We start from the raw sequence: 56,741 nt of genomic DNA on the forward strand, positions 1-56,741 counted from the left end.
TCCGCCGTGTTGCCGAAGGGGCCGACGTCCACCGCGTCCAGTTCGGCGGCCTCGACGACCTCACGAGCGACGACCGCGTGCGCGGGGGCCTCGTCGAGGTCGAAGGGCTCGGTCGTGAACTCCACTCTCAATCGCACGCGCTCAACCTAACGCGCCGCACGCTCTTTCGGGCAGCCCTCCCGGTCACCGCCGCCCCTTGCGCAGAAAGCCCCGCAGCCGGCGCTCCGGCCAGGTGTTGATCACGTCGTCGGCGGTGAGCCAGCCGCGCTGGGCGGTGCCGATGCCGTAGCGCATGTTGGCCAGGTGCGGCACGGCGTGGGCGTCGCTGTTCACGGCGAACCGCACGCCGTACCGCCCGGCCCGCAGGATGTCCTCGTCGCGCAGGTCGAGACGGTCCGGGTGGGCGTTGATCTCCAGGGCCGTACCGGTGCGGGCGCAGGCGGCGAAGACCGTGTCGAGGTCGGCGTCGATGCCGGGCCTTCTGCCGATGAGGCGGGTGGTGGGGTGGCCGATGATGTTGACGTACGGGTTCTCGCAGGCGCGCACGAGCCGCCGGGTCAGGGCGTCCGGATCCTGGTTGAAGTGCGAGTGGACGGAGGCCACGCACAGGTCGAAGCCGGCGAGGAAGTCCGCGGGCCAGTCCACCTCGCCGTCCGGCCCGATGTTCAGTTCGGTGCCGTGCAGCAGCCGCATCCCGCCGAGGGCGCGGTCCAGCGCGCGCACCCGGTCGCGCTGGGCCAGCATCCGCTCGTCGGTCATGCGCTGCATGGCCATCTCGGGGCCGTGGTCGGTGATCGCGTAGTAGGCGTAGCCGCGCGCGGCTGCCGCCTCGGCCATCTCCTCCAGCGGGGCGAGCCCGTCGGTGAGGTCGGTGTGGCTGTGCAGGTCGCCGCGCAGGTCGGCCTCGGTGACGAGGTCGGGCAGTTCGCCGCGCAGCCCGGCCTCGATCTCGCCGCGGTCCTCGCGCAGGGTCGGCGGGATCCACGGCAGGCCGAGCCGGGCGTACACCTCCTCCTCGGTCTCGGAGACGGTCCTCTCGCCGGTCTCGACGTCGAACAGCCCGTACTCGGAGAGCTTGAGCCCGTGGTGCACGGCCCGCTCGCGGGTGCGGATGTTGTGGGCCTTGGAGCCGGTGAAGTACTGCAGGGCGGCGCCCCAGGAGTCCGGCGGCACGACGCGCAGGTCGACATTGAGACCCTCGGTGGTACGCACGGACGTCTTCTTCTCGCCCGTACCGATGACCTCGGTGACGTACGGCAGCGCGGTGAACGCCCGCATCAGGGGCAGTGGCCGGTGCGCGGCCACGAGGACGTCGATGTCGCCGATGGTCTCCCGGCACCGGCGCAGCGATCCGGCGCAGGTACAGCGCAGGCAGCCGTCCACGGCGGACAGCGCGGCGACGATGTCGTCGGCGAGGCCCATGGCGACGTCGAGCCGGACGCGCCCGGCGGCGGATCGCAGGAGCTCGATGCCGTGGAGGATGTTCTCCTCGGTCTTCGGCCCGAAGCCCTTCAGGTCGCGCAGCCGCTCCCGGTGGATGGCGTCGGCCAGTTCGTCGACCGAGGAGATCCCCAGCTCCTCGTACACGGCCATCGCCTTCTTGGGGCCGAGCGTGGGGATGGCGGTGAGCCGGCGGACCCCGGCGGGGATCTTCGCCCGCAGTTCCTCGACGGCCGTGACACTGCCGTGGTCGAAGTACTCCCGGACCTTCTGGGCGATGGACTTCCCGACGTTCGGGATCTGCTGCAGGCCCTTGAGGTCGAGGGTGGCGACGTCGGCGTGGTGGCCGCCGACCGCCCGCGCGGCCTTCTCGTAGACGCGTGCCCTGAACGCGTCTCCGCCGGTGATCGAGATCAGGTCGGCGTACTCCTGGAGCAGCGCGGCGACCTCGTCGTTGGACCGGGCCACACCCCCAGAGTACTTGACAGCCCTCCCTCGCCACAGGCAGTCTTCCGTTAAGCAGAAACGAACTTCCGCAATACGGAATCACTCGCCACGGAAGGGAGCGCCGACCCGCATGGGATTCGCAGAGCAGCGCTTCAACGTCAACCTGTCGATCCTCTTCACGGAACTCCCGCTCCTGGAGCGCCCCGCGGCCGCCGCCGCGGCCGGCTTCACCGCGGTCGAGCTGTGGTGGCCCTGGGTCGACTCCCCCACCCCCGAGCAGTCCGAGCTCGATGCCCTCAAGGGGGCGATCGAGGACGCGGGCGTACAGCTCACGGGCCTGAACTTCTACGCCGGACAGCTGCCGGGGCCCGACCGCGGCGCCCTGTCGGTCCCGGGCGAGGAGTCGGAGCGGTTCCGCGCCAACATCGACGTGGCCGCCGCCTTCGCCGCCTCCCTGGGCTGCCGGGCCCTCAACGCGCTGTACGGCAACCGCGTCGAGGGCGCCGACCCGGCCGAGCAGGACGCGCTGGCCCTCCAGAACCTGGTGCTCGCGGCCCACGCGGCCGACCGGATCGGCGCGATCCTGCTGATCGAGGCCCTCAACAAGCCGGAATCGCCGCTGTATCCGCTGGTGAGCGCCCCGGCCGCGATCGGCGTCGTCGACAAGGTCAACGCGGCGACGGGGCTCGGCAACGCGAAGTTCCTCATGGACCTCTACCACCTGTCCATGAACGGCGAGGACCTGCCGGCGGTGATCGAGCGGTACGCCGCGAGGACCGGCCATGTGCAGATCGCCGACAACCCGGGCCGCGGCGCCCCGGGCACGGGCTCGCTGCCCCTCGAAGACCTCATCGACCGACTGAACAAGGCGGGCTACGACGGCTGGATCGGCCTCGAGTACAAGCCGGGCGACCGCCCGAGCGCCGAGGCCTTCGACTGGCTGCCCCGCTGACCCCGTACCGAAAGGCAGTTCCCCATGAGCGACACGCTCCCCAAGATCGCCTGGATAGGTCTCGGCATCATGGGCTCCCCCATGTCCGAGAACCTGATCAAGGCGGGTTACGACGTCACCGGCTTCACGCTGGAGCAGGACAAGCTGGACCGGCTGACCGCGGCCGGCGGCACCGCCGCCGGCTCGATCGCCGAGGCCGTCCGCGACGCCGACGTGATCATCACGATGGTTCCCGCGTCGCCGCAGGTCGAGGCCATCTCCTACGGCGCCGACGGCATCCTGGACAACGCCCGGTCCGGCGCGCTGCTGATCGACATGTCGTCCATCACCCCGCAGACCTCCGTGGACCTCGCGAAGGCCGCCGCCGGCAAGGGCATCCGCGTGCTGGACGCCCCCGTGTCGGGCGGCGAGGCCGGCGCGGTCGAGGCCGTGCTGTCCATCATGGTCGGCGGCGAGCAGGCCGACTTCGACGCCACGAGGCCGATCTTCGAGGCGCTGGGCAGGACGATCGTGCTGTGCGGTCCGCACGGCTCGGGCCAGACCGTGAAGGCGGCCAACCAGCTCATCGTCGCCGTGAACATCCAGGCGTGCGCCGAGGCCGTCGTCTTCCTGGAGAAGTCCGGGGTGGACCTGAAGGCCGCGCTGGACGTGCTGAACGGCGGTCTCGCGGGCTCGACCGTGCTGACGCGCAAGAAGGACAACTTCCTCCAGCGCGACTTCCGGCCCGGCTTCCGCATCGACCTGCACCACAAGGACATGGGCATCGTCACCGACGCCGCCCGCAACGTCGGTGCCGCCCTGCCCGTCGGCGCCCTGGTCGCCCAGCTCGTCGCCGGCCTGCGCGCGCAGGGCGACGGCGGCCTGGACCACTCGGCGCTGCTGCGGGCCGTGGAGCGGCTCTCCGGCGCCCAGGTCTGACCCGGGGCGTCACCGAAGCTTCCGGGCGGCGCCGCCGCCGACATCTGTCCTGTCGCGCCCAGGCGGGGGCGCCGCCCGGAAACCACTTCAACACGACTTCTTCCAGGCGGGCGAGCTGTACCGCCTGATGTCGCGGGACGAGAGGTCCCGCCTGGTCGCGAACATCGCCGCCGGCCTGTCCAAGGTCTCCCGCGACGACGTGATCGAGAAGAACCTGGCCCACTTCCACGCCGCCGACCCCGCGTACGGGCGGCGCGTGGAGGAGGCGGTCCACGCCCTGCGCGAGGACTGAGCCAAAGACGGCCCGCGGCGGCCGGACGGCCCGGATGAGGGGTGGCCGGCCGGACGTGCGCGGGCAGGCCGGAGACCGCGGCGGCGTGCGAGCCAGTGCGGTGGTGAAGGCCCGGGCCCTCCTCCTTCGACCTGAGGGGAGGAGCGCCCGGTGCCGTCGTCGCCGCCGCGGTCCCTGCCATCTCCCGTACGACCACGGACTCCGTCCGGCGGCGCGAACGTCCTGTCGCGCCCAGCCCCGCGCCGTCGGACGGCACCAACCCCTGAACCGACCCAGAAGAGCGCCGGATGCGGGACCTTCCGCTTCCGGCGCTCTTCGGCGTCCACCTGGTGCGCGTCCGGCCGGCGCGCAGGAGCCTGAAGGCATGGCACATCAGAGGGAACATCCACATGTGGTGGTGCACGCGCCGGCCCTCGACGGGTCCCGGCGGGTCACCGAGGGTGACGAGACGCTGGGGATCGCCACGCACGCGGACGACGTGGGCGAGATCCTGCGACTGGCCGACCTGTACGTCACCGACGTCGAGAGCAGTGAACTCATCGAGTGGCAGGGCGGCGGGCCGGACGACTGGCCGGGACTGTCGGAGCACCACGAGGGAGAGTGAGAGGCGCTACGAGGGAGCGAGAGGGGCGCTACGCGCGTACGCGCAGGGACGTAGGACGTCTACGCAAACCTCAAATTCAGCTCTGAACACGGTTCAAGGGGCTTCAACTGCCCCCACCCTTGGGCACATTCTCGTCACACGGGGCCCGCCGGCACGGGGGCGGCGGGCACCGGATACGGGGGAAACGGGGGACGGTTCGGGGGAGCCGGGCACGCGAGAGGGCGGTCCAGCCAGTCGGCTGGACCGCCCTTCGGCCGTCGGTCGCACGCCCCCCGGGGCTCAGACCTTCAGGGTCCTGACCGAGGTCGGGGCGTGGCCCGGCTCGGTCGCGATCTCCTCGAACTCCACGACGTTGCCGATGTCGTTGGTCGTCGACATGGAGATGTTGGTGACGCGCTCCAGAATGGCCTCGACGACGACCGGGACCCGGTACTCCTGCGCGAGCTTCTTCGCCTGCTCGAAGGCCGCGCCCAGCTCGGCCGGGTCGGTCACCCGGATCGCCTTGCAGCCCAGGCCCTCGGCGACCTTGACGTGGTCGACGCCGTAGACGCCCAGCTCGGGCGAGTTGACGTTCTCGAACTCCAGCTTCACCTGGAAGTCGATGTCGAACGCCCGCTGCGCCTGGCGGATCAGGCCCAGGTAGGAGTTGTTGACCAGGACATGGACGTACGGGATCTTGTGCTGCGCGCCGACGGCCAGCTCCTCGATCATGAACTGGAAGTCGTAGTCGCCGGAGAGCGCGACGACCTGCGCCTCGGGGTCGGCCTTGGCGACGCCCAGCGCGGCCGGGATCGTCCAGCCGAGGGGGCCCGCCTGGCCGCAGTTGATCCAGTGGCGGGGCCGGTAGACGTGCAGCATCTGGGCGCCCGCGATCTGCGAGAGGCCGATCGTGGAGACGTACCGGGTCTCCGGTCCGAAGGCCTTGTTCATCTCCTCGTAGACGCGCTGCGGCTTGATCGGGATGTCGTCGAAGTGCGTACGGCGCTGGAGCGTCGCCCTCTTCTCCTGGGCCGAGGCGGCCCACGCCGAGCGGTCGGGGAGCCTGCCTTCCGCTTTCAACTCCCTTGCCACCTCGACGAACAGCTCCAGCGCGGCCTTCGCGTCGGAGGCGATGCCGTAGTCCGGGGCGAAGATCCTGCCGATCTGGGTGGGCTCGACGTCGACGTGGACGAACTTCCGGCCGGCCGTGTAGACGTCCAGCTTTCCGGTGTGCCGGTTGGCCCAGCGGTTGCCGATGCCGAGGACGAAGTCGGACTCCAGGAAGGTCGCGTTGCCGTAGCGGTGGGAGGTCTGCAGGCCCACCATGCCGGCGTTCAGCTCGTGGTCGTCGGGCAGCACGCCCCAGCCCATCAGCGTCGGCACGACCGGAACACCCGTCAACTGGGCGAACTCCACCAGCAGTTCGCAGGCGTCCGCGTTGATGACACCGCCGCCGGCGACGATCAGCGGGCGCTCGGAGGCGTTCAGCAGCCCGATCGCCTTCTCGATCTGGGCGCGGGAGGCGACCGGCTGGTAGACCGGGAGCGGTTCGTACGTCTCCGGATCGAACTCGATCTCCGTCAGTTGGACGTCGATCGGCAGGTCGATCAGGACCGGGCCGGGGCGGCCGGAGCGCATCAGGTGGAAGGCCTGCTGGAAGACGCCGGGGACCTGCGCGGCCTCCAGGACGGTCACCGCCATCTTGGTGACCGGCTTGGCGATCGAGGCGATGTCGACGGCCTGGAAGTCCTCCTTGTGGATCACGGCGGTGGGGGCCTGACCCGTGATGCACAGGATCGGGACGGAGTCCCCGATGGCCGAGTACAGGCCGGTGATCATGTCGGTGCCTGCGGGGCCCGACGTGCCGATGCAGACGCCGATGTTGCCGGGGTGGGTCCTGGTGTACCCCTCGGCCATGTGCGAGGCGCCCTCGACGTGGCGGGCGAGGGTGTGGTGGATGCCGCCGGAGGCCCTGAGCGCCGCGTAGAAGGGGTTGATCGCCGCGCCGGGGACGCCGAACGCGTCGGTGACGCCCTCGCGCCTGAGGATCTCAACTGCCGCGCGGGCAGCGGTCATACGTGCCATCGAGTACTCCTGCCTCGGCTGCCGGAATGAGCACTCCCGTCGCGCCCCGCGGTGAGCACTTCCGTATTATGGAAAGTAACTTCTACTATCTGGAAGCAATGTAAGTGGGTGAGGGAAGGCCGTCAAGGGACGGACAAGCGGGGGTGTACGGGAGGACGATGTGCGGCATGACCGAGAGCCTCTCGGTGTGCTGCCCGGCGTGCCGGCGCGAGCACCTTTACACCGCCCCGTCGTTCCCGTGCGTGTGCGGGGCGACCGTCACCCCGGCGCTGGACCGGCACGGGACGGCGACGGCCGTGCCCCATGCGGTGCGCGCGGAGGACTGGATGAGCCTGCGGTGCGCGGTCTGCGGCCGCCGCGACGAGTGGCCGTACCCGGAACTGGGCTGCCCGTGCGGGACCGTGCTGCGTGTCCCGGTGACCGGCGGAACCACGGCACCCGACACCACGGGGACTGCCGGCGGGACGAGGACGGCCGGCCCGGGAACGCGGCGGCCCCGCTTCCCGCCCGTCGCGATCCGTACGGCGCGGGACGCGGTGACGGCGGCCGCGCTGTACCTGCGCTGGCTCGGCTACCGGGACCTCCGCCGCGCCGACCAGCGGCCGCCGTCGGGCGTCGGCCTCGCCGCCCGCGGACTGCTGGCCCAGGTCGACCCGACCGTGCGCCCGGCCTCACTGCGGGACGTGGAGTGCCTGTGGCTGACGGCCATGACGGAGTCGGCGGTCTGCGTCTACTTCTCCCTCGCCGGGTACGCGGGCGACGCCCGGGCCCGCGCCGACGACCTGGGCGTCCCCCTGTTCGTACTGGACCTCACCGGGACCGCGCAGCCGGTCAACAGCCTGGCGGACGAACTCGACGGGGGGACGCTCCGCTAGGGGGCGGTGGAACGACTACGGCCGGTGGGCAACCGCGGGCCGGTCGGGGCTGGTCGCGCAGTTCCCCGCGCCCCTGACAGGGCGCCTCAGTCCCCGGCCCCGACGCTCCGCCAGCGGGCGGTGAAACAGCTACGGCCGGTGGGGACCTGCGGGCCGGTGGGGGCTGGTCGCGCAGTTCCCCGCGCCCCTGACAGGGCGCCTCAGTCCCCGGCCCCGACGCTCCGCCAGGGGGCGGTGGAACGACTACGGCCGGTGGGCAACCGCGAGGCGGTGGGGGCTGGTCGCGCAGTTCCCCGCGCCCCTGACAGGGCGCCTCAGTCCCCGGCCCCGACGCTCCGCCAGGGGGCGGTGGAACGACTACGGCCGGTGGGCAACCGCGAGGCGGTGGGGGCTGGTCGCGCAGTTCCCCGCGCCCCTGACAGGGCGCCTCAGTCCCCGGCCCCGACGCTCCGCCAGGGGGCGGTGAAGCGACTACGCCGGTGGGCAACCGCGGGCCGGTGGGGGCTGGTCGCGCAGTTCCCCGCGCCCCTGACAGGGCGCCTCAGTCGCCCGCGTATGTCTCCCTGAGCTCGATCTTGCGGACCTTTCCCGAGACCGTCATGGGGAAGGAATCGAGGATCCGGAGACTGCTGGGGATCTTGTAGTGCGCCAGCCTCCCCTCGCAGAAGGAGCGCAGTTCCTCCAGGGTGAGCGGGTCGGCCGCGTCCCGGGGGATGACGCAGGCCAGGACCTCCTCGCCGTACCTCTCGTGCGGGATGCCCACGACCTGGACGTCCTGGATCTTGGGGTGGCCGTAGAGGAACTCCTCGATCTCGCGCGGGTAGATGTTCTCCCCGCCCCGGATGATCATGTCCTTGATGCGGCCGACGATCTCGACGTAACCGTCCTCGCGCATCACCGCCAGGTCGCCGGTGTGCATCCAGCGGCCGGGGTCGACGGCCTCGGCGGTCTTCTCGGGCTCGTTCCAGTAGCCGAGCATCACGCTGTAGCCGCGGGTGCACAGCTCGCCCGCGGCGCCCCGCGGCCGGGTGATCCCGGTGGCCGGGTCGACGACCTTCACCTCCAGGTGCGGCAGGACGCGGCCGACGGTGCCCGTGCGGTGCTCCAGGTCGTCCTCGCGCCGGGTCTGGGTGGAGACGGGCGAGGTCTCCGTCATGCCGTAGCAGATCGAGACCTCGGCCATGTTCATCTCGGTGACCACCCGCTTCATCACCTCCACCGGGCAGGGCGAGCCCGCCATGATCCCGGTGCGCAGCGAGGAGAGGTCGTAGGAGGCGAAGTCGGGAAGGTTCAACTCGGCGATGAACATGGTCGGTACGCCGTACAGCGAGGTGCAGCGCTCGCGCTGGACGGCCTCCAGCGTGGCCTTCGGGTCGAAGGAGGGAGCCGGGATCACCATGCAGGCGCCGTGCGAGGTGGCGGCGAGATTGCCCATGACCATGCCGAAGCAGTGGTAGAAGGGCACGGGGATGCACACCCGGTCCTGCTCGCTGTAGGAGATCATCTCCCCCACGAAGTAACCGTTGTTGAGGATGTTGTGGTGGGAGAGGGTGGCCCCCTTGGGGAAGCCCGTCGTGCCCGACGTGTACTGGATGTTGATCGGCTCGTCGCAGGACAGCTCCGGATACGGCACAGGCACCGGGGTCGCGCGGGCGAGCAGCGCCTCCCAGCCCGGGTCGCCGATGAACACGGTCTCCCGCAACTCCGGGCAGCGGCCCCGCACTTCGCCGACCATCGCCAGGTAGTCGCTGCTCTTGTGACTGAGGGAGGCGAAGAGCAGGGAGATGCCGGCCTGCTTGAGGACGTACTCCACCTCGTGGGTGCGGTAGGCCGGGTTGATGTTCACCATGATCGCGCCGATGCGGGCGGTGGCGTACTGGACCAGCACCCACTCCGGGCAGTTGACCGCCCAGATCCCGACCCGGTCGCCCTTGGCGACTCCGCTCGCGAGGAGCCCCTGCGCCAGCCGGTCGACGTCCGCGGCGAACTGCGCGTAGGTCCAGCGCCGCCCCGAGGGCACGTCGACGAGGGCCTCGCGGTCCGGCCAGGTGGCGACGGCCCGGTCCAGGTTGGCGCCGATGGTGTCGCCGAGCAGCGTGGTGGTGCTGGTGCCGTGGCTGTACGACGGTTCGGTCACCGGAAGTCCTCCTCGCGGTACTCGGCCGTCGAGCCGGCGGCGGTGGCCTCGCGCAGCTCGATGCGGCGGATCTTGCCGGAGACGGTCTTGGGCAGGGGCGCGAACTCCAGGCGGCGGATGCGCTTGTACGGCGCCAGGACCTCGCGGGAGTGCTCGAACAGCACCTTCGCGGTGTCGGGCCCCGGCTGCCAGCCCTCGGCGAGCACGACGTACGCCTTGGGCACGGCGAGGCGCACCTCGTCCGGGGCGGGCACGACGGCCGCCTCGGCCACCGCCTCGTGCTCCAGCAGGGCGCTCTCCAGCTCGAAGGGGCTGATCTTGTAGTCGGAGGCCTTGAAGACGTCGTCGGCGCGGCCGACGTAGGTGATGTAGCCGTCGCCGTCGCGGGAACCGATGTCGCCGGTGCGGTAGTAGCCGCCCGCCATCGCCTCCGCCGTGCGGTCGGGGTCGCCGTGGTAGCCGGTCATCAGGCCGACGGGCCGGGCCGACAGGTCGAGGCAGATCTCGCCCTCGGTGGCGCCGGGGGCGCCGGTCACCGGGTCCAGCAGCTCGACCTTGTAGCCGGGGCTCGGCCGGCCCATGGAGCCGGTCTTGAGCTTCTGCCCCGGGCTGTTGGAGACCTGCACGGCCGTCTCCGTCTGCCCGAAGCCGTCCCGGATGGTGACGCCCCAGGAGCGGCGGACCTGCTCGATGACCTCGGGGTTGAGCGGCTCCCCGGCGGCCACGGCCTCGCGCGGCTTGTTCCGCAACTGGGTGAGGTCGGCCTGGATGAGCATGCGCCAGACGGTCGGCGGGGCGCAGAAGGTGGTCACACCGGCGCGGTCCATCTCGGCCATCAGCCGGGCCGCGTCGAAGCGCGTGTAGTTGTGGATGAAGACGGTCGCCTCGGCGTTCCAGGGCGCGAAGAGGTTGGACCAGGCGTGCTTGGCCCAGCCGGGCGAGGAGATGTTCAGGTGCACGTCGCCGGGCTTGAGGCCGATCCAGTACATGGTCGCCAGGTGGCCGATCGGGTACGAGGTGTGGGTGTGCTCGACCAGCTTGGGGCGGGCGGTGGTGCCGGAGGTGAAGTACAGCATCAGCGGGTCGTCGGCGAGGGTGGGCCCGTCCGGGAGGAACTCGGCGGGGGCCGCGTACGCGTCCTCGTAGGGCTCCCAGCCCTCCTCGGGCAGGCCGCCGACGGAGATGCGGGTGTAGGCGCCGGCCACGTCGTCGAACTTGGCGGTGTCCTCGGCCCGGACGATCACGTGCTTCACGCGGCCCCGGTCGACGCGGTCGCGCAGGTCGGCGGGGCCGAGCAGCGGGGTGGCCGGGATGACGACGGCCCGCAGCTTCATCGCCGCCAGGGCCGTCTCCCACAGCTCGGTCTGGTTGCCGAGCATGACCAGGATCCGGTCCTCGGGCTGGACGCCCCGGTCGCGCAGCCAGTTCGCGACGCGGTCCGAACGGGCGGACATCTCCGCGAAGGAGAGGCGCACCTCGGTGCGGTCCTCCTCGACGATGTGCAGCGCGGTCCGGTCGTTGCCCTCGGCGATGACGTCGAACCAGTCGAGCGCCCAGTTGAAGCGCTCGGGCCGGGGCCAGCCGAAGCCCTGGTACGCCCTCGCGTAGTCCTCGCGGTGTTCCAGCAGGAAGTCCCGCGCGCTGCGAAAGGCCTCCGTCGCGGTCGTCATCTCGCTCCTCCTCGATACCGGACCATTGCCGGGCGGCTCTCTGCCATCGTGTAATCCGTGATGCAGGTCTCACCACCCCCGAACGGGGGTGCGTCGTGGGACCGGGGCCCCCGGGACAGGGACCCCAGGCTGCAGGAAAGGGCGAGCAGGTGACAGCAGACACGGCCGGGGCGGTCGAGATACGCAACGCGCTGGTACGACTGCGGCGCGCGACCGGGCTGCCGGTCGCCTTCGGCGGCCTGGTGGAACCGGGCCGCCCGCGGGTGCGCATCAGCGAACTGAGCGGCAACAGCACACCCGCGCTCAGCGGGCTCCCGGTGACCTCGGGCAACGGCCTCGGCGGCCGGGCCGTCGCGCTCGCTCGGCCGTGCGCGGTGACCGACTACTCCTCGGCCAAGCAGATCAGCCACGAGTACGACATCCCGGTCGCCACCGAGGGCCTGCGCTCGATCCTGGCGGTACCGGTGGTGGTGCGACGGAGGGTGCGCGGGGTGCTGTACGGCGCCCTGCGCACGGCCGAGCCGCTCGGCGACCGCACGCTGGGCGCGGCGATGGAGGCGGCGCGGGACGTGGAGCAGGCGCTGGTCGTCCGGGACGAGGTCCGGGGGCTGCTCGCGGCGGCCGCCGAGGCCGAACCGGTGCGGGATCGGGCGCCGGGCGCCGTCTGGGAGCAGGTGCGAGACGCGCACGCGGCCCTGCGGGCGCTGGCGCCGCGGATCGCGGACCCGGCGCTGCGGGCCGAACTCCTCCAGGCGTGCCGGCTGCTGACACCGGAGCCCGTGCGGGCCGAGGTGCGCCTGGCACCGCGCGAGCTGGACGTGCTGACCTGTCTGGCGGCCGGCGCGACGAACGCCGGCGCCTCGGAGCGACTGGGGCTCAGGCCGGAGACAGTCAAGAGCTATCTGCGCTCGGCCATGCGCAAGCTGGGCGCGCACACGCGGGGTGAGGCGGTCGCCTCGGCGCGCCGGGCGGGGCTGCTGCCGTAGGGTCCGTCCCACGGACCGGGGGCGGCCCCCGCGCAGCTGCCTATTCATTCGACGGCGCTTTGAATTTGGCTGCGCTGCGCCATTGTTATATCCCTCACCACCTCGTCCGTCCGAATTCCAAACAGTCGTTGCCTAGAATTTGGCTCGGACACGACACACGGAGGGGAGCGGTGACCGTGCGACGGGACTTCAAGGAGCCTGCCAGAGGCCGCCCCGACCTGGTCATCGGCCGGGACGAGCTGGTCGCCGCGGCGCGTGAGCAGCTCGCGCGCGGCGGCAGTGTGCTGCTCCACGGCCCCGCCGGAATAGGAAAGTCCACCGTCCTGCGGGCATTGGCATCCGAATATGGGACAGCGGCCGGCACCGTGTTGCGCTGCTCGGCGACCGAGTCCGAATCCCATCTCCCGTTCCTGGCCCTCGCCGACCTCCTCGGCCTGGCCCTCGACGACGTGTCCGACAAGCTGCCCGCGGCCCAGCGCACGGCCCTGGAGTCGGCGCTGGGCGGCGGCGAGTCCACCCTCCAGCGCGACGGCCTCGCCCTGCGCCTGGCGGTGCTCTCCGCCCTGCGCGCCCTCGCCGCCGACGGCCCCGTGCTGGTCGTCGCCGACGACCTGCAGTGGCTGGACTCCGCGAGCGCCGAACTCCTCGGTTTCGCCGCCCGCCGCCTCGGCGGCACCCGGGTCCAGCTGCTGAGCGCGGTGCGCACGGAGGGCCAGGAGTACGACCGCCACCTGCGCTCGTCGCCGCCGGACACCCTCGCCGTCCGGCTCGGCGCGCTCTCCCGCGCCCAGGTCTCCGCCCTGCTCGACCACCGCGGCTACACCGGCCTGCCCCGCTCCACGGTCCGTGACATCCACCGCACCAGCGGCGGCAACCCGCTCTTCGCCCTCGAACTGGGCCGTGCCCTGGCCGAGAACCCGACCGCGCCCCGGCCCGGCGAGCCCCTGCCGGTGCCGACCTCGCTGCGCACCCTCGTCCTCAACCGCCTGGAGGCCCTGTCCGACGAGGCCCGCCGCACCCTTCTCGTCGCCAGCGCCGGCGCCCGCCCGACCCTGGCCCTGCTGCACGCGGCCGGCCGCGAGAACGCCGAGGCCGAGACGGCCCGGGCGGCCGAGCTGGGCCTGCTGGCGACGGACCCGGAGGGCCCCGCCGTACGCTTCGCGCACCCGCTGATCTCGGCCGCGCTGTACGCGGAGGCCCCCGCGCAGGAGCGGCGCGCGGTGCACGCGGCGCTGTCCACGGCGGCCTCCGACCCGATCGAGCGGGCCCGCCATCTGGCGCTCGCGACCACCGGCACCGACCCGGAGGCCGCGGCCCGGCTCGCCGAGGCCGCCGCCCTGGCCCGGGACCGCGGCGCCCCGTCGGCGGCCGCCTCGCTGGGACTGCTCGCCGCCCTGCACACCCCGGCCGACGACGAGCCGGGACCGGACCAGCGCCGGCTGCAGGCCGCCGAGGACGCGATCACCGCGGGCGAGGTGGACCTCGCCCGGGACATCGCCCGCGAGGTGCTGACCCGGGCCACCTCGCCCGCGGACCGGGTGCGGGCCTGGATGGTGGTGATCGAGGCGGCCGGGCAGGCGCTCGGCGAGGTCGACACCGTCTACCCGCAGGTGCTCGCCGACGCCGGTGACGACCCCCGGCTGCTGGCCCTGGTCCACTACCAGCTGGCCTGGCGGGGCCTGGTCGTCGAGGGCGACTTCGCCAAGGGCCGCGAGGAGGCCGCGCACGCGGCGGAGCTGGCGGCCCGGGCCGGCGACCGGCGCACCGAGCTCCTCGCGCTGTCCTTCCAGGCGCAGACCGAGACCCTGATGGGCCACCCGGCCGCCCCCATGACGATCAAGCGGGCCCTGAAGGAGCCGCAGGACCCGCAGGTGACCTGCCATCACAACGGCGCCGGCATGGCCCGCTACCGCTGGCTGATCATGAGCGACGAGCTGCCGGACGCCCGCGCCACCGTCAGCTCGCTGCTCCGCGAGGTGCGCCGGCGCGGCATGGTCGAGAGCGAGGTGCACTTCGTGCGCCTGCTCGCCGACACCGAACTGCGCTCCGGGCACTGCGGGCGGGCTCTGGACCTGGCCCGCGAGAGCATGCGGCTGGCCCGCGACTCCGGGATCGGCGAGATGCCCTCCGCCGTGCTCGCCTCCCTCGCGGAGGCCGCCGGCGGGGACGTGCAGCGGGCGCTGGAGCTGGGCCGGGAGGCGGTGGAACTCGCCGAGCAGGCCGGGGACCAGATGTACATCTCGCGGGGCCTGACCGCGCTCGGCCAGGCCCAGTTGGTCGCGGGGGACGCGGAGGGGGCGGTGGCCTCCCTGCGTCGGGTGCGGGAGCTGGAGAACGGTTTCGGCATCACCGATCCGGCCCGTGGCCGCTGGCACGGGGACCTCGCCGAGGCCCTCGTCCGCATCGGGGAGTTCGACGAGGCGCAGCGGGTCGTCGACGAGACCCGCGCCCACGCGCTGCGGCTGGGCCGGGAGAGCATGCTCGCCGTGCTGGACCGGGCCGAGGCGCTGGTGCGCGCCGCGCGCGGCGAACAGGAGGCCGCCGTCGCGCAGCTGACATCGGCTCAGGACCGGCTGGCCAAGCTGGGCTACGGGCTGGAGGAGGCCCGTGCCGCGTTCGCGCTCGCCGGGCTGCACCCGGGCCGGCCCGGCCCGACGTCGTACGACGAGGCGGCCCGGCTCTTCCGCCGCTGCCGGGCGCTGCCGTGGCTGCGCCAGGCCGAGGCGGCCGCGGTGGCGGGCCGGGGGGAACCGAATCCCCCCGCTCCCGCGTCAGAGGGCCTGGAGGGCCTCGCCTCGATGGAGCGTCAGGTCGCCGCGCTCGTCATGGAGGGCGCGACCAACCGCGAGATCGCCGCGCGTCTGTTCATCAGCGTCAAGACGGTCGAGGCGACCCTCACCCGGGTCTACCGCAAGCTCGGCATCCGCTCTCGGGTGGATATCGTCCGACTGGCGGCGGGGCGCCGTACTAAGTGAGGTTTGTCCGGGTTTACTGAGCGGCGACCGAGGGTTTTCCCTGCCCAACTCCCCCTAGGGGGTTCCCTCATTGGGACGAGGGTGTGCCGGGTTCTAGTTTTTGGGACGTGCCGCTCGCCCGGGCATACGGGGGTCGGTCCCGCGACCCCCGTGCAGCACCCCCACACCACCCGCGCGACCCCCACCGGCAACCCCCACTGAGGAGACTCATGTTCGGGATCGACCGCGCAAGAAAGACCGCCGCCGTGGTCGCGGCGGCCGCTGCGGCCGCAGCGACGGCACTGATCGGCGCCCCCACCGCCGTCGCCGCCCCCCAGCCCATCGTCGGCGGTACCACGACCACGACGACCGCTTACCCGTTCATGATGCAGATCACCGACGCCTCGCAGAACCAGTTCTGCGGCGGGACCCTGGTGTCCGCGACCAAGGTGGTCACGGCGGCGCACTGCATGGTCGGCGAGACCACCAGCAGCGTCAGGGTCGTCGGCGGCCGCACGTACCTGAACGGCACCAACGGCACCGTCAGCCGGGTCAGCAAGATCTGGATCAACCCGTCCTACACGGACGCCACCAACGGCGACGACGTCGCCGTCCTCACGCTCTCGACGTCGATGCCGTACACCAAGGCCTCGTACGTCTCCTCCTCCGACACCTCGGTGTACGCGGCCGGCACCACCGCCCGGATCCTCGGCTGGGGCACCACGTCGGAGAACGGCAGCTCGTCCAACCAGCTGCGGACCGCGACCGTCCCGATCGTGTCCGACTCCAGCTGCAAGAGCTCCTACGGTTCGGACTTCGTCCAGTCCGACATGGTTTGCGCCGGATACACCTCCGGCGGCACAGACACCTGCCAGGGCGACAGCGGCGGTCCCCTGCTCATCGGGGGCGTCCTGGCAGGGATCACTTCTTGGGGCAACGGCTGCGCCGAGGCGGGTTACCCGGGTGTCTACACCCGGCTGACCACCTTCTCCAGCCTGGTTACGGCGCAGGTCAACTCCTAGCCCCAGAAGAACTCCTGAGCACCCCTCAGGTGAGTGACCAGGGGGCGTTGCGAGCTACCACGAGCAGCTCGCAGCGCCCCCTATCCATGTGCCCGCTACTTGTCCGCGGTGAGCCTGCCCGCGGCACCCCAGCTGTCCGCCGGGACCTCGTGGATCCACACCTGCACGGTCTCCGGCGGGATCTTGTACGCGTCGACGAAGGCGTCGGTGACGCGCCGGACGAGCTCCCGCTTGAGCTCGGCGTCGCGCGGGCCCTGCTGGACGGTGACGATCGGCATGGCTGAACTCCCTTGTTCTCGGTCTTCCTTCGGGTGAGTCCAGTCCATCGCGCCGGGCGTCCGCGACCAAGGGCCAGACCGCGACCGCAGCGATCAGCTCTCGTGATCGCCGCAGGCCAGGAGCAGGGTGTCCAGGTGCGGGACGGGCGAGGAGACGGGCACGGCCAGGCCCGTCGACATCGCCAGACCCGGGGCGCGGAACGGGACGAAGGCCACCCGCGGGCTGTGCAGCACGCGCGCGTGCGAGCCGTAGACGACCGTCCACCCGGGGCGGCTGCCGATGGTGGCGAGGGTGTCCTGCAGGGAGCCGTTCGCCGGGCCGGGCAGCGGCTGGAAGCCGGCCTCGTGGCAGGCGCCGACGACCAGGTCCACCAGGGCGGGGTTGTTCCGCCGCTCGGTCAGGCTCAGGGGCAGCTCGGCCAGTTCCCCGAGGTCGATCTCCGCCCGGCCGGCCAGCGGATGGGAGGCGGGGAGGGCCGCGACCAGGGGGTCGGGCCACAGCGGCAGCACCCGGACGCCGGGGACGGGCTCGACGGACCGCACGAACGCGGCGTGCAGCCCTCCGCCGGCGACCCGGGCCAGGCGCTCGGCAGCCGGGAGCGAGAAGAGCTCCACCGGAACCTCCGGCGCGCGGCGGGCGAACGCGGCGAGCACCCGGTCCAGGTGCGCCCCCATGCCCGTACTGGTGCCGATCCTGAGCCCGGGAGGCGGGGCGACGGCCGCGCGGGCCCGGTCCGCCGCGGCCAGCACCTCCCGCGCCCTGGGCAGCAGCCGCTCCCCCGCGGAAGTCAGCCGCACCCGGCGCGGAGTGCGGTCGAACAGTTCGGCGCCCAGCTCCCGCTCCAGACGCTGTATCTGCATGCTCACCGCGGACTGCACGATGTGCAGCCGCTCGGCCGCCCGCCCGAAGTGCAGCTCCTCGGCGACGGTGACGAAGTAGGTGAGCTGCCGCAGTTCCATGGCCCGACTCTAGAGGGGACGCCCGGGGCCTTGTTCCCGTGAGCGGACAGAGGGCTACTGGATCACCGCGCCGAAACGGATGTCGTACGGCGTCCCCGGGTGCATGGTCGTCAGCATCCGGCCGCCCTCGTCGACCAGGTCCGTCCGCTGGGCCCCGGTGAGCCGGCCGAAGGGCTCGATCACGAGGGCGTCCCGCTCCAGCCTCCACACGCCGGCGAGGAAGCCGTCGACGAGGAAGGCGCGGTGCGCCATGTTGCCGACCCAGCTGCGGCCCCGGTACTCGGGCGGTACGACGCGGGTGCGGTCGGCGTGGGAGAGGAGCAGGTTGTCGAACTCGGGCAGGAACCGGGGCGGGGCCGGGGTGTCGGGGTCGGGACGGGGGGCGTCGGGGAGGTCGAAGAGTTCGGTGCCGTCGGCGTCGCGGAAGGTGAGCAGCTCGGGGCGGAGCCGTTCGAAGGCCTCCCGCAGGCGGGTCAGGCCGGCCCAGGTCTGCATGTCCTTGACGGAGGCGGGGCCGAAGGCGGCGAGGTAGCGCAGGACCACGGCGTCCGGCGTGGGCGCCTCCCGGGCGGGGCGGCCCAGCCAGTGCTCGGCGGTGGTGAGGGCGACCTGGCCGCTTCTGCCCCACAGGCCCCTCGGGGTGACCTGGACGAGGGGCAGTGAGCAGCGGGCGGCGACGCCGAGGGCCTGCGGGTCGGCCTCGAGCCACTCGGCGGCCAGGGCCTCGCGCAGCTCCTTCATGGTGCGGGGTTCGGCCTCGACCAGGTCACGGGCGAGGGCGGCGAGGCGTCCGAGGTCCACGCCCACGAGACCTTTGCGGAAGTGGGTCAGTTCACGGTCGCGGGCGGGCTGCACCAGGGGGCGCAGCGTGAGGCAGTCGTCGGCGGTGTGGGTGTGGATGGTCGAGCGCATCGTGACGATACGGACGATCTCGCGGGCGGCCATCGGCTCCGAGAGGTGCTCGGGGGCGAAACCGTCGAGGCGGGCGGCGAGCGCGTAGTACGGCGGCTTCACGTTCTGCGCCTGGAGCCCCAGGAGATGCCCGAGGGCGGCCTCCACGGACAGCGGGGCCCGGCGCAGGAGCAGCTGCCGGTCGAGGGTCGCGCGGTTCAGGGCACGGGGGCCGAGCACGGGCGCGTCGGCGGCGCTTCCCCTCGGGGCGCGCCGGGTGCGGTCGGGGGTCGTCCTGGTCATGCCGGGCACGCTAGTCCGGCTCGCGGACAGGTTCTGTCCGCGACTCCCACCGAATCCGGCGGGCGCCCGGCACCCCGGCGTCGTTTGCCCCGTATATCCTGCCCGGGATCACGCAGCCGCAGGTTCGACCCGGGAGGCAGCCGCATGTCCGAGCGACGCGCCCGTCCGGCCCCCAGGAACTCCGTGAAGTCCGTCTTGCGCCGCGCCCTGACGACTCCGCAGCCCCCGCCGGCCGATACCGCTCCCCCATCGCCCGCGTCCGCCACAGCGGAGCCGCCGGAGGTCGCCAGCGTCGTACAGGCGGCCCTGTACCGCGACGGTGTGCGCGTCTCCTCCCCCGCCACGCTCGCGGAAACGTTCCGGGAACTGCGCGAGGCGCCGTCCGGGATGGCCTGGATCGGCCTGGCCCGCCCCACCGAGAGCGAACTCCTCTCCCTGGCCGCCGAGTTCGACCTCCATCCGCTGTCGGTCGAGGACGCGATGGAGGCCCACCAGCGGCCGAAACTGGAACGCTACGGCGACACGCTGTTCGTCGTGCTGCGGGCGGCCCGCTATCTGGACGCCCCCGAAGAGGTCGACTTCGGCGAGCTGCACGTCTTCGTCGGCCCCGACTTCGTGATCACGGTGCGGCACGGCGCGGCCCCCGACCTGTCCGCCGTGCGCCGCCGCATGGAGGAGTCGCCGGAGCTGCTCGGACTCGGCCCGGAGGCGGTGCTGTACGCCATACTCGACGCGGTGGTCGACGGGTACGCCCCGGTCGTCGAGGGCGTGCAGAACGACATCGACGAGATCGAGACCGAGGTCTTCCGCGGCGACCCCGAGGTCTCCCGCCGTATCTACGAACTCTCCCGCGAGATGGTCGAGTTCCAGCGCGCCACCCGCCCCCTGGTCGGCATGCTGCACGGCCTGATGGCGGGCTTCGCCAAGTACGAGACCGACGAGGAACTCCAGCGCTATCTGCGGGACGTCGCCGACCACGTCACCCACACGAGCGAGCGTGTGGACGGCTTCCGGCAGGCCCTCACCGAGATCCTCACGGTCAACGCGACGCTGGTGACCCAGCAGCAGAACGCGGAGATGCGGGCGCTCGCGGAGGCGGGGTTCGAGCAGAACGAGGAGATCAAGCGGATCTCCTCGTGGGCGGCGATCCTGTTCGCGCCCACCCTCGTCGGCACCATCTACGGCATGAACTTCCGCCGGATGCCCGAACTGAGCTGGAGCTTCGGATATCCCTTCGCCATCGCTCTGATGGGGGTCATCTGCGGCGGTCTGTACGTGATCTTCAAGCGCCGGGACTGGCTCTAGACCCCGCGTGTCCCGCGCGGCTCCTGGCACGCGGGTGGCACGACGGTCCCGGCGCCGGGCCCGGTGAGCGCGGCGTCGGGACCGTGGGCTTCGCGGGTCTGCTAGTCCTCGGTCTCCACCGGACGTGTCCGGCCCGGCTCGGGCAGTTCGCCCATCTTGGCACGCAGGTGCAGGACGTCTCCGATGAGCAGGTCGTACACCAGCACACCGATGACGCCGCCGATCAACGGCCCGACGATCGGGATCCAGAAGTAGTTGCTGAAGGCACCCGATAGGGTGCCGGGCAACGCCAGCTCCTTCCACCCCGCGAACCAGGTGAACAGGCGCGGGCCGAAGTCGCGGGCCGGGTTGATGGCGTACCCGGCGTTCGCGCCGAAGGACATGCCGATGGCGGCGACCGCGAAGCCGATCAGCAGCGGGCCGAGGTTCGCCTGCACCGCCGTGTTGCGCAGGTCGATCAGGGCGACGACCAGCATCACCAGGAAGGCGGTACCGACGATCTGGTCGATGAGAGGCCCCCAGATCCCGCCGTGGAAGTACGGCGCCGGGAACGTGCCGAAGATCGAGAACGAGGCCAGTGTGTGGCCGTTGGTCTTCGGGCCCTTCATGGCGCTGTCGAAGGCGCTGATCGCGTTGTGGTAGACGCCGTAGACCAGCGCTGCTCCGGTGAACGCCCCGACGAGCTGGGACCCCCAGTAGGGCAGGACCTTGGCCCAGGCGAACTTCCGGCGCACCGCGAAGGCCAGGGTCACGGCCGGGTTGAGGTGAGCACCGCTGACGCCGCCGGCGACGTAGATGCCGAAGACGACCGCCATGGCCCAACCCCAGGTGATGAGGAGCCAGTCCCCCGCCGCGACGAAGATCGTCGTGGGTCCCGAGGTTCGGCCGGATCCGGGCAGTGCCGCGACCGCCATGGCGACGACGCCGCATCCGAAGGAGATGAGGACGAATGTCCCCAGGAACTCTGCCAGGCATTCGCCCAACAGGCCCCCACGACTTCTGAGCCTGGAGGGTTTCACCAGGGGAGGGATTTCCACAGCCATATCGGCCCCCTAGGAGAGTGGTTCCGGTCAGCATCACCATCGTCCGCCGGAGCCTCGCCCACCGCCAGGCAGAGTGCACCGATTCGTACACAAAGCCGTATCCGGGGCCAATGGATACCGGTGCTGTCCAAGGCATGGCCAGCGGGCGCGGGGCCGTCGTCCGCCCGGGTTTCCCGGGGGTCCAGGGGCCAGGTCGGGGTCGGTGCCGCCCTCCGGCGGGCGGTGACCGAAGAGGGGCCCGGTGCGCCAGGCACTGTCCGTCAGGCGACCGTCCGAGCGACTCCTCGTTGGTTCGGTCATGGGAGACGCGGTCACTGCGGAGACGAGGGCGCGGGTGGTTCGTGCAGGAAGCGGTGCCACTCGAGGAGGGCGCCGTCGCGGAGGCGTAGCTGGTGGAGTACGTACGCGCCGGATTTCTGCATGGCCCAGTCGGGAAGTAGGGTGTGGTTCTTCCAGCGGGCATCCTCGGCCAGTGGGTAGGGCGTGCGCAGCCCGTGGGCGATCGTGGCCTGGAACCTGGCGTCCCAGTGCGCCGGGCCGGTGGGCGCCCCGGGCCCCCGGGCGTCGATGATGCCGCGCGCGTGATCAACCACCGCCTCGTTCACCGCCCCCTGGAACCGACGGAAGTCATCGGCCGTGGCACTCCTGGACCGCCTGATCCGGATGTTCCAAGAGCGCTGCTCATCATGTCGGTAGCGGCGTACCCGGTGGTAACTCATCGTCTTCCCCCCATCCACGCCAGGGTTCTTCTCGCGCACCCACGCCTCAATGGCCATCACTTCGCGCAGCGGGATGCGTATGGTGCGCCCCCAGGGCAGTGGCCAGAGCCGGCGCGTGATGCTCAGGGTGTGTCCGTCGAAGGTCAGCCGGACGAACAGGGTCGACGCGGTCGGGGGGCGGCGGACGGGCGGCTCACTCACCCCGTTGGGATTCGTCATGACGGCAAGTGTGACCGGTGAGGGCCCGGCGGCGCCGTCGCGGCGAAGCCTCTGAAGGGAGTTGCCCCACCTTTCCCCCGCGCCCGTACCGAGCTCAGGCTCGGCGGCGTCGATGCGGCGCAGGACCCGGCCGCCGGTGCGTGCGTCGTAGGCGGCGTCGACTTCGCCACGGCACCTTCACCGTCACCGTCACCCAGCATCGATCCGCTGATGGCCGCCCATGATCCGCCGGACGGCCCCTAGGGCGTGGGGATGCCGGCCGGGCGGGACGGGCGGCCGAAGCGGGCCGGGACGCCCGGGGAGTACAGGACGCTGACCGGCTCGCCCGCCGGCGCGGGAAGGCCGGCGGCGGCCACCAGGTCCTCCTCGCACTCGAGCAGCTCGGCCCGGTGCAGGGTCCAGCGGGGATGGGCGTTGTGCAGGTACGTCGGACGGCCGAAGAACGCTCCGTGCATGCCCCAGCGCGCGGTCAGGAAGTGCTCCAGCTCCGTCGGCCGGGCGATCCGCTCGCCCACCCGCACGGTGATCCGGCTGTGCGCCCCGCGCGGGCCGGGCAGACGGCGGGAGCTGGTGTAGGTGACGGTGTCGCCGTCCGGGCCCGCGCTCCTCTCCACGGCCATGCGGGACCACAGGTACGGCATCCGGAAGGCGAGCCGCCCCACGGCCACGGGGATCAGCCGGGAGGCGTCGAGCGAGCGGAACACGACGCCGCGCCGCCCGTGCCCGTCCACCGAGTACAGCCGCACATTGGTCTCCGGGAAGGTGCCCAGGTAGGGGACGCCGGGCAGGTGCAGCCAGCCCACTCGGTGCATCCGGAACGCGACCAGGCCGACGTACGTGACCCCGTCCAGGGTGTCGGGGACCGCGCCCGGCGGCAGGAGTCCGGCGACGTCGGCCGGGTCGACGGCCCAGTGCAGGAAGGCCAGGTCGAGCCAGGACTGGGTGAGCAGGGGGCGCGGTATCTCGCCGGGCGCGTCCGCGGTGACGGGTTCCGGGGGGACGGGGCCCGGGGGCCGGGGCTCTCGGACGGGCGGCATCGCGCCAGTATGCCCCGGCGGCCCGGACACCCGTCAGGGGCGGGTACCGGACCCGGACACCCGTCAGGGGCGGGTACCGGACCCGGACACCCGTCAGGGGCGGGTACCGGACCCGGACGGCGTACGGGACGCGAGACCGAGCCATGGCGGCGTCCGGGACGCGGGGGGGCCGCGACGGCGTCCCCCGGACGCGAGACGAGGCCGCGGCGGAGCCCCCGAGAAGGACCTTGGTCCCGTCGGATGGGGACCAATGCGCCCGGGTTCCGCCGCCGCGCGGTGACAGGCTGAGGGAGCCACGTCCGTACGGCCGGGAAGGGGATGGACAGCATGGCTTCTCGTGCCGTACGGCGCTGGCTTCCGCAGCAGCACGGTGCCTGGGCGATGCTGGTGGTGCCGTTCCTCGCGGGGATGCTGATCGCCACGCCGACGCCCTGGGACGCCGTCCTGCTGCCGGCGTGGCTGCTCGGCTATCTCGCCGCGTACCACGTCCAGCAGTGGCTGCGACTCAGGCGCCTCTCGCGCAATCCGAGGGCGGCCGGACGTCACACGCGCCCCGCCCTGGCCTTCGCCGCCGCCCTGTTGCCGCTCGGTCTGGCGCTCGTGGTGCACGCGCCCTGGCTGCTGCTCGCCGCGGCCTGCGCGCTGCCGTTCCTGGCCGTCAACTGCTGGTACGCCCTGCGCAACCGGGAGCGGGCCCTGGTCAACGGACTGGCCGCCGTGGTGCCGGCCTGCGGAATGCTCCCGGTGGCCGTGCTGTTCGGCGGCGGCACGGCCGGACAGGCCTGGCGGCCGGCGCTGGTGTGCCTGCTCTACTTCGCCGGCACGGTGTTCCACGTCAAGACCATGATCCGCGAGCGCGACAGCCGCGGTCATCTGTGGGCCTCGCGGGCGTACCACGCGGGCGCGCTGGTCGTGGGCTGCTTCCTGTCCCCCTGGGTCGCCGCCTTCTTCGCCCTCTGTCTCCTGCGGACCCTGGTCGTACCGGCACTGGGCCGGGTGCCGGCGCCGGCGGTCGGCATGGTCGAGCTCGCCCTGTCGCTGCTGCTGGTGGGGGTGCTCGTGGCGGTGTACGGCTGAGCGGCCCGCGACCCGTCGTCACGCGTGCGCTGCGCCATGTGCGTGACGCACCCCTGAAGGGCGCTGTGAACAGCCGGAATTCCCTACGATCTGCACGTGGTCAACTTCCTGCTCGAACGCACGGCGCCCCTCTCGCCGCCCGAGGCCTGGCGCCGCCTCACCGACTGGCCGCGGCACGGCGAGGTGGTCCCGCTGACCCGGGTCTCGGTGCTCACGCCGGCACCTACGGGCGAGGGCACGGTGTTCGTGGCCCGCTCGGGGGTCGGCCCGCTCGCCTTCGACGACCGGATGGAGGTCACGGTGTGGCGGCCGCCCACGGACGACGAGCCCGGCATGTGCCGTCTGGAGAAGCGCGGTCGGGTGGTGCGGGGCTGGGCGGAGATCGAGGTACGGCCGGGGCCGGGCGGACGGGCCCGCGTGGTGTGGCGGGAGGAACTGGCGGTCCGGCTGCTGCCCGGCGTCTTCGACCCGCTGCTGGAACGGTCGGCCCGGCTGATGTTCGGACGCGCGGCGAACCGGCTGCTGCGCATGCGGTGACGGCCGCGGGCCGGTGTGTTGCCTCCGAACGGCGGCGCCGGGCAAGGGAGTTCAGGCCACCGAGTCGATCCGTCGCGGGGCTGCCGAGGTCGGGTCGTGGTGGATCGGGGTGTGGGCGCCGGTCAGGGAGACGCCGGAGCCGCCGCGCCGGTCGGCGACGATCTCGGAGGCGATCGACAGGGCCGTCTCCTCCGGTGTACGGGCGCCGAGGTCGAGGCCGATCGGCGACCGCAGCCGGGCCAGCTCCATCTCGGTGACGCCGACTTCGCGCAGCCGCTCGTTGCGGTCGAGGTGGGTGCGGCGGGAGCCCATCGCGCCGACGTACGCCACCGGCAGGCGCAGCGCGAGTTTCAGCAGGGGGACGTCGAACTTGGCGTCGTGGGTCAGTACACACAGGACGGTACGGCCGTCGACCGGCGTGCGCTCCAGGTACGTGTGGGGCCATTCGACGACGATCTCGTCGGCCTCCGGGAAGCGGGTTCGGGTGGCGAACACCGGGCGGGCGTCGCACACCGTCACGTGGTAGTTCAGGAACTTGCCGATGCGGACCAGCGCCGAGGCGAAGTCGATCGCGCCGAAGACGATCATCCGGGGCGGGGGGACGGAGGACTCGACGAGGACGGTGAGCGGTGCTCCGCAACGAGAGCCCTGCTCTCCGATCTCCAGGGTGCCGGTCCGGCCGGCGTCCAGGAAGGCCACCGTCTCGCCCACGACCGTGCGGTCCAGCTCCGGATGGGCGCCGAAACCGCCGTCGTACGAACCGTCGGGCCGGACCACCAGCGCGCGGCCCAGCAGCTCCGGCGGCCCGGACACGATCCGCGCCAGCGCGGCCGCCTCCCCTCGGGCGGCGGCGGCCAGCGCGGACGCGATCGCGGGGCGGGCGGGGTCGCCGGCCCGCACCGGGGTGACCAGGACGTCGATGATGCCGCCGCAGGTCAGGCCCACGGCGAAGGCGTCCTCGTCGCTGTAGCCGAAGCGCTCCAGGACGGTTTCGCCGTCCTGGAGGGCCTGTCGGCCCAGCTCGTAGACGGCGCCCTCCACACAGCCGCCGGAGACCGAGCCGATCGCCGTGCCGTCGCTGTCCACCGCGAGGGCGGCACCCGGCTGGCGCGGTGCGCTGCCGCCGACGGCCACCACGGTGGCCACGGCGAAGTCGCGGCCCTGCTCGACCCACCGGTTCAGTTCCTCGGCGATGTCCAGCATCTGTCGGTCTCCTTCAGGGGATCGGGTGGAGGGCGGTGACGAGAGCGGGTTTCCGGCGCTGTCTAGTGCACGCCCACCCAGCTCTCGATCGGGTTGAGCGCGAAGTACGCCAGGAAGATCACCGTCAGCCCCCACATGAAGGCGCCGATCTCGCGCGCCTTGCCCTGGGCGGCCTTGATGGCGGTGTGGGAGATGACGCCCGCGGCGACACCGGCGGTGATGCTGTATGTGAACGGCATCACAACGACCGTCAGGAAGACCGGGATCGCGGTCGCGCGGTCGGCCCAGTCCACGTGCCGGGCGTTCATCAGCATCATCGAGCCGATGACCACCAGGGCGGCGGACGCGACCTCCTGCGGGACGATCGCCGTCAGCGGCGTGAACAAGAGGCAGGCCGCGAAGAACAGTCCGGTGACGACCGAGGCGAGTCCGGTACGGGCGCCCTCGCCGACGCCGGTCGCCGACTCGATGAAGACGGTCTGGCCGGAGCCGCCGGCCACCCCGCCGATCGCGCCGCCCGCGCCGTCGATGAACAGTGCCTTCGACAGCCCCGGCATCCGGCCCTTGTCGTCGGCCAGCTTCGCCTCGGTGCCCACGCCGATGATGGTGGCCATCGCGTCGAAGAACCCGGCGAGCACCAGGGTGAAGACGATCATGCCGACGGTCATCGCGCCGACCTTGCCCCAGCCGCCGAACTCGACGTGCCCCATGAGCGAGAAGTCGGGCATCGACACGGCGCTGCCGTGCAGTTCGGGGGCGCCGTTGGCCCACTGCCTGGGGTCGATGACGCCGGCCGCGTTCAGGATCGCGGCGACGACCGTGCCGCTGACGATGCCGACGAGGATGGCGCCGGGGAAGTTGCGGGCCTGCAGCATGAAGATCAGCAGCAGGGTGCCGGCGAACAACAGCACCGGCCAGCCCGCGAGTTCGCCCGCCGGGCCGAGGGTGACCGGGGTGGCCTTGCCCTGGTGCACGAAGCCGGACTTGTAGAAGCCGATGAGGGCGATGAACAGGCCGATGCCCATCGTGATGCCGTGCTTGAGCGCGAGCGGGATCGCGTTCATGATCATCTCGCGCAGTCCGGTGACGACCAGCAGCATGATGACCACGCCGTACATCACGCACATGCCCATGGCCTGCGGCCAGGTCATCTGCGGGGCGACCTGCGAGGACAGCACGCCGGAGACGGAGAGGCCGGCGGCGAGGGCGAGCGGGACCTTGCCGACGAATCCCATCAGCAGGGTGGTGAAGGCCGCCGCGAACGCGGTCGCGGTGATCAGCGCCTTCTGGCCGAGCGTGTCCCCCGCCGCGTCCTTCCCGGACAGGATCAGGGGGTTGAGCAGGAGGATGTACGCCATCGCCATGAAGGTGGTGACGCCGCCGCGGACCTCGCGCGCGACCGTGGATCCTCGCCGGGATATGTGGAAGTACCGGTCGAGCCACGACCGTCCGGCGGGGACGCGGGTTCCTGCGCCCGCGTCGTCCGCGACGGTCTGCGGCTCCAGTGACTTCTGGGTCATGTGGGCCTACTCCCAAGGTTCAAAGGGGCACCCGCGAACTGCTGTGAGTGGTGCGGGATTTGGGAAGGTGCTGCGGCCGCACGACCCGGGGGACGGCCCGAGACGAACGAACTGGTTGCTCCGGGCGGCACGTCGGAATGTGACGTTCCCGCACCGCCCGGAGGGACTTGCCTACGCCGTGCCGGTGAGGTGTTCGGGCCGTACCGGCGTCCTGTTCAGCTCCAGCCCCGTCGCGTTCCGGATCGCCGCGAGGACGGCCGGGGTGGACGACAGGGTGGGAGCCTCGCCGACGCCGCGCAGCCCGTACGGGGCGTGGTCGTCGGCGAGTTCGAGCACGTCGACGGGGATGGTCGGCGTGTCGAGGATGGTGGGGATCAGGTAGTCCGTGAAGGAGGGGTTCCTGACCTTCGCCGTCTTCGGGTCGACGATGATCTCCTCCATCACCGCGACACCGAGACCCTGGGTGGTGCCGCCCTGGATCTGGCCGATGACGGACAGGGGGTTGAGCGCCTTGCCGACGTCCTGGGCGCAGGCCAGCTCGATCACCTTGACCAGCCCGAGCTCGGTGTCGACCTCGACGACGGCGCGGTGCGCGGCGAACGAGTACTGGACGTGGCCGTTGCCCTGGCCGGTGCGCAGGTCGAAGGGCTCGGTCGGGCGGTGCCGCCACTCCTCCTCCAGCTCGACGACCTCGTCCTCCAGGACGTCCACCAGGTCGGCGAGGACCTCGCCGCCGTCGGTGACGACCTTGCCGCCCTCCAGCAGCAGTTCGGCGGTCGCCCACGCGGGGTGGTACGTGCCGAACTTGCGGCGCCCGATCTCCAGCACCCGCTCGCGCACCAGCTCGCAGGCGTTCTTCACGGCGCCACCGGTGACGTAGGTCTGCCGGGAGGCCGAGGTCGAGCCGGCGCTGCCGACCTGGGTGTCGGCCGGGTGGATGGTGACCTGGGCGACGCCCAGTTCGCTGCGGGCGATCTGCGCGTGGACGGTGACACCGCCCTGGCCGACCTCCGCCATCGCGGTGTGCACGGTCGCGACCGGCTCGCCGCCGACGACCTCCATGCGGACCTTGGCGGTGGAGTAGTCGTCGAAGCCCTCGGAGAAGCCGACGTTCTTGATGCCGACCGCGTAGCCGACCCCGCGCACGACGCCTTCGCCGTGGGTGGTGTTGGACAGACCGCCCGGCAGCTGCCGTACGTCCGCGCCCTCGCTGGACTCCCACTGGCGCTCCGGCGGCATGGGCATCGCCTTGACGCGGCGCAGGAGTTCGGCGACGGGGGCCGGGGAGTCGACCGGCTGCCCGGTCGGCATGATCGTGCCCTGCTCCATGGCGTTCAGCCGCCGGAACTCGACGGGGTCCATGCCCAGTTCCTTCGCCAGCTTGTCCATCTGCGCCTCGTAGGCGAAGCACGCCTGGACCGCGCCGAAGCCGCGCATGGCGCCGCAGGGCGGGTTGTTGGTGTAGAGGGCGATGGCCTCGATGTCGACGTCGTCGACGACGTACGGGCCGACCGAGAGCGAGGAGGCGTTGCCGACGACCGCCGGGGAGGCGGAGGCGTAGGCGCCGCCGTCCAGGACGATCCGGCACTTCAGGTGGGTCAGCTTGCCGTCGCGCGTGGCCCCGTGCTCGTAGTAGAGCTTGGCCGGGTGGCGGTGGACGTGCCCGAAGAAGGACTCGAAACGGTTGTAGACGATCTTGACCGGCTTGCCCGTGCGCAGGGCCAGCAGACAGGCGTGGATCTGCATCGACAGGTCCTCGCGGCCGCCGAAGGCGCCGCCGACACCGGACAGCGTCATCCGCACCTTGTCCTCGGGCAGGCCGAGCACCGGCGCCATCTGGCGCAGGTCGGAGTGGAGCCACTGGGTGGCGATGTAGAGGTGGACGCCGCCGTCCTCCTCCGGCACCGCGAGGCCGGACTCGGGGCCGAGGAAGGCCTGGTCCTGCATGCCGAAGGTGTACTCGCCCTCGACGATCACGTCCGCCCGCCGGCGGGCCGCCGCCACGTCGCCGCGCACGATCGGCTGACGGTGGACGATGTTCGGGTGCGGGACGTGCCCGGCGTGGTGGTCGTCGCGGCCCTCGTGGACGAGGATCGCGTCGGGCGCGGTCGCCGAGGCCTCGTCGGTGATGACGGGCAGTTCGCGGTAGTCGACCCTGATCTTGGCGGCGGCGCGGCGGGCGGTCTCCGGGTGGTCGGCGGCGACGAGCGCGACCGGTTCGCCGTGGTGGCGTACCTTGCCGTGCGCGAGGACCGGGGTGTCCTGGATCTCCAGGCCGTAGTTCCTCACCTCGGTCGGCAGGTCGTCGTAGGTGAGGACCGCGTAGACGCCCGGGGTGGCGAGCGCCTCCGCGGTGTCGATGGAGACGATCTCGGCGTGCGCGACCGTGGAGCGCAGGATCTGCCCCCAGAGCATGTCCTCGTGCCACATGTCGGAGGAGTACGCGAACTCGCCGGTGACCTTGAGGGTGCCGTCCGGGCGGAGCGTGGACTCGCCGATGCCGCCCTTGGTCTGCGAACCCTGGGTGATCTTGCTGGGAGCGCCGTTGGTGGGCACGGTCAGACCGCCTCTCCCTGCCGGGCGGCCGCCAGGCGGACCGCGTCCATGATCTTCTCGTAGCCCGTGCAGCGGCACAGGTTGCCCGACAGCGCCTCGCGGATGTCCGCGTCGGTCGGGTTCGGGTTGTGCTCCAGCATCTCGTCGGCCGCGACCAGCAGGCCCGGCGTGCAGAAGCCGCACTGGACGGCGCCCGCGTCGATGAACGCCTGCTGGATGGGGGCCAGCTCGGTGCCCTCACCGGTCTGCGAGTCGGTGCCCTTGGCCTGCCAGCCCTTGGCCTCGTCCAGCGAGGTGCCGCACGAGGAACCGCAGGACCGCTGCCTGGCGTGGTCCGCGAGCCCCTCGACGGTCACCACGTCCCGGCCCTCGACCTGTCCGGCCGCGACCAGGCACGAGCAGACCAGCACGCCGTCCAGGCGGACCGTGCAGGAGCCGCACTCGCCCTGCTCGCAGGCGTTCTTGGAGCCGGGAAGGCCCAGACGCTCGCGCAGCACGTACAGCAGGGACTCGCCCTCCCACACGTCGTCGGCCTCCTGCGGGCGTCCGTTGACGGTGAAGTTGACGCGCATCACGCAGCTCCCTCGGTGGTGCGGCGGGCGCCGCGGTACGACTCCCAGGTCCAGGTCAGGGTGCGGCGGGCCATGACGCCGACCGCGTGGCGGCGGTAGCTCGCGGTGCCGCGGACGTCGTCGATCGGGTTGCAGGCGCCGGAGCACAGCTCCGCGAACTGCTTGGCGACCGACGGGGTGATGATCTTTCCGTTGTCCCAGAAGCCGCCCTCTTCGAGCGCCGCGTTCAGGAACTCCTCCGCGGCCTTCGCCCGGACGGGGGTGGGCGCCGCGGAACCGATGCCCGTACGGACGGTGCGGGTCTCGGGGTGCAGGGCGAGACCGAAGGCGCACACGGCGATCACCATCGCGTTGCGCGTACCGACCTTGGAGTACTGCTGCGGGCCGTCGGCCTTCTTGATGTGCACGCTCTTGATGAGCTCGTCGGCGGCCAGCGCGTTCCGCTTCACCCCGGTGTAGAACTCGTCGACCGGGATCAGGCGGGTGCCGCGCACCGACTCGACCTCGACCTCGGCGCCGGCCGCCAGCAGGGCGGGGTGGGCGTCGCCGGCCGGGGAGGCGGTGCCGAGGTTGCCGCCGACGCCGCCGCGGTTGCGGATCTGCGGGGAGGCCACGGTGTGCGAGGCGAGGGCGAGACCCGGCAGCTCGGCGCGCAGGTTCTCCATGATCTTCGTGTACGGGACGGAGGCCCCGAGGCGCACCGTGTCCTCGCCGACCTCCCACTCGGTGAGGTCGGTGACGCGGTTCAGGTCGAGCAGGTACTCGGGCCGCCGATGGTCGAAGTTGATCTCGACCATCACATCGGTGCCGCCCGCAATGGGCACAGCGGTGGGGTGCTCGGCCTTGGCGGCGAGCGCCTCCTCCCAGCTGGCGGGGCGAAGGAAGTCCATGACCGGCTCTCTTCTTCGTCTCGTTGATGGTACGGATTTGAGCCACTTCCGGTGCGGCGGGACCGGCTCGTTCATGTGCTGTTCACGCGGAGTGGGGTCAGTACACAGCTCCGTACTCCACGGGGGTCAGTCACGGAAACCATGAAGGAGTTGGCTGGCCAGGGCGGGCATCTTGTAGATTCGTATGAACGGAGGCACTCAGTTACCTCCCTGTTTTCCTGTAGAAACGCAGGAGACAGCCCGGCGACCGAAGGGTGCGGCTCCCGCGCCGTCCGCCGGACTTCTCTCCCCGGCCACCCTCTGGATTCATCGTAGATTTCGAGACATAGAACGGCGGCGACGAGAATGCGGCTGCGCGCACTTGTGGACACCGATGCGCTGGGCCTGAGGCTGCTCGGTGGCGAGGACGAGCTGGACCGCACCGTACGGGGCGTCATGACCACCGACCTGCGGGACCCGAGCCGCTATCTGTCCGGCGGCGAGCTGGTGCTCACGGGGCTGGCCTGGCGGCGCGACGCCGACGACTCGGAGCCTTTCGTACGAATCCTGGTGCAGGCCGGCGTGGCCGCCCTGGCAGCCGGTGAGGCGGAGCTGGGGGACGTCCCGGAAGACCTGGTCGTGGCCTGCGCCCGCAACCGGCTGCCGCTGTTCGCGGTGCACGAGTCGGTGGCGTTCGCGACGATCACCGAGCATGTGGTGCGGCAGGTCAGCGGTGAACGCGCCGGGGACCTCGCTGCCGTGGTCGACCGGCACCGCCGGATGATGACCTCAGGTCCGGCCGGCGGCGGGCCGGACGTGGTCCTGGACCTCCTCGGCTCCGACCTGGACCTCAGAGCCTGGGTGCTGTCCTCCACCGGCCGGCTCATCGCGGGCTCCAAGGTGGCCGGGCCCGCCCTGCCCGCCGACGTCTGCGCCGAGCTGGCCGCCGAGCACCTCGCCGCCACCCGCACCGGCCGCCGCGGACCGCACCGGCTCAGCGTCGGCCAGGCGACGTACTCGCTCTTCCCCATCCGCAGCAGCGGCCGCTCCCCGCAGGGCGCCCGGGACGTCCGGGAGACCGTCCTGTCGGACTGGCTGCTGGCCGTCGAGGCGGACGCGGGCGACTGGCCCGCCGAGCGCCTCGACCTCCTGCAGGGCGTCACCCAGCTGATCTCCGTCGAGCGCGACCGCCGGGACGCCGCCCGCACGGTCCGGCGCCGCCTCGCCCAGGAGGTGCTGGAGCTGGTCCAGACGGGCGCCGCGCCCGCCGAGATCGCCGCCCGCCTCCGGGTGGCCGCCCCGGTCCTGCTGCCCGGTCTCGGGGCCGCCCCGCACTGGCAGGTGGTCGTGGCCCGCGTCGACTGGCGGGACACCGGGGTCGAGGCCGGCCCGGTCGCCCAGGCACTGCTGGAGGAGATCCTGGTCGACCCGCTGGCGACGGGCCCGGAGCCCTCCGACCGGATCGCCGTCGCGCACACCGGCGACGAGGCCGTCGCCCTCGTACCGCTCCCGGCGGTCTCCACCGAGCACGACGGCTCGGAGACCGGGATCCTCGCCGACGCGCTCCTGCAGTCCGTACGGGAGCCGCTGTCGGCCGGTCTCGACGACGACGGGCAGGTCACGCTCGGCGTGAGCGCGGCCGTGCACTCGGCGGAGGGACTGCGCGGGGCTCTGGAGGAGGCCCGGCACGCGCGCAGGGTCGCCGCCGCGCGGCCGGGGCGGGTGTGCGCGGCGGGGCACCAGGAGCTGGCCTCGCACGTGCTGCTGCTCCCCTTCGTGCCGGACGACGTGCGGCGGGCGTTCACCGCGCGCCTGCTGGACCCGCTGCGCGACTACGACACCCGGCACCGCGCCGAACTGATCCCCACCCTGGAGGCCTTCCTGGACTGCGACGGCTCCTGGACGCGGTGTGCGACCCGGCTGCACCTGCACGTCAACACGCTGCGCTACCGGGTCGGGCGGATCGAGCAGTTGACGGGCCGCGACCTGTCCCGACTGGAGGACAAGCTCGATTTCTTCCTGGCGTTGCGCATGAGCTGAGGCCCTCCGGCGGGCGTCGCGGATGGCACCAAGTGCCGCGCGGGTCCCACGACTTTGTGAAATCCTTCACCCAGCCCCTTGGCCGGGCCCCCGGATCCGTGCTGAGATGCGGCCACCAACCAAGGCTCGATGGCGTGCTCGGGGAGGGCAACGTGGCGCATACCGCCATGTCTGGTACCGGAACGACCGCAGGTGACGATCCCCTCCAGACCGCGGTATGGCGGCTGCGTTCACGGGCCTGCTGGGTCGACGCGGCCGCACTGCTGGAGCCGGTCACCGCCGGCTCCGCGCTGCAGAGAGCGGCGCTGCTCGTGGAGAAGTGCCTGTACACGGAGCAGGGCTGGGAGGCGGCCGAGGACGCGCTCCGTACGGCCGAGGCCCTCGCCCACACCGACGACGAGCGCGGCGCGGCCGCTTGTGAACGCGGGTACTTGGCGTACGCGGCGACGCTGCACTCCGTGCGCGACCGGGCCGACGAGGCGCGGGCCGCGCTCGGGCGGGCGGCGGCGCTGATCGCGCCGGGCGCGGCGGGGCGGCCGCTGCTGGACTTCCGGCGCGGTCTGGTCGCCGAGAACCTGACCGGCTCCCCACAGGCGGCGCGGGCCGCGTACCGCCGTGCGCACGCGGGCGCCACCGCCCACTCCGACCCGCTGCTGCTGTCCTTCACCTGGCGCCATCTCGCGTGTCTCGCCCTGCGGGAGGGCGAGTTGGCCGAGGCCCGGCACGGGTTCGCCGAGTCGCTGCGCATCCGGGAGGAGCTCGGCTACCTCGTCGGTACGGCGCCCGCCCTGGCGTCGCTGGCGGACGCGGAGGCGGAGCCGGAGGCGTCGCGACTGCGGGAGGAGGCCCGCCGCCTGTTCCGTCTGCTGGGCGGCGTACCCACCTGGCTGTCACGCCAACTGGCACCACAGACACCGGGCGCGGCCTGAGGCAAGGCTGCCTTGGCCTAGAGGTCACTGAGAGGAAGCTGAGAGGAAGCTGTGCCAGTGTGGCGCGCCCAACCCCCTCATAGGAGCGCCTCGATGAGCCTCGTCAATGGCTTGCCCGCACATGTCCTTTTGGTGCACTTCGTCGTCGTCCTCGTGCCACTGACCGCGATCGCGGTCGTGGCGAGTGCCGTGTGGCCGGCGGTCGCGCGCCGCATGGGCGTGGCCCTGCCGGTGCTCGCGCTGGTCACCCTGGCGAGCGTGCCGCTGACCACGAGCGCCGGTGAGTGGCTGGAGGAGCACGTCGGCAGCAACGCCCTGGTACGGCGGCACGCGGAACTCGGCGACGGGCTGCTGCCCTGGGCACTGGGCCTGTTCGTACTGGCGGCGGCGGTGTGGTGGACGACCCGGCGGACGACGTCCGAGCAGACGGGCAACCGGTCGGCGTCGGTCGTGCGGATCGCGGCCGCGGTGCTGTCGGTCGTCGTGGCGGCGGGAGCGGTCGTGGACGTGTACCGCATCGGTGACTCGGGCGCGAAGGCCGCCTGGCACGACGGCTACTCGAAGACCGCCAGCGGATCGGGCGACGGGGACGACTGATCCCCGGCGCCGCGGAACGGGAAGTGCGGGGGTTCCGGTCAGTGGGAACTCCCGCACGGACCATGTCGGTTCAGTGCGGGTGGGCCGCCCCCGCGAAGTGCTCGCCCACCAGCGCCCCCACCATGTCCAGGTCCCGGGCGATCAGCGCGTCGAGCAGCGCAATGTGCTCCGCCGCGTCGGCCACCAGGTCGGCGCGCCCGCGCGACGCCGGAGCCCCCACCAGGGGCCACTGCGCACGGCGGTGCAGGTCGTCGGCGATGCGGACGAGCTGTTCGTTGCCGGACAGGGCCAGCATCGCCCGGTGAAAGGTGCGGTCCGACTCTCCGTACGTCGCCCGGCAGCCCGAGGACGCGGCGCGGACCGTCGCCTCGGCGAGCGGGCGCAGCTCCGCCCAGCGTTCCACCGGGACCGTCCGGGCCAGGCGCAGCATCACGGGCACCTCGATCAGCGCCCGCACCTCGGCCAGTTCGGCCAGTTCACGGGTTCCGCGCTCCACCACCCGGAAGCCGCGGTTGGGCACCACCTCGACCGCGCCCTCCAGGGCCAGCTGCTGCATGGCCTCGCGCACCGGTGTCGCGGAGACGCCGAAGCGCTCGCCCAGGGCCGGCCCCGAGTACACCTCGCCGGGGCGCAGCTCGCCCGTCACCAGCGCCGTGCGCAGCGCGGTGAGGATCTGCCCGCGCACCGAGGCCCGCTGGACGGGACGCGGTGCGGTGATCGGCTGCTCACTGTGCGTGTGCTCGCCGCGCGTGCCCCCGCCCGCGGCGATGCCCCGTTCCCGGTCGACGTCGGCAGCGGCCGGCTGCGGCGGCACCCTGGGCACGTCCGTGCCGGCCTGCGGGGTCCCCGTCCACGCCGAGCCCTGTGCGCTCTGCCTCACGGGTCCTCCTCCGGACGTGTCGGTACTTGGGGTCATTACGGCGGGTTGTTACTCGTCCGTCAAGCACCATAAGCGCACAAGCCGTCAGTTCAAATCCCGAATACCCCGGATAAGGCAAGGCTTGCCTTGCCGACGGCCCGCCCTCGAGGGGCTCCGCCCCAGGCGAGGCACGCCGGGCCACCTGCCGCGGACCCGACGGCCAAGCCATCACGAGTGAACGTCAGTTGGGGCCCCCGGAGGCGCAACCTCCGCGCCGGTCCCGTAAGATCGCCGCGACGAGACCGCCCCTTCGGTTACAGGTGATTCACAACTTCCTCACTTGTCGCAGGAACTTTCCGAAGAACCATCCGTACGGGTAGTCTTATTCGAACTCAACTCCCGCCCCTCAAGCGGCAGTTCGAGCAGAACGCCGCCCTGGGCATCCCCTTGCACTTCCTTGGCGGCCTCTTGCCCCGAAACCCCCTGAGGGGCGGTGGGATTGGGCCACTATGGCGGGCGTTACGCCCTATCCCAATGCAAGGGACCCCTAGATGAGACTGACCGACATATCGCTGAACTGGCTGCTTCCGGGCGCCGTACTGCTCCTGGGCATGCTGGCGGCGGTGGCGGTGCTCGCGCGCAGCAAGCGGTCCGGCGGGGAGCACGCGAAGGACGACTCGTGGGAGCGCAGCGAGGAGCGCCGCAGGCGTAAGGAAGCCCTGTACGCCACCGCCTCCTATGTTCTGCTGTTCTGCTGTGCCGCGGTCGCCGCGGCGCTCTCCTTCCACGGCCTCGTCGGCTTCGGCCAGCAGAACCTCGGCCTCACCGACGGCTGGGAGTACCTGGTGCCGTTCGGCCTGGACGGCGCGGCCATGTTCTGTTCCGTGCTCGCGGTGCGCGAGGCCAGCCACGGTGACGCGGCCCTCGGCTCCCGGATACTGGTGTGGACGTTCGCGGGTGCCGCGGCCTGGTTCAACTGGGTGCACGCGCCCAGGGGTATCGACCACGCGGGCGCACCGCAGTTCTTCTCCGGCATGTCCCTGTCGGCGGCCGTCCTGTTCGACCGCGCGCTGAAGCAGACCCGCCGGGCCGCCCTGCGCGAGCAGGGTCTGGTGCCGCGTCCGCTGCCGCAGATCCGTATAGTGCGCTGGCTGCGGGCCCCCCGTGAGACCTACAGGGCCTGGTCGCTCATGCTCCTGGAGGGCGTGCGCAGCCTGGACGAGGCGGTCGAGGAGGTCCGCGAGGACAAGCGGCAGAAGGAGGAGAACCGGCTGCGCCGGCGCGAGGCGGACCGTCTGGAGCGCGCCCAGCTCAAGGCGATCAGCCGTGGCCACCGCGGGTTCGTCGGCCGTGGCCGGCCCGAGCCGCAGGCCCTGGAGCGGGCCTCCGCCCAGGCCACCGCGGAGCCTGCCATATCGGCGGCGGAGCCGCTGCCCGTACGCCAGCGTCCCTCGCTGCAGCCCGTCCGCAAGGGCGGTTCTGACCCGGTGACCGTCGATCTCACCGCGGAGGACGACACAATGGCCCTGCCGCGCCTCGACTCCCTGGAGCGCAAGCTCAAGGACCTCGAGCAGCAGTTCGGCTGAAGACGGCCGTCATGGGGAGGGGGCGTGGCCTGCGGGCCACGCCCCCTCCCCGTTCAGGCGGCCTCCGCGTCGAGTTCGAACCACACGGCCTTCCCCACTCCGTGTGCCCGCACCCCCCACGCGTCCGCGAGGGACTGCACCAGTAGCAGACCCCTGCCGTGCGTGCCGTCGTCGGCCACGGGTACCCGCAGCCGCGGCCTGCGGGCCACGAAGTCCCGTACCTCCACCCGCAGTCCATGGGATCCCACGGTGGCGATGAGCACCGCGTCCCGGTCGGTGTGGATGAGCGCGTTGGTGACGAGTTCGCTGGTGAGCAGCTCCGCTATCTCCGACCGTCCGGGCCTGCCCCAGTGCCGCAACAGCTCGCGCAGCGCCCTGCGCGCCTCCGGTACCGCCTTCAGGTCCGCCCGCCCGAGGCTCTGCCGTAGCTGCGACGGCTGCTCCGGTGCCGGGACACCGTCCGTCCTTTCCTCCACCGTCTGAGCCGAGGAGGCCCCGATCGCCATGGGACCGCCCCCTCGTGCCTGCCTCTTCATGACCCCCGCCCGCGTGCCGATGTCGGTTCCCCTCCTTGTCGAACACGTTCACGGGATCCATGCCCCATGCCACAGGCGCCAGTCATGTCGAATCATCGACGACCAGGTGTTCGGCCAAGGTTGGGGCCCGTCAGGGCGGGTGGCGGAACGTTTCGGAGGCAGGTGCCGGGACCGTCCGGGCCGCGAGGGAGCGGCCGGGCCCGACGACCGCAACCGTGTGGAAGGGCGTCCGGAACGTGCCATGAGCCAGTTCACGCGTCCCGTGCCCTGCCGGACGCGCGTGCCCGCGGCCCCGTCCGCGCGCCCCCGGGACCGGGCGACGCCGAACGCCCACGAGCCCTTCACGACCGGCCCGGCGCACGGAAAGCCCTGGTCGAACCGCTGGTTCCGGGTTCTCGGGCGACGGGCCGCGGGTCAGGCCGGAGCCCTGGTGTACGACACCGCGGGCGGCCCTCGCCTGGGTGTTCGCCCGCGCGGGTGCCGCGCCGTCGCGACGCCGCCGTCGCCTTGCGGGTGAGCGGAGGCGAACCGGTCCGTCCGCCTCCGCAGGCACCCGCCGGTACGGCCGTGCCGCACGGCTCCGCGCCTACGCGCCCCGGCGACGTCCTGACCACAGGGGATCGCCCCATCTACCGATTCCGGTCTGCCGAGCCCGCCGTACCCGGCGAAACCCTGTGGCAGGTGGTCCGGGACGAGGCGCGAACCGCCCCTCGCGCGACGCGGATCCGGGGGCCGGACCGCCGCACCCGGGAAAGTGGCCGGAATCCTCCGGTTCCCGGCCGGTGACGGACCCGGAACCGGGCGGACAGCCGGAACGGCCGTGGCCCGGAGGTCGGTCGGCCTCCGGGCCACGGCCGTTGCGGATCCTCACGGCGCGGTCGCCGCGAGCGGGGCTACTTCGCGCCGAGGGCCTTCGCGCCGATGCGGTAGATCCGGTGGGTGTCGCGGGTCATGTCGACGTACACCTTGGTGGTGCTGTTGCGGCTCCAGGTGAGGGTCACGACGGCCTCCGTGTGGTTCTTCGCGGTGCCGTTGTCGGTGACCTTCCAGGCGAGCGGGACGTTCTGGGCCCGCAGGACGCCGTCGGCGTGCTCCCGCTCCTCCCACGCGGCCAGCTGCTTCTGGAAGGCGGGCGTGAGGAAGTGGGCGCGCAGGGCCTGGCCGAGGTTGCCGCTGTCCTCGTCGATCACCGCGTCGATGTAGGTGCCGTAGAAGTCGGCGACGCGGGTGAGGTTGTCCGACGGCTTGCCGCTGACGCTGCGCGGGGCGCCGGCGGAGGCCTGGGCGGTGGCGCCGAGACCGAGGGCGACGGCGAGGACGCCGGCGGACAGGGCGGTGCGGGTCTTGCTGTTCATGTGGGTTCCCCGATTTCGAGTTGTTTCGAAGTGTGCGGTGTACGCGGTCTGTGCCGGGTGGCCGACGGGCCGCCCTCCTGACCCCCGTGGCAGGAGGGCGGCCCCGGTCGCGCGGTCAGCGGAGCTTGTCGACGGCCTTGGTCGCCGTCTTCTTGAAGGCCTTCACCGGGGCGTCCTTGAAGCCGCCCAACCGGCCCCAGTCGACGACCGTCACGGTCCGGCCGTCCCGGCCGACGGCGAGGAGACGGATGTCGGTCGCGCCCCAGGAGGTCTCCGTGTGCAGGCCGTAGACGTGGGCGCCCTCCTCCACGGGCAGGGTGCCGTAGTCCTTGAACGTGACCTTCAGGTCCGGATCGGCCTTCTCGGTCCGTGCCGCGCAGGACGCGATGTCCTTGTTCAGGCGCGCGAACCGTCCCTTCGCCGCGCCGGTGGTCGACGACTCGACGCTGACCTGGAGGGCGTGCGCGTCGAGGTCGGTGCGGAACTCCCGGTACCAGGAGCCCCGGTCGTCGTTCAGCACCTGGCCCAGGCAGCGGTCCACCTCCACCGCCTCCGGCAGGCCGGCGGTGACCTTGCCGGCCGTCCAGGACGAGGTGGTGTCCGGCGGAAGGTCGGCGGCGGCCAGGAAGCCGGGCGCCTTGGTGGCTGCGCCCGCCGGCTGGGCGAGTGCGGTGCCTGTGGCGAGGCCCGCGGCGGCGAGTGCGACGAGCACACCTGCTCGGGTGCGCTTGGGCATGGGTGTCCCCCGTGAGTGAGTGCATGGGCATGGGCTGTCGCCGCGACGCCGGATGGTCGGTCCGGCCCTGGTCGGTGCGACACCAAGAGCATCGGCCGTCACGGGAGTCCGGCGCAACGGCCGCCGCCCTTTCGACGGTGGTGGAACCATCCCATCCCATCTGACGTGCAGGTATATGAAGTACCTGGGATACGGGGACGCCACGCGACGACGGGGGAACGGTGTCGGCTGGGGACGAGGTCGAGGAGTTCGCGGCGCTGCTGCGCCGGCTGAAGGACCGCACGGACCGGAGCTACGGCTCCCTGGCCCGGCGCCTGCACATGAACACCTCCACGCTGCACCGCTACTGCGCGGGGGAGGCGGTACCGCAGGAGTACGCCCCGGTGGAGCGCCTCGCGGCGTTCTGCGAGGCGACACCGGAGGAACGCCTCGAACTGCACCGCCTGTGGCTGCGGGCCGTGGCCGCGCGCCAACGCCCACGATCGGCCGCAGCCGGCACACCGGAGGACCCGCTTGGGGCGACAGGACCGACGCCGACGGACGAGCCGCCCGCCACCGGGGAAGCCGTCGGGGCAGGCGGGCCCGCTCCCGAGCCCGCTGACGAGCACGCTGGGGGGCCGCGTTCCTGGTATCGGCGGCGGCGGGTGCTGGTGTGCGTCGGTGTGGCGTGCGCGCTGCTCGCTTCCCTGGGCACTCTGTCCGCCCTCTCGGACGACCGTTCCCCGCAGGCGCGGGCTCCGCACGGCGGCACGGAGCCCCGGACGACGGCGCCGGGCGCGCCGTGGCGCCCGGCGAAGCCGTCGGCCGGCTCCTCCCCCACCACCGCCCCGAACTCGTCCTCACCCGAGGCCGGGAAGAAGTCCACCGCTTCACCGTCCCCCAGGGGCGGTTCCGGCGGGACCGGCGGGCGGCCCACCGGACTTCCCCTCGCCTGGACCGTGGACTCCCAGGTGTGGCAGGGCGGCTGCGGTCACGACTACGTCATCGCCAAGCCGCCCGCCCAGGTGCCCCCGCCCCCGGTGCAGCAGGACGCCGGGACCTGGGCGGCGACGCAGGGCGCGGTGCACGGGCGGCAGACCCTGGTGCAGGTCTCCGTGCAGGGGCGCTCGTCGACGGCCGTCGTGCTGGAGGCCCTGCGGGTACGGATCGTCGGCCGGGGACAGCCCCTGACCGGCAACGCCTACGCGATGGACCAGGGCTGCGGCGGCGAACTCACGCCCCGCAGCTTCACCGTGAACCTCGACGCCGACCGCCCCGTCGCCCGGCCGAAGGACGGCGCCGACAGCGAACACACCATCCCCGCCGTGCACTTCCCCTACCGGGTCTCCGCGCAGGACCCCGAGGTGCTGCTCGTGGACGCGACGACGCAGGCCCACGACGCCCGCTGGTACCTCGAACTCGACTGGTCCTCACAGGGCCGCAAGGGCACGATCCGCATCGACGACCACGGCCGCCCGTTCCACACCAGCGCCATCACGGACATGCCGCGCTACTGGTACGGCACGAACGACTCCGGCGACCGCGCCTGGGTCCCGTACGAAAGCTAGGGTCTGTCGTTTGGATCAGGTCGGCCGCAGCGAACGGTGGGCCTCGGGCCCTAGGGGCGCGGCATGTTGCGGAGGTTGGAGCGGGCCATCTGGAGCATGCGGCCCACTCCGCCGTCCAGGACGATCTTCGACGCCGACAGGGCGAAGCCCGTCACCATCTCGGCGCTGATCTTCGGCGGGATGGACAGGGCGTTGGGATCGGTGACGATGTCGACCAGCGCGGGGCCCTTGTGCTTGAAGGCCGACTTCAGCGCCCCGGCGAGGTCCTTGGGCTTCTCCACCCGCACCCCGTAGGCACCGCACGCCCGGGCCACGGCCGCGAAGTCGGGGTTCTTGTTGGTGGTGCCGTAGGAGGGCAGCCCGGCGACCAGCATCTCCAACTCGACCATTCCAAGCGATGAGTTGTTGAACAGGACGACCTTGACCGGGAGGTCGTACTGCACGAGCGTCAGGAAGTCGCCCATCAGCATGGAGAATCCGCCGTCGCCCGACATCGACACCACCTGCCGGCCGCGGTCGGTGAACTGCGCGCCGATCGCCATCGGCAGGGCGTTCGCCATGGAGCCGTGCGAGAACGAACCGATGACCCGGCGGCGGCCGTTGGGCGAGATGTAGCGGGCGGCCCAGACGTTGCACATGCCGGTGTCGACGGTGAACACCGCGTCGTCGTCGGCGAGTTCGTCGAGGACGGAGGCCACGTACTCCGGGTGGATGGGGACGTGCTTGTCGACCTTGCGGGTGTAGGCCTTGACCACGCCCTCCAGGGCGGACGCGTGCTTCTTCAGCATCCGGTCCAGGAAGCGGCGGTCGGTCTTCTCCTCGACCCGCGGGATCAGACAGCGCAGGGTCTCGCGCACGTCGCCCCACACGGCCAGGTCGAGCTTGGACCGGCGGCCCAGGTGCTCGGGCCGGACGTCGACCTGGACGATCGTCACGTCGTCGGGCAGGAAGGCGTTGTAGGGGAAGTCGGTGCCGAGCAGGATCAGCAGGTCGCACTCGTGGGTGGCCTCGTACGCGGCGCCGTAGCCGAGCAGTCCGCTCATGCCGACGTCGTACGGGTTGTCGTACTGGATCCACTCCTTGCCGCGCAGGGCGTGGCCGACGGGTGACTTGATCCTCCCGGCGAACTCCATGACCTCGGCGTGGGCGCCGGCCGTGCCGCTGCCGCAGAACAGGGTGACCTTCTGGGCGCGGTCGATCATGTCGGCCAGCTTGTCGATCTCGGCGTCGCCCGGCCGGACGGTGGGCCGGGAGGTGACCAGCGCGCTCTCGGCGGCCCGTTCGGGGGCGGGCTGGTCGGCGATGTCGCCGGGAAGGGAGACGACGGCGACGCCCGAGCGCCCGACGGCGTTCTGGATGGCGGTCTGCAGCAGGCGCGGCATCTGCTTGGGGCTGGAGATGAGCTCGCTGTAGTGGCTGCACTCGCGGAACAGCTGGTCGGGGTGGGTCTCCTGGAAGTAGCCGAGGCCGATCTCACTGGTGGGGATGTGCGAGGCGAGGGCCAGGACGGGGGCCATGGACCGGTGGGCGTCGTACAGACCGTTGATGAGGTGCAGGTTGCCGGGGCCGCAGGAACCCGCGCACGCGGTGAGCTTCCCGGTGATCTGGGCTTCGGCGCCGGCCGCGAAGGCGGCGGTCTCCTCGTGACGAACGTGCACCCAGTCGATGGCGGCGTTGCGGCGCACGGCGTCCACGACCGGGTTGAGGCTGTCGCCGACGACGCCGTAGAGGCGCTTCACTCCGGCTCGGACGAGGATGTCGACGAACTGCTCGGCGACGTTCTGCTTGGCCATGGTGCTCTCATGCCCCTTCGGTCTCCGACAGGTCCCTACGGGTTACATGAATTCACAACGCGCCGCGTCACGCCTCCCAAACGGCGGCGGCCGTACGGTCGTCCGCGTATCCCTTGACCCGTACCTGGGTGTCGGTGAGGAACGCGGCGAGCCCCGGCGGGGTGGGACCGGACCACCGGCCCGTCAGGTAGCGGCACAGGTCCGGTTCGCCGCGCAGCGGTTCGGCGAGGCCGCCTGTGCACATCAGGAGCGTGTCACCCGGGTGGGCGACGGAGGCGCGGAAGCGGAAGGGTTCCCGGGGCGGTTCGGGGGCGGGCTCGTAGGGGCTCGGGGGTGTCGGGATGCCCAGGTCCATGGTCAGGCGGTCGCCCTCGGGGGTCTCGGCCGGCAGTGAGCCGAAGCCGACGACCGGTTCGCCGGTGACGTCGGTGACGCGGGGTTCGATGTCCTGCCAGTCGCCGTCCCTGAGGCGGAACAGTCCGCCGTCCCCTACGCCGAAGAAGACGCGCGTCCGGCACTCCGGGTCGGCGGGCAGCAGCAGGCAGCGCAGGCTGGCCGCGTACTCCTCCGGGTCGATGCCCTGCTCGGCCGCGCTGGCGCGGAGTTTGCCGAGGCTGCGGTCGGTGAGGCGGTGCAGGCCGGACTTGAGGTCGCCGCGCCTGCCCGCCCGGATGTCCTCGGCGAGCCGGGCATGGCTGCGGCCCACGGCCCTGCCGATCCAGTGGCAGGCCTCGGCGGCGGCCCGGTGGGCGCCGGGGGTGGCCCGGGCGCCGGTGGCCATCGCGACGAGGACCAGGGCGTGCTCTGCGGTACCGAAGCGGGCGGTGAGGAGGGAGTCGCGGCGGGGTTCGCCGCGGTAGCGGGCGGAGTCGCCGCGCACGGAGGCGGCACGCAGGGTGCAGGCGCCGTACCGGGCCCCGTCGAGGACGGTGTCGGCGACGAGGTCGTCCAGGTCGTCGGGGTCGGCGGGCGGGAGGGCGGTGGGTTCGGCGTCGTAGGTCGGGGGGCCAGAGCCGACGTAGTCGACGGGGGGCGGGGGGAAGGCGGGAAGGTCCAGGTGGGTGGCCGTGCGGGGGACGGGCGGCGGTGGCGAGAGGCCGGGAGCCGGGGTGCTGACGGCGGGTGGCGGTGGCGGGGTGTCCCGCACCCGGGCCCGCGGGGTGCCGTCCCTTTCCGTGCCGGGTGCCGGAGCGGCGGCCTCGGCCGGCGTCGGACCGGCCGTGCGGGGCGGCTGAGGTGACGTCCTGTCGGGCCAGGGCTGTTCGGGAGGTGGTGTCTCGGTGCTCCTGGAGCGCTGTTGCGGAACTCCGGGGCCCGTCCCGGGATCGGTGTCCTCGCCCCGCTCCCCGGCCCCGGCGTGCACCGCTCCCGCCGCCGAGGCGAATCGGTCGTCCAGAGTGTCGGCCGCGGGGGCGGGCCCCGTGTCCTCGGTGGAGTCGTCGTACAGCTGTCCCCACCAGTCGTCGTCGCGCCCGGTGGGCCTTCCCCCCTGCTGACTCATGCCCCCAATTGTCCACCGCGCGGGCCGGATGAAAACGGGGCATCGGGAAAATCCCGCACGGCACGCCGTGTCGAACGGCATGTCGAGTGAGTCGTCGAACAGGGGTGCGGGGGAAGTCGCCGGGCGGCTCCACCCCCCACGGGAGAGCCGCCCGGCGACCACCGGGGTGATCCGGGCCCGGATCCCCTGCGTGCCGACGGTGCGCCGACGGCACGCTCACGGGCCCGGATCACGTTGTGGATGACCGGATCACGTCCCGACCCGGTCGGACCGGTCCCGAGTGTGACCCGGTTCCCTGGAGATGAGCTGTGAGCCGGCCCGCGATTCCGCCGCAGGCGGGCGGGGCCGACAGGGTCGTGCCGTCACCTTGGCAGACTGACGGGCGGTACGGCGATGATGTGCCGAGGCGGGTTCGCGCCGTGGCCGGTTTCCGCCACCGCGCCGACCCGGTGAGCTGGGGTCCGGGAAGGGACGACACCGCATGCTGGCAGTGCTGGGGCTGGACGAGACGCACGAGGCGGCGTACCGGGAGCTGGTCTCGGTGGGCGCCGCCGACGTACCGGATCTGGCCCGGCGGCTGACGCTCGGCGAGGACGACACCGAGCTCGCGCTGCGGCGCCTGGAGCGGCACGGGCTGGCCGCCCAGTCGTCGGCGCGGCCGGGCCGGTGGGTCGCGGCGCCGCCCGGGGTGGCGCTGGGCGCGCTGCTGACCCAGCAGCGGCACGAGCTGGAGAAGGCGGAACTGGCGGCCGCGCTGCTCGCCGAGGAGTACCGGGCGGCCGCCGCCGAGCCCGCCGTGCACGATCTGGTCGAGGTGGTGATCGGTGCCGGTGCGGTCGCCCAGCGGTTCCTGCAGTTGCAGCTGGGGGCGTGCGACGAGGTGTGCGCACTGGTCACGGGCAGCCCCACCGTGGTCTCCGGCATGGAGAACGACGCCGAGGAGCAGGCGGCCGGCCGCGGGGTGCGCTACCGGGTGGTGGTGGAGCGGTCGGTGCTGGACCTGCCCGACGGGATGACCGAGCTGTCCGCCGCGCTGGGCCGGGGCGAGCAGGTGCGGGTGGTGGACCGGGTGCCGACCAAGCTGGTGGTGGCCGACGGTTCGCTGGCCCTGGTGCCGCTGACCACGCACACCGCGGAGCCGGCCGCGCTGGTGGTGCACGCGAGCGGCCTCCTTCAGCTGCTGTCCGGGCTGTTCGAGTCGGTGTGGCGGGACGCGCTGCCGCTGCGGTTCGGGGCGGCCGGGGTCACCGAGCGGGAGCCCGAAGGCCCCGACGCCACGGACCTGGAGGTGCTGTCCCTGCTGCTGGCCGGTCTGACCGACGCGAGCGTGGCGAAACAGCTGGACCTGGGGCTGCGGACGGTGCAGCGACGCGTCAAACGGCTGATGGAGCTGGCCGGTGCGACGACCCGGCTGCAGCTGGGATGGCATGCCCACGAACGGGGCTGGGTGACCCGGGAGCGACCCTGACCTGCGCGTTCGGCTGCGCTCGGGCACCCTGGGCTCATGGGAGTGTGGGACCTCGTGCTGGTCGGCCTGGTCCTCCTGCTCGGCCTGTGCGGGGTGCTGGTGCCCGGGGTGCCGGGGTCGTGGCTGGTGTGGGCCGCGATCCTGTGGTGGGCGCTGAAGGACCCACGGCCGGTCGCCTGGTGGGTCCTGGTCGGTACCACGACCGCGCTGTTCCTCTCGCAGGTCGTGCGCTGGGCGCTGCCGCCCCGACAGCTGCGGGCGAGCGGGGCGACGCCGCGGATGGGCGTGTACGCGGGGACCGGTGCGTTCCTCGGTTTCCTGCTGTTTCCCGTCCTGGGCGCGGTCCCCGGCTTCATGGGCGGCATCTACCTGTGTGAACGCCGGCGTCTGGGCGGGCACGGCGAGGCGATGGCGGCCCTGCGCACCGCGATGCGCTCGGGCGGCTCCAGCGTGCTGGCGGAGCTGTTCACCTGTCTGCTGATCGCCGGGGCCTGGCTGGCCGTCGTGATCCGGGGCTGACGGACCGGGAACGAGGGGCTACAGGCAGCCCTCCAGGGTGAGCAGGTGCACCTTTCGTTCCAGGCCGCCCGCGTAGCCCGTCAGCGCGCCGTTCGCGCCGATCACCCGGTGGCAGGGCCGCACGATGAGCAGCGGGTTGGCGCCGATCGCGCCTCCGACGGCCCGTACGGCCGCACGGGGTGCCCCGATCCGCGCGGCGATCTCGCCGTAGGTCGTGGTGGCGCCGTAGGGGACGGAGTCCAGGGCGGTCCACACCCTCTCCCGGAACTCGCTGCCCGCGGTGCTGAACGGCAACCGGAAGTCCTTCAGTTCACCGGCGAAGTAGGCGGCCAGCTGTTCCTCGGCGTCGCGGAAGAGGGTCGGCTCGTATCGCCAACTCCCTTCCACTTCACGTCCGTTGCGCTGACCGGGCACGGAGACGGAGGTCAGGGCGCCGGAGGCGTCGGCGGTGATCAGCAGGGCGCCGACAGGGCTGTCGACACGGGTCCACAGGGTGGTCATCGCGGTTCAGTCCAACTCTCCTGCTGCGCGCAGGTGTCGTAGGGCGTACGAGCGCCAGGGGCGCCAGGTGTCGGGGACGTCCGGGCCGGGCGGCGCGACGTCGGGGTCGCCCAGGGCGCGGGTGCGGATCTCGGCGACGGTGCCGGCGTCCATGCCGGGCAGGTCGAGCAGTGCGGCCTGCGCCTCGTCGCGGTCGACGCCCGGATCGAGACGCAGGGCACCGTCGGCGAGGGCGGCGGTGAGTGCGCCGAGGGGGCCGTCGGGTTCGGCCTCGGCGAGGACGGCAGGCTCGGGGAAGAGATGGGTGAGATTGCCGCAGGGCGAGTCGAGCGCCTTGCCGTACCGCCGCACCAGCCGTTCGCTCGCCCGCGGCCCCACCAGGGCCCGTACCGCCGCCTCGTCCGCGTCGGCGGCGCCCGGCGAGCGCAGGCCCGGGCGGGCGGTGACGAGGGGCGCGAGCCGGGGGTCCGCGCCGAGCCGCTCGTCGATCGCGTAGGGGTCGGCGTCGAGGTCGAACAGCCTGCGCAGCCGGCCGACGGCGGTGGTGAGGTCGCGCGGGTCGGTCAGCTGCAGGCGGGCCTCCAGCCAGCCGCCGGGATGCGCCGCGGACACGGGCCCGGACGCGCCGGCCCGTTCGTCGACGGCGACGACGCCGGTGCCGTGCGGGAGGCGGAGGGTGCGGCGGTAGGTGCGGCGGCCGGGCTCCCCGCCCACCTCCTCCACGCCGGGCACGGCCTCCTCGGCGAGCAGGTCGAAGACGGCACCGGCCTGGTACGGACCCCGGTGGGCGAGCCGCAACGGGATCCCCGCGGCGGGACGGCGGCCCCGCTGCCGGGGCGCGGCGGCCCGCAGGTCGCTCGGTGTGGAGGCGTACACCTCGCGGACGGTGTCGTTGAACTGGCGGACGCTGGCGAACCCGGAGGCGAACGCGATCTCCGTGATCGGCAGATCGGTCGTCTGCACCAGCACCCGCGCGGTGTGCGCCCGCTGGGCCCGGGCCAGGGCGACGGGCCCGGCGCCGAGCTCGGCGGTCAGCTGCCGCTGGACCTGCCGGGCGCTGTAGCCGAGCCGTCCGGCGAGCCCGGTGACGCCCTCGCGGTCGACGACGCCGTCCGCGATCAGCCGCATGGCGCGTCCCACCACGTCGGCGCGGACGTTCCACTCGGCGGACCCCGGCACGGCGTCCGGGCGGCAGCGGCGGCACGCCCGGAAGCCCGCGCCCTGGGCCGCGGCGGCCGTGGCGAAGAAGCGGACGTTGCGGCGCTTCGGGGTCACGGCCGGGCAGCTGGGGCGGCAGTAGATGCCGGTGGTCTCGACGGCGAAGAAGAACTCGCCGTCGAAACGGGCGTCCCGACTCCGCACGGCCTCATACCTGGTGTCCTCGTCCATCACGACTCCAGTCTGCGCCGTGCGGGGCGGGACGGGCTGGCGGAAATCGGACGCGACACCACCGGCCCAATGCGGACGGTGTCGTGGCGGCGGCGCCCGCGGACCGGCCGTCGGCCCGTCGGCCGGTCCGCGGGCGCGACGCACCCGACCAGCCACTGGCCCGCCCGGAGCACGCCGCAGGAGCAGCGCTCCGAACCGCCCGCCCGGGCCGCCCGGAGCGCGTCTCGCCGACGGCGCCCCGGGCCCCCGTCGGCCGGCCCGGGGGGCCTTCAGTTGTGGCGGCCCCGCTTCAGTTCCATGGCCGCCCTGCCCTCGGCGCCCTTGCGTTTCCAGTCGCGGCGTAGTTCCGCGCGGGCTCGGGCGTCGGTCTTGGCCACGATCCACTGGTTCTCCCGGATCAGCTTCCGGTAGCTCTCCAGCCGTCGTACCTGGAGTTCGCCGGCGTCCACGGCGGCCAGCACCGCGCAACCGGGCTCGGCGCCGTGCGCGCAGTCGTGGAAGCGGCACCGCTGCGCCAGGTCCTCGATCTCGGAGAAGACCTGACCGACACCGCTCTCGGCGTCCCACAGGCCGACGCCGCGCAGTCCCGGGGTGTCGATGAGCACTCCCCCGCCGGGCAGGGCGAGCAGGTTGCGGGTGGTCGTCGTGTGGCGGCCCTTGCCGTCGACGTCCCGGGTGGCCTTCACGTCCATCACGTCGGCGCCGACGAGCGCGTTCGCGAGGGTCGACTTGCCCGCGCCGGACTGGCCGAGCAGCACGGAGGTGCCGTCGCCGACGGCGGCGCGCAGGACGTCGAGGCCGTCGCCGTCCACGGCGCTGACCGTCAGCACGGTCACGCCGGGCGCCGACAGTTCCACGTCCTGGACCAGGTGGGCCCGTGTCACCGCGTCCGGCACGAGGTCGGCCTTGGTGAGGACGACGAGCGGCTGGGCGCCCGACTCCCAGGCCAGGGCGAGGAACCGCTCGATGCGGCCGAGGTCGAGCTCGGCCGCCAGCGACACCGCGACGATGGCGTGGTCGACGTTGGCGGCGAGGATCTGCCCCTCGGACCGCTTGGAGGAGGTGGAGCGCACGAAGGCGGTGCGGCGCGGCAGATACGCGCGCACGTAACGGGGGTTGCCGCCGGGTTCGACGGCGACCCAGTCGCCGGTGCACACGACCCGCATCGGGTCGTGCGGGGTGACGAACGCGGTGTCGGCCCGCAGCACCCCGTCGGCGGTGACCACGTCGCACTGGCCGCGGTCGACCCGGAGCACGCGCCCGGGCAGCAGTCCTTCGGTGTCGTACGGGGCGAACGTGTCCGCCCATGCCTCGTCCCAGCCGTAGGGAGCGAGCGCGGAGAAGACAGAACTGGAAGTCAAGGGTGGCCCTTCACAAGGGCGGCCCCGGCGACGGGTTCGGTGAGGTCAGCCGGCGGCCACGGAGGTGGACTTGATGATCTGGATGCGGGCAGCGCTCGTCGCAAAGACAGCCATCGGTCAACACCTCCTCTTTCCTCGACTCGTCGTGGTACCGGCACCGAGGGGCACCGGCTCCTTGGGGAACCGGCGCAACAGTAGCCCGTCGCGCCGGTGTCCCGTCAACCGGTTTTCCCGCAGGGCTGCCCGTTCAACGTGAAGTCGTAGGGCGGCGAGTTCTTCGTCTTCCAGGAGGCGAGGAAACCGAAGGAGAGGGTGCCGTGCGCGGGGACGGCCTTGTTGTAGTCGGCGGCGGTGGCGGTGACGCGGGAGCCGGTCTGGGCGACGCTCGCGTCCCACATCTGGCCGACCTGCTGGCCGTCCTTGAAGGACCAGCCGACGCTCCAGTTGGTCAGGGCCCGGGTCGTGGTGACGGTGACGGTGGCCTGGAAGCCGTCGGGCCACTCGTTGACCAGGTCGTAGCCGACCGTGCAGGTGGCCGCTTCCTTCACGGTGGACCCACCACCACCTCCGGCGGCGGACGACGAGGTGCCCTGGGGTTCGGGGTCGGGCTTCTTGTCGCCGCCGGTCCTCGTCCTGGAGACGGTCGTGGTCGGGGACGGGGAGGTGCCGCTCGGGGACGAGGTGACGGGCGGCGGGGAGGGGCGGGGGGCGGCCACGGGACTGCTGTCGGACGGGGTGTCACCGGCCGTGATGTCGCCGTCCGCGCCGCCGAACGGCATCAGGGACACGGCCAGCGCGAGCAGCGAGACCAGGACGGCGGCGACGAGGAGGCCGTTGCGGACGGTACGTGCCCGGTCCGCGCCGGACCTGAGCTCGCCGTGCTCGCCTTCCACGGGGTCGGGGCGGCCGGCGCCGAGCCGGACCTCGGCGGCCCGTCGGCGGCGCTCCAGGTAGGCGAGGCCGCCCCAGCCGATCACGCCGCCGGCGAGGGCCGCGGGAAGGCCGCCGCCGTGCGGGCGCAGACAGGCGGCGGCCTCGGCGCAATCCACGCAGGTGGCGAGGTGGCGCGAGAGGTCGGCCGGGATGTCGGCGCCGGGCGAGCGGGTGACCGCGTCGAGGAGGCGGGCGTAGCTGCGGCAGTCGGCGTCCAGCGGCATGTCGAGGTGGGCGCGGTGGCAGCGGTCGCGGAACAGGCGGCGCACCTCGGTGAGTTCCTCGCCGACGAGCGCCGGGTCGAGGCCGAGCCTGCGGGCCACCACGGAGTACGGCAGCGCCTCCACCTCGGCGAGCCACAGCAGTGTCGCGTCCGCGTCCTGCAGATCGCGCAGGGCGCGCAGGGCGAGCGGGCGTTGCAGCGGCGGCCCGGTGTAGCGCGTGGCCTTCTCGGAGTTGAGCCACAGGCGCAGGTCGGGGTCGAGGTCGTCGCCCTGTCCGCACTCCTCCCAGTCGGCCGCCGTGCTGCGCACGGCGGTCAACAGCAGCGGGATCATGGGGAGTCGGGGCGAGCGGCGGCCGGTGTCTCGGGCGACGGGTCCGCCCTCGGCGGCACGGACCTCGCGTATACCGAGCGCGAACGCCTCCGAGGCCAGTTGGGTGGCCGCGGTGGCGCCGGCGGTGCACAGGTCGGCGTAGGAAAGCACCGCGTCCCAGCACTCGGAGAACAGCGCGGCCTCGGCGGCGTCCTTCGGGGTCGGCAGGTCGGGCATGGGTCTCCTGCGTTGAAAGCGAGGTCAACTCACCATGACGGAAAAGGAGTTGGGGGGAACCTCGCGGCAGGGCAGGAGCCTTTCACGTTTTTCTCACAACTGACAAGCGCTGTGTTCAGTTGTCCTGACAGACCCCTGTGGAACCGCCGCCGGCAACAACTCCGGCCTCATGTACGCAAGGAGACCACGCTTCGACTCACCGTGCACAGAGGTCTCTCACACCTCCGCGGTCTCCTCCGCGCTCTCGTCCGCCGTCTCCCGCGCCGGAAGGCTGTCCATGAAGGAGCTGACGGAGAACACGGCGCGGCCGGGGCCGGGCGGGCCGTAGCCGGGAGGCGAGGACAGGCCGAAGTCCTCCATGGTCTGCCGGTACGCCTGGAGCAGCCGGATGTGGTACTCCAGCGGCGCGCCCGCCGGGTTGGCCTTGCCGAGCGGGGTCGTGGGCTCGGGGCACCAGGTGGTGAAGCGGGGCGTGATGCCGTTCGACATGAAGAAGCGCAGGCCCTCGGTGGTCGAGGCGATCGCCTCGTCGACCGTCTTGAACCCGAAGGGCTCGGCCATCTCCACGCCCGCGACGAAGTTGGGGATGACGTTGCGCGCGCCGAAGACGTCGGCCGAGTCCAGGATGCGCCGGTGCCACTCGTCCCGGCCGACGTACCGCTCCTTGCCCGGGCAGTACATCTTGAACAGGTACTCGTCCCACACCTCGTAGTTGGGGTGGTAGATCTGCACGCCGTAGTCCTTGAACCGCTGCACGTCGTCCTTGGGCAGCGCCTGCGCGACGACCTTGCCGATCCAGCGGCCCGGGAAGCGCTCCTCGATGGCCTTGGCGTAGTGGCCGTAGAAGTCGGCCTCGTCCCGTCCGGAGACCGTCTTGGTGATCGCGCCGCCGGTGAGCGTGTAGGCGGTGGAGGCCTTGGCGGTGTCGTACCGGTCGATGATCTCGAGGGCCTCCAGTACCTCCTCGACGTCCTTGACACCGGTGTACGGCCGCCCGGCCGCCTTGTGCTGGCGCCAGTTGTGGTTGATGTCGCAGTACTGACACTCCTCCTTGGCGCCGAAGTACTGGCAGACGCGGAAGACGGTGAGGTAGATCAGGTAGCCCCACTGGATGGTCGGGGCGACCTCCATGACCGACTTCCCGTTGGACAGGGTGTGCCGGTAGTACTCGGGCATGGGCGGCACGCCGACGTCCGAGATGCGCTTCCCGTCGAGATAGAGGCCGAGCACTCCGTGCTCGTCGGCGGCGACCCGGTACGGCGAGGACGGGTTCACGCGCACGGAGACGACGGTGCGGCGCAGGTCGTAGGGGCCGCCGGTGAGGATGATCTCCTCCGGGGGCCGGCGCAGGGCGGCCTCGCCGAGCTCGGGCAGGGTGCCGTGGTCGAAGGAGAAGATGAAGTACGACTTCGGCTTGACCTCGCCGCCCTCGTTGTCGCTCAGCGCGGAGGGGTCGAAGGCCACACCACCACGCAGCAGGTCCTCTTTGAAGACGGCTTCCCGCGGTACCTGCGGAAACCGCTCCATCAGATCCTCGACCAGTGCGGTACGGCTGCCCATCCCGACTCTCCTCCCGGCTCAGGCGTTCGACTCCCCACCGTATGCCTCCGCCCGGCGCTCAGCCGTGCCGGGTCCCCTCCCGGCGCGCGATGTGTCCTGGTATCAGCAGGCCGGGCGGCAGGAGCGGGTCGGGTTCGGGGGTGCCCCAGGCCCACGTCAGCGGCAGGGTTCCGGCCCACAGCCCCAGCTCGGCGTCGGGGCCGTCGCCGTCGTCGGGTGCCCCGGCGCGGATCTTGACGGAGGCCTGTTCGAGGGAGAGGGCGAGGAGGGTGGTGGCGGCGAGCTCCCTGCGGTTGGGGCCGCGGGCGTACGACCACTGGCCGGGCGCCGCGTGCTCGGTGAGCAGGCGCAGCCCGGCCAGCTTCTCCTCGGGGTCGGTGACCTTGCGGGCCTCGCCGTGGATCATGGCGCTGCGGTAGTTGACGCCGTGCTCGAAGACGGAGCGGGCGAGGACCAGCCCGTCCACATGGGTGACGGTGACGCACACCGGGGTGCCGCCCGCGAGGCTGCGGCTGGCCACCGACCCGTGCAGGTAGAGCTGCCGGTCGTCACGCCCGTAGACCGTCGGCACGACCAGCGGCCGGTCGTCGACCACCACGCCCAGGTGGCAGACGAACCCCGCGTCGAGGATGGCGTCGAGATCGGCACGGTCGAGGCTGCCCTGTTCGCGCAGGCGGCGGTGCCGGGTGAGGTCGGTCTCCGGGAGCGGTTCGAGCGTCATACGGCAGGACGCTACCGATATCGCATCTGGAGCGCCAGATATTTGCGGATAGCTCTTTCTGGAAGCGTATTCGCTACGAAATCCGCAAGCGAACCCTGTCAGGCCTCCCGCTCAATCGCCCCCGGATCCACCGGATGGGCGAGCTCCTCACCGGCCAGCAGCCGGGCGGCCTCCTCGGCGACCGTCGTGCCGAGGCGGGAGAGCTCGTTGCCCTGGGAGCCGGCGAGGTGCGGGGTGACGAAGGCGCCCGGCAGGTCGTAGAGGGGCGAGTCGGCCGGGAGCGGCTCGGGGTCGGTGACGTCGAGGACGGCGTTCAGCCGCCCGGCGCGCACTTCCTCGACGAGGGCGTCGTGGTCGACCAGACCGCCGCGGGCGGTGTTGATCAGGGTCGCGCCGTCGGGCATCAGGGCGAGTTCCCGGCGGCCGACGAGGTGGCGGGTCCGAGGGGTCTCGGGGGCGTGGACCGTGACGATGTCCGAGGTGCGCAGCAGATCGTCCAGCGGCAGCAGCGGCACGCCGAGTTCGGCCGCCCGGCGTTCGGTGACGTAGGGGTCGGTGAGGGTCACGCGCAGGTCGAAGGGGGCCAGCAGGGCGATCACCCGGCGGCCGATGCGGGAGGCGCCGATCACGCCGACACGGCGGCCGTGGTTGCCGATGCCGGGGACGACGCTCCAGCCGGGGTGGACGCGTTCGGTGCGCAGGCGTTCCCGGGCGGCGAGGACGTTCTTCCCGGCCAACAGGATCATCGCGAGGGTGTACTCGGCGACCGGAACGGCGTTGGCGTCGGCCGCCGAGGAGACCACGACGGAGCGCCGCCAGAGCTCGGGCGTGCTGAAGCCCTTGACCGAGCCGGCCGAGTGCAGGACGGCACGCAGCCGGGGCGCCGCGTCGAGGACGGCCGCGTCCAGACGGGGGCAGCCCCAGCCCGTGACCAGGATCTCGGTGCGGGCGAGCGCTTCGCGCGCACGCACCCCGGTGAAGTCCTCGGCGATCAGGTCCGGGTCGATGTCCACCGACTCGCGCAGCCGGGCGAGCACGTCCGGAGGGAAGACGAGCGGCAGATGGCCGGCGGTCATGGCGAACAGGGCCCGGGGACGCTCGGACAAGGGGGTGGCCCTCCGGCTTCGCGAGAAAGTTGTAGAAAACGCTCTCCACGGTAGGCGGCGGCGAATGAGAGGGTCAACGTGCACAGACTTCTTCGGGAGGGACGGCAGGGATGACGGAGACGGTCACCAACTGGGCGGGCAACATCACCTACACGGCGAAGGAGCTGCACCGCCCCCACTCGCTCGACGCGCTCGGCGCGCTCGTGGCCGGCAGTGCGAAGGTGCGGGTGCTGGGCAGCGGGCACTCCTTCAACGAGATCGCCGAGCCGGGCGCGGAGGGCGTCCTGCTCTCGATCGCCGCCCTGCCGCCGGTGATCGACGTGGACACCGCGGCCCGTACGGTACGGGTCTCGGGCGGCGTCCGGTACGCGGAGCTGGCGCGCGCGGTGGACGCCCACGGGCTGGCGCTGCCCAACATGGCGTCCCTGCCGCACATCTCGGTGGCCGGCTCGGTGGCCACCGGCACGCACGGCTCGGGGGTCGGCAACGGCTCGCTGGCGTCGGCCGTGCGGGACGTCGAACTGGTCACGGCGGACGGCTCGACGGTCACCCTCGGGCGGGGCGACGAGCGGTTCGACGGCGCCGTGACCTCGCTGGGCGCCCTGGGCGTCGTCACCGCCCTGACCCTGGACCTCGAACCGTCCTACGAGGTCGAGCAGCATGTGTTCACCGAACTGCCGCTCGCGGGGCTGGACTTCGAGAAGGTCGCGGCGACGGCGTACAGCGTGAGCCTGTTCACCGACTGGCGGGAGCCGGGCTTCCGCCAGGTGTGGCTGAAGCGGCGCACCGACCAGCCGTTGCCGGGCTTCCCGTGGGCGGCCCCCGCCACGGAGAAGCTGCATCCCGTGCCGGGCATGCCGGCGGTCAACTGCACCGAGCAGTTCGGGGTGCCGGGGCCCTGGCACGAGCGGCTGCCGCACTTCCGGGCGGAGTTCGTGCCGAGCAGCGGGTCCGAGCTGCAGTCGGAGTACCTGCTGCCCAGGCCGTACGCCCTCGAAGCGCTGCACGCCCTGGACGCGATCCGCGGGACGGTCGCGCCCGTGCTGCAGATCTGCGAGGTGCGCACGGTGGCCGCCGACACGCAGTGGCTGAGCCCCGCGTACGGACGCGACACCGTGGCCCTGCACTTCACCTGGATCGAGGACACGGCGGCCGTGCTCCCGGTGGTGCGCCGGGTGGAGGACGCCCTGGACGGCTTCGACGCGCGACCGCACTGGGGGAAGGTGTTCGCCGTCCCGGCGGCCGTGCTGCGCAGCCGGTATCCGCGGCTGGGTGACTTCCGGGCGCTGGCGCGGGAGCTGGATCCGGCGGGGAAGTTCACCAACGCGTTCGTGCGGGACGTACTGGAGGAGACTTTGTAAGGCCCATTTTTTAACCCCTTGTCGAATGCCACCCCGGGTCATAGCCTGGCGCGGCGCCGGTGGCCGTCGTGGCCCGGCCGGAAGCTCTGCGGGGGAGATCGGGTGACGGACACGGCATTG

48 protein-coding genes and 1 pseudogene (2 of these 49 only partly in view) are annotated in these 56,741 nt (G+C 72.4%); 20 read left to right on the plus strand and 29 right to left on the minus strand.

Going from position 1 to position 56,741, the window contains the following annotated elements; all coding sequences use genetic code 11:
• Positions 1-137: the 5' portion of a hypothetical protein gene (locus ACQF4J_RS11900; RefSeq protein ID WP_351567198.1), read on the minus strand. The gene continues 115 nt to the left of window position 1, outside the view; 137 of the gene's 252 nt are visible here — the first part of the coding sequence; it begins with the start codon at positions 135-137; its stop codon lies off the left edge, out of view.
• A 46-nt stretch (positions 138-183) separates the two neighbouring features.
• Complete coding sequence (polX, locus tag ACQF4J_RS11905) at positions 184-1,908, minus strand: DNA polymerase/3'-5' exonuclease PolX (RefSeq protein ID WP_427165590.1); 1,725 nt, start codon at positions 1,906-1,908, stop codon at positions 184-186.
• A 109-nt stretch (positions 1,909-2,017) separates the two neighbouring features.
• On the opposite strand from polX, the gene ACQF4J_RS11910 reads away from it, so the two are divergent.
• From ACQF4J_RS11910 to ACQF4J_RS11925, 4 genes and pseudogenes are all read left to right on the plus strand, one after another.
• Complete coding sequence (locus ACQF4J_RS11910) at positions 2,018-2,839, plus strand: TIM barrel protein (protein WP_351567192.1); 822 nt, start codon at positions 2,018-2,020, stop codon at positions 2,837-2,839.
• Between the two features lie 24 nt (positions 2,840-2,863).
• Positions 2,864-3,757 (plus strand): 2-hydroxy-3-oxopropionate reductase, encoded by an 894-nt coding sequence (locus ACQF4J_RS11915; protein WP_351803261.1) that lies wholly within the window; start codon positions 2,864-2,866, stop codon positions 3,755-3,757.
• A 94-nt stretch (positions 3,758-3,851) separates the two neighbouring features.
• Positions 3,852-4,049 (plus strand): annotated as a pseudogene (locus ACQF4J_RS11920) (catalase-related domain-containing protein); the annotation flags it as partial.
• A gap of 364 nt (positions 4,050-4,413) precedes the next feature.
• Entirely contained in the window at positions 4,414-4,653 is a 240-nt protein-coding gene (locus tag ACQF4J_RS11925; protein ID WP_427165591.1) for a hypothetical protein, read from the plus strand.
• Between the two features lie 279 nt (positions 4,654-4,932).
• Here ACQF4J_RS11925 and gcl read toward each other — a convergent pair whose 3' ends face one another.
• Positions 4,933-6,717: a glyoxylate carboligase gene (gene gcl / locus ACQF4J_RS11930; protein ID WP_427165592.1), complete on the minus strand. Its 1,785-nt coding sequence runs from the start codon at positions 6,715-6,717 to the stop codon at positions 4,933-4,935.
• A 167-nt stretch (positions 6,718-6,884) separates the two neighbouring features.
• Between gcl and ACQF4J_RS11935 the strand changes: the two genes are divergently transcribed.
• On the plus strand, positions 6,885-7,592 hold the full coding sequence (locus ACQF4J_RS11935; RefSeq protein WP_427165593.1) for a hypothetical protein: 708 nt from the start codon (positions 6,885-6,887) through the stop codon (positions 7,590-7,592).
• Positions 7,593-8,133: 541 nt separating this feature from the next.
• Here ACQF4J_RS11935 and ACQF4J_RS11940 read toward each other — a convergent pair.
• Entirely contained in the window at positions 8,134-9,729 is a 1,596-nt protein-coding gene (locus ACQF4J_RS11940) for an AMP-binding protein (protein ID WP_427165594.1), read from the minus strand.
• Positions 9,726-11,399 carry an AMP-binding protein gene (locus ACQF4J_RS11945; protein ID WP_427165595.1) on the minus strand — a complete coding sequence of 558 codons (1,674 nt, stop codon included), beginning with the start codon at positions 11,397-11,399 and terminating at the stop codon, positions 9,726-9,728. The genes ACQF4J_RS11940 and ACQF4J_RS11945 overlap by 4 nt, the downstream gene beginning before the upstream one ends.
• Before the next feature lie 149 nt (positions 11,400-11,548).
• Between ACQF4J_RS11945 and ACQF4J_RS11950 the strand changes: the two genes are divergently transcribed.
• From ACQF4J_RS11950 to ACQF4J_RS11960, 3 genes are all read left to right on the plus strand, one after another.
• Positions 11,549-12,385, plus strand: coding sequence for a helix-turn-helix transcriptional regulator (locus tag ACQF4J_RS11950; protein ID WP_351581164.1), 837 nt, complete (start codon positions 11,549-11,551; stop codon positions 12,383-12,385).
• Positions 12,386-12,555: 170 nt separating this feature from the next.
• Positions 12,556-15,360, plus strand: coding sequence for a helix-turn-helix transcriptional regulator (locus ACQF4J_RS11955; protein WP_427165596.1), 2,805 nt, complete (start codon positions 12,556-12,558; stop codon positions 15,358-15,360).
• A gap of 209 nt (positions 15,361-15,569) precedes the next feature.
• The gene (locus ACQF4J_RS11960) at positions 15,570-16,361 is read left to right on the plus strand and encodes a S1 family peptidase (RefSeq protein WP_200705638.1); all 792 of its coding nucleotides are present in this window, start codon (positions 15,570-15,572) and stop codon (positions 16,359-16,361) included.
• 95 nt (positions 16,362-16,456) lie between these two features.
• Here ACQF4J_RS11960 and dmpI read toward each other — a convergent pair whose 3' ends face one another.
• The 3 genes from dmpI to ACQF4J_RS11975 form a co-directional block, all read right to left on the minus strand.
• Positions 16,457-16,639 (minus strand): 4-oxalocrotonate tautomerase DmpI, encoded by a 183-nt coding sequence (dmpI, locus tag ACQF4J_RS11965; protein WP_351581168.1) that lies wholly within the window; start codon positions 16,637-16,639, stop codon positions 16,457-16,459.
• 93 nt (positions 16,640-16,732) lie between these two features.
• The gene (locus tag ACQF4J_RS11970) at positions 16,733-17,599 is read right to left on the minus strand and encodes a LysR family transcriptional regulator (RefSeq protein WP_351581170.1); all 867 of its coding nucleotides are present in this window, start codon (positions 17,597-17,599) and stop codon (positions 16,733-16,735) included.
• A 54-nt stretch (positions 17,600-17,653) separates the two neighbouring features.
• Positions 17,654-18,793: a winged helix DNA-binding domain-containing protein gene (locus tag ACQF4J_RS11975; protein WP_427165597.1), complete on the minus strand. Its 1,140-nt coding sequence runs from the start codon at positions 18,791-18,793 to the stop codon at positions 17,654-17,656.
• 144 nt (positions 18,794-18,937) lie between these two features.
• Between ACQF4J_RS11975 and ACQF4J_RS11980 the strand changes: the two genes are divergently transcribed.
• A complete protein-coding gene (locus tag ACQF4J_RS11980) occupies positions 18,938-20,098 on the plus strand; it encodes a CorA family divalent cation transporter (protein ID WP_351581174.1) in 1,161 nt (386 codons plus the stop codon).
• Positions 20,099-20,199: 101 nt separating this feature from the next.
• Here the strand turns inward: ACQF4J_RS11980 and ACQF4J_RS11985 are convergent, their stop codons facing one another.
• From ACQF4J_RS11985 to ACQF4J_RS11995, 3 genes are all read right to left on the minus strand, one after another.
• The gene (locus tag ACQF4J_RS11985; protein ID WP_351581176.1) at positions 20,200-21,141 is read right to left on the minus strand and encodes an MIP/aquaporin family protein; all 942 of its coding nucleotides are present in this window, start codon (positions 21,139-21,141) and stop codon (positions 20,200-20,202) included.
• Between the two features lie 311 nt (positions 21,142-21,452).
• Complete coding sequence (locus ACQF4J_RS11990) at positions 21,453-22,079, minus strand: hypothetical protein (RefSeq protein WP_351581178.1); 627 nt, start codon at positions 22,077-22,079, stop codon at positions 21,453-21,455.
• A gap of 239 nt (positions 22,080-22,318) precedes the next feature.
• Positions 22,319-23,116 carry a YqjF family protein gene (locus ACQF4J_RS11995; protein WP_427165598.1) on the minus strand — a complete coding sequence of 266 codons (798 nt, stop codon included), beginning with the start codon at positions 23,114-23,116 and terminating at the stop codon, positions 22,319-22,321.
• Positions 23,117-23,443: 327 nt separating this feature from the next.
• Between ACQF4J_RS11995 and ACQF4J_RS12000 the strand changes: the two genes are divergently transcribed.
• Together ACQF4J_RS12000 and ACQF4J_RS12005 are read left to right on the plus strand one after the other, a co-directional pair.
• Positions 23,444-24,193 carry a YwiC-like family protein gene (locus ACQF4J_RS12000; RefSeq protein ID WP_351581180.1) on the plus strand — a complete coding sequence of 250 codons (750 nt, stop codon included), beginning with the start codon at positions 23,444-23,446 and terminating at the stop codon, positions 24,191-24,193.
• Between the two features lie 96 nt (positions 24,194-24,289).
• The gene (locus ACQF4J_RS12005) at positions 24,290-24,730 is read left to right on the plus strand and encodes an SRPBCC family protein (RefSeq protein WP_351806520.1); all 441 of its coding nucleotides are present in this window, start codon (positions 24,290-24,292) and stop codon (positions 24,728-24,730) included.
• 51 nt (positions 24,731-24,781) lie between these two features.
• On the opposite strand, the gene ACQF4J_RS12010 is transcribed toward ACQF4J_RS12005, so the two are convergent.
• From ACQF4J_RS12010 to ACQF4J_RS12030, 5 genes are all read right to left on the minus strand, one after another.
• Positions 24,782-25,933: an XdhC family protein gene (locus ACQF4J_RS12010; protein WP_427165599.1), complete on the minus strand. Its 1,152-nt coding sequence runs from the start codon at positions 25,931-25,933 to the stop codon at positions 24,782-24,784.
• Positions 25,934-25,995: 62 nt separating this feature from the next.
• On the minus strand, positions 25,996-27,453 hold the full coding sequence (locus ACQF4J_RS12015) for an NCS2 family permease (RefSeq protein ID WP_351806524.1): 1,458 nt from the start codon (positions 27,451-27,453) through the stop codon (positions 25,996-25,998).
• Positions 27,454-27,624: 171 nt separating this feature from the next.
• On the minus strand, positions 27,625-30,009 hold the full coding sequence (locus ACQF4J_RS12020) for a xanthine dehydrogenase family protein molybdopterin-binding subunit (RefSeq protein ID WP_351581188.1): 2,385 nt from the start codon (positions 30,007-30,009) through the stop codon (positions 27,625-27,627).
• Positions 30,010-30,011: 2 nt separating this feature from the next.
• Positions 30,012-30,581 carry a (2Fe-2S)-binding protein gene (locus ACQF4J_RS12025; protein ID WP_351581189.1) on the minus strand — a complete coding sequence of 190 codons (570 nt, stop codon included), beginning with the start codon at positions 30,579-30,581 and terminating at the stop codon, positions 30,012-30,014.
• Positions 30,581-31,471: an FAD binding domain-containing protein gene (locus ACQF4J_RS12030; RefSeq protein WP_351581191.1), complete on the minus strand. Its 891-nt coding sequence runs from the start codon at positions 31,469-31,471 to the stop codon at positions 30,581-30,583. Before ACQF4J_RS12030 ends, ACQF4J_RS12025 begins: the two co-directional genes overlap by 1 nt.
• 345 nt (positions 31,472-31,816) lie before the next feature.
• On the opposite strand from ACQF4J_RS12030, the gene ACQF4J_RS12035 reads away from it, so the two are divergent.
• From ACQF4J_RS12035 to ACQF4J_RS12045, 3 genes are all read left to right on the plus strand, one after another.
• Complete coding sequence (locus ACQF4J_RS12035) at positions 31,817-33,490, plus strand: PucR family transcriptional regulator (RefSeq protein WP_351581193.1); 1,674 nt, start codon at positions 31,817-31,819, stop codon at positions 33,488-33,490.
• Between the two features lie 152 nt (positions 33,491-33,642).
• Positions 33,643-34,419 (plus strand): hypothetical protein, encoded by a 777-nt coding sequence (locus tag ACQF4J_RS12040; protein ID WP_427165600.1) that lies wholly within the window; start codon positions 33,643-33,645, stop codon positions 34,417-34,419.
• A 93-nt stretch (positions 34,420-34,512) separates the two neighbouring features.
• Positions 34,513-35,016 (plus strand): DUF2231 domain-containing protein, encoded by a 504-nt coding sequence (locus ACQF4J_RS12045; RefSeq protein ID WP_351581196.1) that lies wholly within the window; start codon positions 34,513-34,515, stop codon positions 35,014-35,016.
• Between the two features lie 70 nt (positions 35,017-35,086).
• Here ACQF4J_RS12045 and ACQF4J_RS12050 read toward each other — a convergent pair whose 3' ends face one another.
• On the minus strand, positions 35,087-35,896 hold the full coding sequence (locus ACQF4J_RS12050; RefSeq protein WP_351581198.1) for a GntR family transcriptional regulator: 810 nt from the start codon (positions 35,894-35,896) through the stop codon (positions 35,087-35,089).
• A 530-nt stretch (positions 35,897-36,426) separates the two neighbouring features.
• Between ACQF4J_RS12050 and ACQF4J_RS12055 the strand changes: the two genes are divergently transcribed.
• Positions 36,427-37,461: a DUF2637 domain-containing protein gene (locus ACQF4J_RS12055; protein WP_351581200.1), complete on the plus strand. Its 1,035-nt coding sequence runs from the start codon at positions 36,427-36,429 to the stop codon at positions 37,459-37,461.
• 53 nt (positions 37,462-37,514) lie between these two features.
• Here the strand turns inward: ACQF4J_RS12055 and ACQF4J_RS12060 are convergent, their stop codons facing one another.
• The 3 genes from ACQF4J_RS12060 to ACQF4J_RS12070 all read right to left on the minus strand — a co-directional run bounded on the left by ACQF4J_RS12060 (position 37,515) and on the right by ACQF4J_RS12070 (position 40,088).
• The gene (locus ACQF4J_RS12060) at positions 37,515-37,967 is read right to left on the minus strand and encodes an ATP-binding protein (protein ID WP_351581202.1); all 453 of its coding nucleotides are present in this window, start codon (positions 37,965-37,967) and stop codon (positions 37,515-37,517) included.
• A 923-nt stretch (positions 37,968-38,890) separates the two neighbouring features.
• The gene (locus ACQF4J_RS12065) at positions 38,891-39,352 is read right to left on the minus strand and encodes a hypothetical protein (protein WP_427165601.1); all 462 of its coding nucleotides are present in this window, start codon (positions 39,350-39,352) and stop codon (positions 38,891-38,893) included.
• Between the two features lie 115 nt (positions 39,353-39,467).
• Positions 39,468-40,088: a hypothetical protein gene (locus ACQF4J_RS12070; RefSeq protein WP_351581206.1), complete on the minus strand. Its 621-nt coding sequence runs from the start codon at positions 40,086-40,088 to the stop codon at positions 39,468-39,470.
• 221 nt (positions 40,089-40,309) lie between these two features.
• Here ACQF4J_RS12070 and ACQF4J_RS12075 point away from each other — a divergent pair, with 221 nt between their 5' ends.
• Positions 40,310-41,635: a helix-turn-helix domain-containing protein gene (locus tag ACQF4J_RS12075; protein ID WP_427165602.1), complete on the plus strand. Its 1,326-nt coding sequence runs from the start codon at positions 40,310-40,312 to the stop codon at positions 41,633-41,635.
• Positions 41,636-41,685: 50 nt separating this feature from the next.
• Here the strand turns inward: ACQF4J_RS12075 and ACQF4J_RS12080 are convergent, their stop codons facing one another.
• Positions 41,686-43,428, minus strand: coding sequence for a pyruvate dehydrogenase (locus tag ACQF4J_RS12080; RefSeq protein ID WP_351581210.1), 1,743 nt, complete (start codon positions 43,426-43,428; stop codon positions 41,686-41,688).
• A 67-nt stretch (positions 43,429-43,495) separates the two neighbouring features.
• Entirely contained in the window at positions 43,496-44,929 is a 1,434-nt protein-coding gene (locus tag ACQF4J_RS12085) for a protein phosphatase 2C domain-containing protein (RefSeq protein WP_351581212.1), read from the minus strand.
• Between the two features lie 481 nt (positions 44,930-45,410).
• On the opposite strand from ACQF4J_RS12085, the gene ACQF4J_RS12090 reads away from it, so the two are divergent.
• Positions 45,411-46,397 carry a helix-turn-helix transcriptional regulator gene (locus tag ACQF4J_RS12090; protein WP_351585064.1) on the plus strand — a complete coding sequence of 329 codons (987 nt, stop codon included), beginning with the start codon at positions 45,411-45,413 and terminating at the stop codon, positions 46,395-46,397.
• Between the two features lie 36 nt (positions 46,398-46,433).
• Positions 46,434-46,916, plus strand: a complete 483-nt coding sequence (locus tag ACQF4J_RS12095) for a DUF456 domain-containing protein (protein WP_351806534.1) — start codon at positions 46,434-46,436, stop codon at positions 46,914-46,916.
• A gap of 18 nt (positions 46,917-46,934) precedes the next feature.
• On the opposite strand, the gene ACQF4J_RS12100 is transcribed toward ACQF4J_RS12095, so the two are convergent.
• The 7 genes from ACQF4J_RS12100 to ACQF4J_RS12130 all read right to left on the minus strand — a co-directional run bounded on the left by ACQF4J_RS12100 (position 46,935) and on the right by ACQF4J_RS12130 (position 55,260).
• On the minus strand, positions 46,935-47,417 hold the full coding sequence (locus tag ACQF4J_RS12100; protein ID WP_351585060.1) for a methylated-DNA--[protein]-cysteine S-methyltransferase: 483 nt from the start codon (positions 47,415-47,417) through the stop codon (positions 46,935-46,937).
• Between the two features lie 6 nt (positions 47,418-47,423).
• A complete protein-coding gene (locus ACQF4J_RS12105; protein ID WP_351585066.1) occupies positions 47,424-48,806 on the minus strand; it encodes a DNA-3-methyladenine glycosylase 2 family protein in 1,383 nt (460 codons plus the stop codon).
• Positions 48,807-49,075: 269 nt separating this feature from the next.
• Entirely contained in the window at positions 49,076-50,167 is a 1,092-nt protein-coding gene (gene rsgA / locus ACQF4J_RS12110) for a ribosome small subunit-dependent GTPase A (RefSeq protein ID WP_427165603.1), read from the minus strand.
• A 218-nt stretch (positions 50,168-50,385) separates the two neighbouring features.
• Positions 50,386-51,873, minus strand: a complete 1,488-nt coding sequence (locus ACQF4J_RS12115) for a cellulose-binding domain-containing protein (RefSeq protein ID WP_351806447.1) — start codon at positions 51,871-51,873, stop codon at positions 50,386-50,388.
• Positions 51,874-52,089: 216 nt separating this feature from the next.
• Complete coding sequence (locus tag ACQF4J_RS12120; protein WP_351583950.1) at positions 52,090-53,433, minus strand: radical SAM protein; 1,344 nt, start codon at positions 53,431-53,433, stop codon at positions 52,090-52,092.
• A 58-nt stretch (positions 53,434-53,491) separates the two neighbouring features.
• Positions 53,492-54,154, minus strand: coding sequence for a pyridoxamine 5'-phosphate oxidase family protein (locus ACQF4J_RS12125; protein WP_351583947.1), 663 nt, complete (start codon positions 54,152-54,154; stop codon positions 53,492-53,494).
• A 98-nt stretch (positions 54,155-54,252) separates the two neighbouring features.
• Positions 54,253-55,260: a hydroxyacid dehydrogenase gene (locus ACQF4J_RS12130; RefSeq protein ID WP_351806444.1), complete on the minus strand. Its 1,008-nt coding sequence runs from the start codon at positions 55,258-55,260 to the stop codon at positions 54,253-54,255.
• Positions 55,261-55,370: 110 nt separating this feature from the next.
• Between ACQF4J_RS12130 and ACQF4J_RS12135 the strand changes: the two genes are divergently transcribed.
• Both ACQF4J_RS12135 and ACQF4J_RS12140 read left to right on the plus strand, forming a co-directional pair.
• Entirely contained in the window at positions 55,371-56,621 is a 1,251-nt protein-coding gene (locus ACQF4J_RS12135; RefSeq protein WP_427165604.1) for an FAD-binding protein, read from the plus strand.
• 102 nt (positions 56,622-56,723) lie between these two features.
• Positions 56,724-56,741: the start of an MFS transporter gene (locus ACQF4J_RS12140; RefSeq protein ID WP_427165605.1), read on the plus strand. It continues 1,146 nt past the right edge of the window; only the first 18 of its 1,164 coding nucleotides appear in the window; its start codon is at positions 56,724-56,726; its stop codon lies off the right edge, out of view.

The organism is Streptomyces sp. C1-1 (assembly GCF_050214755.1).
Taxonomy (GTDB): domain Bacteria; phylum Actinomycetota; class Actinomycetes; order Streptomycetales; family Streptomycetaceae; genus Streptomyces.

Bases quoted from the DNA above. Each gene is read 5' to 3' on its own strand.
- ACQF4J_RS11910 (WP_351567192.1), top strand. From the start codon at position 2,018: ATGGGATTCGCAGAGCAGCGCTTCAACGTCAACCTGTCGATCCTCTTC.
- ACQF4J_RS11915 (WP_351803261.1), top strand. From the start codon at position 2,864: ATGAGCGACACGCTCCCCAAGATCGCCTGGATAGGTCTCGGCATCATG.
- ACQF4J_RS11925 (WP_427165591.1), top strand. From the start codon at position 4,414: ATGGCACATCAGAGGGAACATCCACATGTGGTGGTGCACGCGCCGGCC.
- gcl (WP_427165592.1), bottom strand. From the start codon at position 6,717: ATGGCACGTATGACCGCTGCCCGCGCGGCAGTTGAGATCCTCAGGCGC.
- ACQF4J_RS11935 (WP_427165593.1), top strand. From the start codon at position 6,885: ATGACCGAGAGCCTCTCGGTGTGCTGCCCGGCGTGCCGGCGCGAGCAC.
- ACQF4J_RS11945 (WP_427165595.1), bottom strand. From the start codon at position 11,399: ATGACGACCGCGACGGAGGCCTTTCGCAGCGCGCGGGACTTCCTGCTG.
- ACQF4J_RS11960 (WP_200705638.1), top strand. From the start codon at position 15,570: ATGTTCGGGATCGACCGCGCAAGAAAGACCGCCGCCGTGGTCGCGGCG.
- dmpI (WP_351581168.1), bottom strand. From the start codon at position 16,639: ATGCCGATCGTCACCGTCCAGCAGGGCCCGCGCGACGCCGAGCTCAAG.
- ACQF4J_RS11970 (WP_351581170.1), bottom strand. From the start codon at position 17,599: ATGGAACTGCGGCAGCTCACCTACTTCGTCACCGTCGCCGAGGAGCTG.
- ACQF4J_RS11975 (WP_427165597.1), bottom strand. From the start codon at position 18,793: ATGACCAGGACGACCCCCGACCGCACCCGGCGCGCCCCGAGGGGAAGC.
- ACQF4J_RS11980 (WP_351581174.1), top strand. From the start codon at position 18,938: ATGTCCGAGCGACGCGCCCGTCCGGCCCCCAGGAACTCCGTGAAGTCC.
- ACQF4J_RS11985 (WP_351581176.1), bottom strand. From the start codon at position 21,141: ATGGCTGTGGAAATCCCTCCCCTGGTGAAACCCTCCAGGCTCAGAAGT.
- ACQF4J_RS11990 (WP_351581178.1), bottom strand. From the start codon at position 22,079: ATGACGAATCCCAACGGGGTGAGTGAGCCGCCCGTCCGCCGCCCCCCG.
- ACQF4J_RS11995 (WP_427165598.1), bottom strand. From the start codon at position 23,116: ATGCCGCCCGTCCGAGAGCCCCGGCCCCCGGGCCCCGTCCCCCCGGAA.
- ACQF4J_RS12000 (WP_351581180.1), top strand. From the start codon at position 23,444: ATGGCTTCTCGTGCCGTACGGCGCTGGCTTCCGCAGCAGCACGGTGCC.
- ACQF4J_RS12010 (WP_427165599.1), bottom strand. From the start codon at position 25,933: ATGCTGGACATCGCCGAGGAACTGAACCGGTGGGTCGAGCAGGGCCGC.
- ACQF4J_RS12015 (WP_351806524.1), bottom strand. From the start codon at position 27,453: ATGACCCAGAAGTCACTGGAGCCGCAGACCGTCGCGGACGACGCGGGC.
- ACQF4J_RS12025 (WP_351581189.1), bottom strand. From the start codon at position 30,581: ATGCGCGTCAACTTCACCGTCAACGGACGCCCGCAGGAGGCCGACGAC.
- ACQF4J_RS12030 (WP_351581191.1), bottom strand. From the start codon at position 31,471: ATGGACTTCCTTCGCCCCGCCAGCTGGGAGGAGGCGCTCGCCGCCAAG.
- ACQF4J_RS12035 (WP_351581193.1), top strand. From the start codon at position 31,817: ATGCGGCTGCGCGCACTTGTGGACACCGATGCGCTGGGCCTGAGGCTG.
- ACQF4J_RS12045 (WP_351581196.1), top strand. From the start codon at position 34,513: ATGAGCCTCGTCAATGGCTTGCCCGCACATGTCCTTTTGGTGCACTTC.
- ACQF4J_RS12055 (WP_351581200.1), top strand. From the start codon at position 36,427: ATGAGACTGACCGACATATCGCTGAACTGGCTGCTTCCGGGCGCCGTA.
- ACQF4J_RS12060 (WP_351581202.1), bottom strand. From the start codon at position 37,967: ATGGCGATCGGGGCCTCCTCGGCTCAGACGGTGGAGGAAAGGACGGAC.
- ACQF4J_RS12065 (WP_427165601.1), bottom strand. From the start codon at position 39,352: ATGAACAGCAAGACCCGCACCGCCCTGTCCGCCGGCGTCCTCGCCGTC.
- ACQF4J_RS12070 (WP_351581206.1), bottom strand. From the start codon at position 40,088: ATGCCCAAGCGCACCCGAGCAGGTGTGCTCGTCGCACTCGCCGCCGCG.
- ACQF4J_RS12080 (WP_351581210.1), bottom strand. From the start codon at position 43,428: ATGGCCAAGCAGAACGTCGCCGAGCAGTTCGTCGACATCCTCGTCCGA.
- ACQF4J_RS12085 (WP_351581212.1), bottom strand. From the start codon at position 44,929: ATGAGTCAGCAGGGGGGAAGGCCCACCGGGCGCGACGACGACTGGTGG.
- ACQF4J_RS12090 (WP_351585064.1), top strand. From the start codon at position 45,411: ATGCTGGCAGTGCTGGGGCTGGACGAGACGCACGAGGCGGCGTACCGG.
- ACQF4J_RS12095 (WP_351806534.1), top strand. From the start codon at position 46,434: ATGGGAGTGTGGGACCTCGTGCTGGTCGGCCTGGTCCTCCTGCTCGGC.
- ACQF4J_RS12100 (WP_351585060.1), bottom strand. From the start codon at position 47,417: ATGACCACCCTGTGGACCCGTGTCGACAGCCCTGTCGGCGCCCTGCTG.
- ACQF4J_RS12105 (WP_351585066.1), bottom strand. From the start codon at position 48,806: ATGGACGAGGACACCAGGTATGAGGCCGTGCGGAGTCGGGACGCCCGT.
- ACQF4J_RS12115 (WP_351806447.1), bottom strand. From the start codon at position 51,873: ATGCCCGACCTGCCGACCCCGAAGGACGCCGCCGAGGCCGCGCTGTTC.
- ACQF4J_RS12120 (WP_351583950.1), bottom strand. From the start codon at position 53,433: ATGGGCAGCCGTACCGCACTGGTCGAGGATCTGATGGAGCGGTTTCCG.
- ACQF4J_RS12125 (WP_351583947.1), bottom strand. From the start codon at position 54,154: ATGACGCTCGAACCGCTCCCGGAGACCGACCTCACCCGGCACCGCCGC.
- ACQF4J_RS12135 (WP_427165604.1), top strand. From the start codon at position 55,371: ATGACGGAGACGGTCACCAACTGGGCGGGCAACATCACCTACACGGCG.